Annotated in this window: 70 protein-coding genes, 1 tRNA gene and 2 other RNA genes (1 of these 73 only partly in view); 12 read left to right on the top strand and 61 right to left on the bottom strand. The window is 61.8% G+C overall.

What is annotated here, in order from left to right; all coding sequences use genetic code 11:
* The first annotated feature begins 121 nt into the window (after positions 1-121).
* On the top strand, positions 122-1,519 hold the full coding sequence (gene cysG, locus NAV33_RS03360; RefSeq protein ID WP_255976910.1) for a siroheme synthase CysG: 1,398 nt from the start codon (positions 122-124) through the stop codon (positions 1,517-1,519).
* 32 nt (positions 1,520-1,551) lie between these two features.
* Here the strand turns inward: cysG and NAV33_RS03355 are convergent, their stop codons facing one another.
* The 7 genes from NAV33_RS03355 to NAV33_RS03325 all read right to left on the bottom strand — a co-directional run bounded on the left by NAV33_RS03355 (position 1,552) and on the right by NAV33_RS03325 (position 5,756).
* The gene (locus tag NAV33_RS03355; protein ID WP_255976909.1) at positions 1,552-2,550 is read right to left on the bottom strand and encodes a glutathione S-transferase family protein; all 999 of its coding nucleotides are present in this window, start codon (positions 2,548-2,550) and stop codon (positions 1,552-1,554) included.
* An 86-nt stretch (positions 2,551-2,636) separates the two neighbouring features.
* Entirely contained in the window at positions 2,637-3,617 is a 981-nt protein-coding gene (locus tag NAV33_RS03350; RefSeq protein WP_255976907.1) for a glycosyl transferase family protein, read from the bottom strand.
* A complete protein-coding gene (locus tag NAV33_RS03345; protein ID WP_255976905.1) occupies positions 3,614-3,949 on the bottom strand; it encodes a TusE/DsrC/DsvC family sulfur relay protein in 336 nt (111 codons plus the stop codon). Before NAV33_RS03345 ends, NAV33_RS03350 begins: the two co-directional genes overlap by 4 nt.
* Positions 3,946-4,248, bottom strand: coding sequence for a sulfurtransferase complex subunit TusB (gene tusB / locus NAV33_RS03340; protein ID WP_255976903.1), 303 nt, complete (start codon positions 4,246-4,248; stop codon positions 3,946-3,948). Before tusB ends, NAV33_RS03345 begins: the two co-directional genes overlap by 4 nt.
* Positions 4,248-4,607: a sulfurtransferase complex subunit TusC gene (gene tusC / locus NAV33_RS03335; RefSeq protein ID WP_255976900.1), complete on the bottom strand. Its 360-nt coding sequence runs from the start codon at positions 4,605-4,607 to the stop codon at positions 4,248-4,250. The genes tusB and tusC overlap by 1 nt, the downstream gene beginning before the upstream one ends.
* The gene (tusD, locus tag NAV33_RS03330; RefSeq protein ID WP_255976897.1) at positions 4,607-4,999 is read right to left on the bottom strand and encodes a sulfurtransferase complex subunit TusD; all 393 of its coding nucleotides are present in this window, start codon (positions 4,997-4,999) and stop codon (positions 4,607-4,609) included. Before tusD ends, tusC begins: the two co-directional genes overlap by 1 nt.
* An 88-nt stretch (positions 5,000-5,087) precedes the next feature.
* Positions 5,088-5,756 (bottom strand): Bax inhibitor-1/YccA family protein, encoded by a 669-nt coding sequence (locus NAV33_RS03325; RefSeq protein ID WP_255976895.1) that lies wholly within the window; start codon positions 5,754-5,756, stop codon positions 5,088-5,090.
* 130 nt (positions 5,757-5,886) lie between these two features.
* On the opposite strand from NAV33_RS03325, the gene NAV33_RS03320 reads away from it, so the two are divergent.
* A tRNA-Ser gene (locus tag NAV33_RS03320) sits at positions 5,887-5,976 on the top strand.
* Between the two features lie 426 nt (positions 5,977-6,402).
* On the opposite strand, the gene NAV33_RS03315 is transcribed toward NAV33_RS03320, so the two are convergent.
* On the bottom strand, positions 6,403-7,200 hold the full coding sequence (locus NAV33_RS03315) for a DNA adenine methylase (protein ID WP_255976893.1): 798 nt from the start codon (positions 7,198-7,200) through the stop codon (positions 6,403-6,405).
* An 86-nt stretch (positions 7,201-7,286) separates the two neighbouring features.
* Here NAV33_RS03315 and NAV33_RS03310 point away from each other — a divergent pair, with 86 nt between their 5' ends.
* Positions 7,287-7,598, top strand: coding sequence for a helix-turn-helix domain-containing protein (locus NAV33_RS03310; protein ID WP_255976891.1), 312 nt, complete (start codon positions 7,287-7,289; stop codon positions 7,596-7,598).
* On the opposite strand, the gene NAV33_RS03305 is transcribed toward NAV33_RS03310, so the two are convergent.
* The 51 genes from NAV33_RS03305 to NAV33_RS03055 all read right to left on the bottom strand — a co-directional run bounded on the left by NAV33_RS03305 (position 7,583) and on the right by NAV33_RS03055 (position 41,472).
* A complete protein-coding gene (locus NAV33_RS03305; RefSeq protein WP_255976889.1) occupies positions 7,583-8,098 on the bottom strand; it encodes a hypothetical protein in 516 nt (171 codons plus the stop codon). The genes NAV33_RS03310 and NAV33_RS03305 overlap by 16 nt on opposite strands.
* A gap of 2 nt (positions 8,099-8,100) precedes the next feature.
* Entirely contained in the window at positions 8,101-8,610 is a 510-nt protein-coding gene (locus NAV33_RS03300) for a hypothetical protein (protein ID WP_255976887.1), read from the bottom strand.
* A gap of 9 nt (positions 8,611-8,619) precedes the next feature.
* Complete coding sequence (locus NAV33_RS03295; protein WP_255976885.1) at positions 8,620-9,360, bottom strand: gp53-like domain-containing protein; 741 nt, start codon at positions 9,358-9,360, stop codon at positions 8,620-8,622.
* Entirely contained in the window at positions 9,360-9,959 is a 600-nt protein-coding gene (locus NAV33_RS03290) for a YmfQ family protein (protein ID WP_255976883.1), read from the bottom strand. The genes NAV33_RS03295 and NAV33_RS03290 overlap by 1 nt, the downstream gene beginning before the upstream one ends.
* Complete coding sequence (locus tag NAV33_RS03285; protein ID WP_255976881.1) at positions 9,950-11,011, bottom strand: baseplate J/gp47 family protein; 1,062 nt, start codon at positions 11,009-11,011, stop codon at positions 9,950-9,952. Before NAV33_RS03285 ends, NAV33_RS03290 begins: the two co-directional genes overlap by 10 nt.
* Positions 11,011-11,457: a phage GP46 family protein gene (locus NAV33_RS03280; protein ID WP_255976879.1), complete on the bottom strand. Its 447-nt coding sequence runs from the start codon at positions 11,455-11,457 to the stop codon at positions 11,011-11,013. Before NAV33_RS03280 ends, NAV33_RS03285 begins: the two co-directional genes overlap by 1 nt.
* Positions 11,454-11,981, bottom strand: a complete 528-nt coding sequence (locus NAV33_RS03275; RefSeq protein WP_255976877.1) for a phage baseplate assembly protein V — start codon at positions 11,979-11,981, stop codon at positions 11,454-11,456. The genes NAV33_RS03280 and NAV33_RS03275 overlap by 4 nt, the downstream gene beginning before the upstream one ends.
* Positions 11,968-13,008, bottom strand: a complete 1,041-nt coding sequence (locus NAV33_RS03270; protein WP_255976875.1) for a phage baseplate assembly protein — start codon at positions 13,006-13,008, stop codon at positions 11,968-11,970. Before NAV33_RS03270 ends, NAV33_RS03275 begins: the two co-directional genes overlap by 14 nt.
* Positions 13,001-14,302, bottom strand: coding sequence for a DNA circularization protein (locus NAV33_RS03265; protein WP_255976873.1), 1,302 nt, complete (start codon positions 14,300-14,302; stop codon positions 13,001-13,003). The genes NAV33_RS03270 and NAV33_RS03265 overlap by 8 nt, the downstream gene beginning before the upstream one ends.
* Positions 14,302-16,104 (bottom strand): phage tail tape measure protein, encoded by a 1,803-nt coding sequence (locus NAV33_RS03260; RefSeq protein WP_255976871.1) that lies wholly within the window; start codon positions 16,102-16,104, stop codon positions 14,302-14,304. The genes NAV33_RS03265 and NAV33_RS03260 overlap by 1 nt, the downstream gene beginning before the upstream one ends.
* Before the next feature lie 91 nt (positions 16,105-16,195).
* Positions 16,196-16,540: a hypothetical protein gene (locus NAV33_RS03255; protein WP_255976869.1), complete on the bottom strand. Its 345-nt coding sequence runs from the start codon at positions 16,538-16,540 to the stop codon at positions 16,196-16,198.
* A 9-nt stretch (positions 16,541-16,549) separates the two neighbouring features.
* The gene (locus tag NAV33_RS03250) at positions 16,550-16,894 is read right to left on the bottom strand and encodes a phage tail tube protein (protein ID WP_255976867.1); all 345 of its coding nucleotides are present in this window, start codon (positions 16,892-16,894) and stop codon (positions 16,550-16,552) included.
* 9 nt (positions 16,895-16,903) lie between these two features.
* On the bottom strand, positions 16,904-18,373 hold the full coding sequence (locus NAV33_RS03245) for a phage tail sheath subtilisin-like domain-containing protein (RefSeq protein ID WP_255976864.1): 1,470 nt from the start codon (positions 18,371-18,373) through the stop codon (positions 16,904-16,906).
* Positions 18,374-18,376: 3 nt separating this feature from the next.
* Entirely contained in the window at positions 18,377-18,562 is a 186-nt protein-coding gene (locus tag NAV33_RS03240; RefSeq protein ID WP_255976862.1) for a DUF2635 domain-containing protein, read from the bottom strand.
* Positions 18,559-19,149, bottom strand: coding sequence for a phage protein Gp37 (locus tag NAV33_RS03235; protein ID WP_255976859.1), 591 nt, complete (start codon positions 19,147-19,149; stop codon positions 18,559-18,561). Before NAV33_RS03235 ends, NAV33_RS03240 begins: the two co-directional genes overlap by 4 nt.
* Positions 19,149-19,661, bottom strand: a complete 513-nt coding sequence (locus tag NAV33_RS03230) for a phage virion morphogenesis protein (protein ID WP_255976856.1) — start codon at positions 19,659-19,661, stop codon at positions 19,149-19,151. Before NAV33_RS03230 ends, NAV33_RS03235 begins: the two co-directional genes overlap by 1 nt.
* Complete coding sequence (locus tag NAV33_RS03225) at positions 19,661-20,161, bottom strand: gp436 family protein (RefSeq protein WP_255976853.1); 501 nt, start codon at positions 20,159-20,161, stop codon at positions 19,661-19,663. The genes NAV33_RS03230 and NAV33_RS03225 overlap by 1 nt, the downstream gene beginning before the upstream one ends.
* Complete coding sequence (locus NAV33_RS03220; RefSeq protein WP_255976850.1) at positions 20,161-20,586, bottom strand: HI1506-related protein; 426 nt, start codon at positions 20,584-20,586, stop codon at positions 20,161-20,163. The genes NAV33_RS03225 and NAV33_RS03220 overlap by 1 nt, the downstream gene beginning before the upstream one ends.
* Positions 20,587-20,600: 14 nt before the next feature.
* Positions 20,601-21,509, bottom strand: a complete 909-nt coding sequence (locus NAV33_RS03215) for a Mu-like prophage major head subunit gpT family protein (RefSeq protein WP_255976848.1) — start codon at positions 21,507-21,509, stop codon at positions 20,601-20,603.
* Between the two features lie 14 nt (positions 21,510-21,523).
* Positions 21,524-21,922, bottom strand: coding sequence for a hypothetical protein (locus NAV33_RS03210; RefSeq protein WP_255976846.1), 399 nt, complete (start codon positions 21,920-21,922; stop codon positions 21,524-21,526).
* 9 nt (positions 21,923-21,931) lie between these two features.
* Entirely contained in the window at positions 21,932-22,996 is a 1,065-nt protein-coding gene (locus tag NAV33_RS03205) for a phage protease (protein ID WP_255976844.1), read from the bottom strand.
* 54 nt (positions 22,997-23,050) lie between these two features.
* The gene (locus tag NAV33_RS03200; protein WP_255976842.1) at positions 23,051-23,401 is read right to left on the bottom strand and encodes a hypothetical protein; all 351 of its coding nucleotides are present in this window, start codon (positions 23,399-23,401) and stop codon (positions 23,051-23,053) included.
* Positions 23,402-24,512: 1,111 nt separating this feature from the next.
* On the bottom strand, positions 24,513-25,634 hold the full coding sequence (locus NAV33_RS03195) for a phage minor head protein (protein ID WP_255976840.1): 1,122 nt from the start codon (positions 25,632-25,634) through the stop codon (positions 24,513-24,515).
* On the bottom strand, positions 25,634-27,166 hold the full coding sequence (locus NAV33_RS03190; protein ID WP_255976838.1) for a DUF935 domain-containing protein: 1,533 nt from the start codon (positions 27,164-27,166) through the stop codon (positions 25,634-25,636). Before NAV33_RS03190 ends, NAV33_RS03195 begins: the two co-directional genes overlap by 1 nt.
* A gap of 19 nt (positions 27,167-27,185) precedes the next feature.
* Positions 27,186-28,727 carry a hypothetical protein gene (locus tag NAV33_RS03185; protein WP_255976836.1) on the bottom strand — a complete coding sequence of 514 codons (1,542 nt, stop codon included), beginning with the start codon at positions 28,725-28,727 and terminating at the stop codon, positions 27,186-27,188.
* 421 nt (positions 28,728-29,148) lie between these two features.
* Positions 29,149-29,661: a DUF3486 family protein gene (locus NAV33_RS03180; protein WP_255976834.1), complete on the bottom strand. Its 513-nt coding sequence runs from the start codon at positions 29,659-29,661 to the stop codon at positions 29,149-29,151.
* A 1-nt stretch (position 29,662) separates the two neighbouring features.
* Entirely contained in the window at positions 29,663-29,968 is a 306-nt protein-coding gene (locus NAV33_RS03175; protein WP_255976832.1) for a hypothetical protein, read from the bottom strand.
* Complete coding sequence (locus NAV33_RS03170) at positions 29,961-30,353, bottom strand: hypothetical protein (protein ID WP_255976830.1); 393 nt, start codon at positions 30,351-30,353, stop codon at positions 29,961-29,963. Before NAV33_RS03170 ends, NAV33_RS03175 begins: the two co-directional genes overlap by 8 nt.
* Positions 30,350-30,964, bottom strand: coding sequence for a lysis protein (locus NAV33_RS03165; protein WP_255976828.1), 615 nt, complete (start codon positions 30,962-30,964; stop codon positions 30,350-30,352). The genes NAV33_RS03170 and NAV33_RS03165 overlap by 4 nt, the downstream gene beginning before the upstream one ends.
* Positions 30,957-31,136: a hypothetical protein gene (locus NAV33_RS03160; protein WP_255976826.1), complete on the bottom strand. Its 180-nt coding sequence runs from the start codon at positions 31,134-31,136 to the stop codon at positions 30,957-30,959. Before NAV33_RS03160 ends, NAV33_RS03165 begins: the two co-directional genes overlap by 8 nt.
* The gene (locus NAV33_RS03155) at positions 31,133-31,330 is read right to left on the bottom strand and encodes a hypothetical protein (protein ID WP_255976824.1); all 198 of its coding nucleotides are present in this window, start codon (positions 31,328-31,330) and stop codon (positions 31,133-31,135) included. The genes NAV33_RS03160 and NAV33_RS03155 overlap by 4 nt, the downstream gene beginning before the upstream one ends.
* Positions 31,323-31,802 (bottom strand): structural protein, encoded by a 480-nt coding sequence (locus tag NAV33_RS03150; RefSeq protein ID WP_255976822.1) that lies wholly within the window; start codon positions 31,800-31,802, stop codon positions 31,323-31,325. The genes NAV33_RS03155 and NAV33_RS03150 overlap by 8 nt, the downstream gene beginning before the upstream one ends.
* Positions 31,799-32,149 carry a hypothetical protein gene (locus NAV33_RS03145; protein WP_255976820.1) on the bottom strand — a complete coding sequence of 117 codons (351 nt, stop codon included), beginning with the start codon at positions 32,147-32,149 and terminating at the stop codon, positions 31,799-31,801. Before NAV33_RS03145 ends, NAV33_RS03150 begins: the two co-directional genes overlap by 4 nt.
* A 90-nt stretch (positions 32,150-32,239) precedes the next feature.
* Positions 32,240-32,836 carry a hypothetical protein gene (locus tag NAV33_RS03140; protein WP_255976818.1) on the bottom strand — a complete coding sequence of 199 codons (597 nt, stop codon included), beginning with the start codon at positions 32,834-32,836 and terminating at the stop codon, positions 32,240-32,242.
* A 48-nt stretch (positions 32,837-32,884) separates the two neighbouring features.
* The gene (locus NAV33_RS03135; protein WP_181297006.1) at positions 32,885-33,313 is read right to left on the bottom strand and encodes a Mor transcription activator family protein; all 429 of its coding nucleotides are present in this window, start codon (positions 33,311-33,313) and stop codon (positions 32,885-32,887) included.
* Entirely contained in the window at positions 33,313-33,669 is a 357-nt protein-coding gene (locus NAV33_RS03130) for a gp16 family protein (RefSeq protein WP_255977009.1), read from the bottom strand. Before NAV33_RS03130 ends, NAV33_RS03135 begins: the two co-directional genes overlap by 1 nt.
* Positions 33,670-33,710: 41 nt before the next feature.
* Positions 33,711-33,992 (bottom strand): hypothetical protein, encoded by a 282-nt coding sequence (locus NAV33_RS03125; RefSeq protein ID WP_255976815.1) that lies wholly within the window; start codon positions 33,990-33,992, stop codon positions 33,711-33,713.
* Positions 33,989-34,210 (bottom strand): hypothetical protein, encoded by a 222-nt coding sequence (locus tag NAV33_RS03120; protein ID WP_255976813.1) that lies wholly within the window; start codon positions 34,208-34,210, stop codon positions 33,989-33,991. Before NAV33_RS03120 ends, NAV33_RS03125 begins: the two co-directional genes overlap by 4 nt.
* Positions 34,211-34,215: 5 nt before the next feature.
* Positions 34,216-34,289, bottom strand: an RNA gene (locus tag NAV33_RS03115) — hammerhead ribozyme type II.
* The gene (locus tag NAV33_RS03110; RefSeq protein ID WP_255976811.1) at positions 34,288-34,962 is read right to left on the bottom strand and encodes a DUF7168 domain-containing protein; all 675 of its coding nucleotides are present in this window, start codon (positions 34,960-34,962) and stop codon (positions 34,288-34,290) included. Before NAV33_RS03110 ends, NAV33_RS03115 begins: the two co-directional genes overlap by 2 nt.
* Before the next feature lie 8 nt (positions 34,963-34,970).
* The gene (locus NAV33_RS03105) at positions 34,971-35,372 is read right to left on the bottom strand and encodes a hypothetical protein (protein ID WP_255976809.1); all 402 of its coding nucleotides are present in this window, start codon (positions 35,370-35,372) and stop codon (positions 34,971-34,973) included.
* A 5-nt stretch (positions 35,373-35,377) separates the two neighbouring features.
* Positions 35,378-35,444, bottom strand: an RNA gene (locus NAV33_RS03100) — hammerhead ribozyme type II.
* Positions 35,442-35,669 (bottom strand): hypothetical protein, encoded by a 228-nt coding sequence (locus tag NAV33_RS03095; protein WP_255976807.1) that lies wholly within the window; start codon positions 35,667-35,669, stop codon positions 35,442-35,444. Before NAV33_RS03095 ends, NAV33_RS03100 begins: the two co-directional genes overlap by 3 nt.
* A gap of 8 nt (positions 35,670-35,677) precedes the next feature.
* Positions 35,678-36,148, bottom strand: coding sequence for a hypothetical protein (locus tag NAV33_RS03090; protein ID WP_255976806.1), 471 nt, complete (start codon positions 36,146-36,148; stop codon positions 35,678-35,680).
* A 221-nt stretch (positions 36,149-36,369) separates the two neighbouring features.
* Positions 36,370-36,987 (bottom strand): DUF3164 family protein, encoded by a 618-nt coding sequence (locus tag NAV33_RS03085; RefSeq protein WP_255976804.1) that lies wholly within the window; start codon positions 36,985-36,987, stop codon positions 36,370-36,372.
* 12 nt (positions 36,988-36,999) lie between these two features.
* Positions 37,000-37,317, bottom strand: a complete 318-nt coding sequence (locus NAV33_RS03080; RefSeq protein WP_255976802.1) for a hypothetical protein — start codon at positions 37,315-37,317, stop codon at positions 37,000-37,002.
* The gene (locus NAV33_RS03075; RefSeq protein WP_255976799.1) at positions 37,298-37,690 is read right to left on the bottom strand and encodes a hypothetical protein; all 393 of its coding nucleotides are present in this window, start codon (positions 37,688-37,690) and stop codon (positions 37,298-37,300) included. Before NAV33_RS03075 ends, NAV33_RS03080 begins: the two co-directional genes overlap by 20 nt.
* Positions 37,687-38,298, bottom strand: coding sequence for a winged helix-turn-helix transcriptional regulator (locus NAV33_RS03070; RefSeq protein ID WP_255976797.1), 612 nt, complete (start codon positions 38,296-38,298; stop codon positions 37,687-37,689). Before NAV33_RS03070 ends, NAV33_RS03075 begins: the two co-directional genes overlap by 4 nt.
* The gene (locus NAV33_RS03065) at positions 38,298-39,026 is read right to left on the bottom strand and encodes an AAA family ATPase (RefSeq protein WP_255976795.1); all 729 of its coding nucleotides are present in this window, start codon (positions 39,024-39,026) and stop codon (positions 38,298-38,300) included. Before NAV33_RS03065 ends, NAV33_RS03070 begins: the two co-directional genes overlap by 1 nt.
* 38 nt (positions 39,027-39,064) lie before the next feature.
* Positions 39,065-41,104, bottom strand: a complete 2,040-nt coding sequence (locus NAV33_RS03060) for a DNA-binding protein (protein ID WP_255976793.1) — start codon at positions 41,102-41,104, stop codon at positions 39,065-39,067.
* Positions 41,105-41,106: 2 nt separating this feature from the next.
* Complete coding sequence (locus NAV33_RS03055; RefSeq protein ID WP_255976791.1) at positions 41,107-41,472, bottom strand: helix-turn-helix domain-containing protein; 366 nt, start codon at positions 41,470-41,472, stop codon at positions 41,107-41,109.
* Between the two features lie 224 nt (positions 41,473-41,696).
* On the opposite strand from NAV33_RS03055, the gene NAV33_RS03050 reads away from it, so the two are divergent.
* Positions 41,697-42,350: a LexA family transcriptional regulator gene (locus tag NAV33_RS03050; protein ID WP_423836624.1), complete on the top strand. Its 654-nt coding sequence runs from the start codon at positions 41,697-41,699 to the stop codon at positions 42,348-42,350.
* A 112-nt stretch (positions 42,351-42,462) separates the two neighbouring features.
* On the opposite strand, the gene NAV33_RS03045 is transcribed toward NAV33_RS03050, so the two are convergent.
* Positions 42,463-43,428 carry a LysR family transcriptional regulator gene (locus NAV33_RS03045; protein ID WP_255976787.1) on the bottom strand — a complete coding sequence of 322 codons (966 nt, stop codon included), beginning with the start codon at positions 43,426-43,428 and terminating at the stop codon, positions 42,463-42,465.
* Between the two features lie 115 nt (positions 43,429-43,543).
* Here NAV33_RS03045 and NAV33_RS03040 point away from each other — a divergent pair, with 115 nt between their 5' ends.
* The 5 genes from NAV33_RS03040 (at position 43,544) to NAV33_RS03020 (ending at position 49,436) form a co-directional block, all read left to right on the top strand.
* Positions 43,544-43,960 carry a DoxX family protein gene (locus NAV33_RS03040; RefSeq protein ID WP_255976785.1) on the top strand — a complete coding sequence of 139 codons (417 nt, stop codon included), beginning with the start codon at positions 43,544-43,546 and terminating at the stop codon, positions 43,958-43,960.
* A 54-nt stretch (positions 43,961-44,014) separates the two neighbouring features.
* Positions 44,015-44,734, top strand: coding sequence for a pirin family protein (locus NAV33_RS03035; protein WP_255977007.1), 720 nt, complete (start codon positions 44,015-44,017; stop codon positions 44,732-44,734).
* Between the two features lie 216 nt (positions 44,735-44,950).
* The gene (locus tag NAV33_RS03030; RefSeq protein ID WP_255976782.1) at positions 44,951-46,834 is read left to right on the top strand and encodes a methyl-accepting chemotaxis protein; all 1,884 of its coding nucleotides are present in this window, start codon (positions 44,951-44,953) and stop codon (positions 46,832-46,834) included.
* Positions 46,835-47,160: 326 nt separating this feature from the next.
* Entirely contained in the window at positions 47,161-48,066 is a 906-nt protein-coding gene (gene yedA / locus NAV33_RS03025; protein ID WP_255976780.1) for a drug/metabolite exporter YedA, read from the top strand.
* 179 nt (positions 48,067-48,245) lie between these two features.
* Positions 48,246-49,436, top strand: a complete 1,191-nt coding sequence (locus NAV33_RS03020; protein ID WP_255976778.1) for an MFS transporter — start codon at positions 48,246-48,248, stop codon at positions 49,434-49,436.
* Positions 49,437-49,523: 87 nt separating this feature from the next.
* Here the strand turns inward: NAV33_RS03020 and NAV33_RS03015 are convergent, their stop codons facing one another.
* On the bottom strand, positions 49,524-49,691 hold the full coding sequence (locus tag NAV33_RS03015; RefSeq protein ID WP_255976776.1) for a hypothetical protein: 168 nt from the start codon (positions 49,689-49,691) through the stop codon (positions 49,524-49,526).
* A gap of 433 nt (positions 49,692-50,124) precedes the next feature.
* Between NAV33_RS03015 and NAV33_RS03010 the strand changes: the two genes are divergently transcribed.
* The 3 genes from NAV33_RS03010 to NAV33_RS03000 all read left to right on the top strand — a co-directional run.
* A complete protein-coding gene (locus NAV33_RS03010) occupies positions 50,125-50,436 on the top strand; it encodes a general stress protein (protein ID WP_255976774.1) in 312 nt (103 codons plus the stop codon).
* 366 nt (positions 50,437-50,802) lie between these two features.
* The gene (locus tag NAV33_RS03005; protein ID WP_255976772.1) at positions 50,803-51,459 is read left to right on the top strand and encodes a cytochrome c3 family protein; all 657 of its coding nucleotides are present in this window, start codon (positions 50,803-50,805) and stop codon (positions 51,457-51,459) included.
* A 4-nt stretch (positions 51,460-51,463) separates the two neighbouring features.
* Positions 51,464-51,673, top strand: the beginning of a protein-coding gene (locus NAV33_RS03000) for a TAT-variant-translocated molybdopterin oxidoreductase (RefSeq protein ID WP_255976769.1). The gene runs 2,742 nt beyond the window's last position; the window shows 210 of its 2,952 coding nt (coding positions 1-210); the start codon lies at positions 51,464-51,466; the stop codon falls past the right edge of the window.

Raw genomic sequence — 51,673 nt, 5'->3', positions numbered from 1 at the left:
GGCATCAGCGAAGAATGCTCGACGGTGCTGAACGACCCGTCCAGAATTTGATTCTCGACAGGGGCCATCTCTGCCGTAGTGGCTGAGATGGCTCCACTCAAATTGTCATCAGGACTCGCTCATGGATTTTCTGCCACTTTTCCACAATCTGAAGGGCCGTACGGTACTGGTCGTCGGCGGTGGCGAAGTTGCCCTGCGCAAAGCCCGTTTGTTATCCGAAGCCGGCGCGGTGCTGCGGGTGGTTGCGCCAGAGATCGAGACACAGCTGAGCGAACTGGTTGCCCAAGGCGGCGGGGAGATGGCGATTCGAGGCTATGTTTCCAGCGATCTCTCCGGCTGCGTGCTGACCATTGCCGCCACCGATGACGAGCAATTGAATGCGCGGGTGTCGCAAGATGCGAAATCGCTCGGCATGCCGGTCAATGTGGTGGATTCCCCCGATCTCTGCACCGTTATCTTTCCTGCAATTGTTGATCGTTCGCCGCTGATCGTTGCGGTATCCAGTGGAGGTGACGCGCCAGTTTTGGCTCGGTTGATGCGGGCTCGTATCGAGACCTGGATCCCCGCTGTGTATGGCCAACTGGCCGGCTTGGCGAAGCGATTTCGTAGGCAGGTCAAAGCGCAGTTGCCAAATGTGCAGCAGCGGCGGGTGTTCTGGGAGGAGGTGTTCCAAGGCAATATTGCCGAACGGGCGCTGTCAGGGCAGATGCATGAGGCGGAGCGGTTATTGGAAGAAAAACTCTCCGGCGCCTTGCCGAAGAGCCTGGGCGAGGTCTATCTGGTCGGTGCAGGACCTGGCGACCCAGACCTACTGACTTTTCGCGCCTTGCGCCTGATGCAGCAGGCCGACGTGGTGCTGTACGACCGTCTGGTTGCGCCGGCGATCCTTGAACTATGCCGTCGCGATGCCGATCGGATTTACGTGGGCAAGCAGCGCGCCGATCACGCGGTACCGCAGGAGCAGATTAACCAACTGCTGGTGACGCTGGCCAAGCAGGGCAAGCGGGTGCTGCGCCTGAAAGGTGGCGACCCGTTCATTTTCGGTCGTGGCGGTGAGGAGATCGAAGAGCTTGCAGCCAACGGCGTTCCATTCCAGGTCGTTCCCGGAATCACAGCAGCCAGCGGTTGCGCTGCCTATGCCGGTATCCCGCTGACGCATCGTGATCATGCCCAGTCGGTTCGTTTCGTCACTGGTCATTTGAAGGATGGAAGTTGCGATCTGCCCTGGCCGGAACTGGTGGCGCCAAGTCAGACCCTGGTGTTCTACATGGGGTTGGTTGGGTTGCCGGTTATTTGCAATCAGTTGATCGCTCATGGTCGCAAGGCCGATACGCCCGCCGCGCTGATTCAGCAGGGCACCACCTGCAACCAGAGAGTCTTTACCGGCACCTTGGCCAATCTGGCCGAGCGGGTTGCGAACGAGCAGGTTCAGGCGCCGACCCTGATCATCGTCGGCGAGGTGGTGCAGCTTCGCGAAAAGCTCGCCTGGTTCGAGGGTCGGAGTCCCGAAGCCGAATAGAGCGGCTATCAATCAACCGCCATTCACAGGTGTCAGCGCGACCAGATCCCTTTGGCAGGCAGCCGCTCGCGATCATGCGCGCGATTCAGCTCCACCTGCGGCCCCTTGGGCACGATGCCGTTGGTGTTGATGTGGCGATGGCTCGCGTAGTAATGGCTCTTGACGTGAGTAAAGTCGACGGTTTCGGCGATCCCTGGCCATTGATACAGCTCACGCAGCCAGTTCGACAGGTTCGGATAGTCTTCGATTCTCCGTAGGTTGCACTTGAAGTGACCGTAATACACTGCGTCGAAGCGGATCATCGTGGTGAATAGTCGCCAGTCCGCTTCGGTCAGGTATTCACCCGTCAGGTAGCGCTTCTCTGCGAGTCGCCGTTCCAGCTGGTCGAGCTCACTGAACACTTCGTCAAACGCCTTTTCGTAAGCTTTTTGTGTACTGGCGAAACCGGCACGGTAGACGCCGTTGTTCACTGCTGGATAGATTCGCTCGTTCAGGCTGTCTATCTCGGCCCGCAGCGGCTCGGGGTACAGGTCCAGCCTGGAGCCGGTCAATCCGTCGAATGCGCTGTTGAAGATACGGATCAGTTCTGCCGACTCGTTATTGACGATGCGTTGCTCCTGTCGATCCCAGAGCACCGGAACCGTCACGCGACCGGTGTAGCTCTCGTCATCGGAGGTGTAGCGCTGGTGCAGATACCGCAGGCCGTCCAGCGCATCACCGCTTGATCCGGTGTGCTGATCGAAGGTCCAGCCGTCTTCCGCCATTAGCCAGCTGACGACCGAAACATCGATCAACGAATCGAGCTGCTTGAGTTTGCGATAGATAAGGGTGCGGTGCGCCCAAGGGCAGGCGAGCGACACATAGAGGTGATAGCGACCGGCTTCCGCCTTGACGGCTTGTTGGCCATCCGGGCCAGGTGCGCCGTTCGGGGTAACCCAGTCGCGTCGTTGTGCCTGCTCACGCTGGAATTCGCCGTCACTGCTGTTTTCGTACCAGCGGTCTTGCCACTGTCCATCGACCAAGAGCCCCATATTTGCCTCCTCACGCTTTTAAGTTAGGGGCAGTTTATGAGGCAAGGTTCGACGGACGGGTCGCAATCCCGGGTCAAACCCATCACTCAGTTCGATGGGTTGCGCTGCGCCCAGTACTGCCGCGCCTGTATGAATGCAGGCTCGCGCGACTGGCCAAGCCCCCGTAACGCCAGCGCCATGGTTGCCACGACCGCCAATTCGCCATAGGCGTCCTCGGCGCCTTGCCAGACGGCCAATAGATGCTGTGGATCAAGCTGCGCCGGTTTGACGTGACGCTGTGGAGAGAGCGCTGGCCAGTCCTCGTCCCAGGCCTCGCCGTCGCTGGTTCCGTACAGGTGCGCGACACCGTCCGGGTTGACCTCGATCTCACCGCCTTCACCCTTGATGACGATGGCCGTATCGCCGAGCAGACGGCTGGCTTCTCGGTGATTGGCCTGATAACCCGGATGGAAAATGCTCTGCAGGCCGCAGCGAGCACCCTGCGGATTGAGAATGCGCGCCAGCGAATGAATTGGCGAGCGCAGGCCGAGGATGTTGCGTTGGTCGATCATTCGCTGCAGGCCGGGCATCCAGGCGCCGAGCGGCATAAACGCAAGGTTGGTGCTGTTCAGGGCTGCGGCGGCTGCAGTCCAATCTTCGCAGTGGGCGATTCCGAGCAAATCCAGCTGCTGCTCGGTGTACATCCGTCCTGCCGTATGCGCACCGCCGCCGTGCATCAGGATGCGAATCCCGTTCTGCGCCAGGCACTTCGCAGCAAGAAGATACCAGGGCAAGTGACGTTTCTTGCCGGCATAGGTCGGCCAGTCGATATCAACGGCGATCGCCGGTGCGTGCAGTCGCTCACGGACGGCCTCGGTGAAGCCGGCAAGCTCCTCTGCGCTTTCTTCTTTGTGTCGTAGCAGCATAAGGAAGGCACCGAGCTGCGTGTCCTCGACCTTGCCGTCAAGCAACATGCCCATGGCTTCGCGAGCCTCATCCCAGGTGAGGTCACGGGCGCCGCGCTTGCCTTTGCCAAGAATGCGGACGAACACGGCAAACGGGTGTTCGGGAGGGGTGACTAGGCTCATATGCAGTTGCTCGGTTTCGGCAGGCCGGCCAGCTTTGCGGCAAGCTTGGCGGGGGTGCCTTTGAATAAACGGTTCAGGTGCATGCTGTTGCCCTTTTCCGGGCCGAGTTTCAGGGCTGTGTACTTGATCAATGGCCGCGTTGCCGGGGATAGCTGAAACTCCTGATAGAACTCGCGAAGCAGCCGCAGGACTTCCCAGTGCTCGGCCTCAAGACTGAGCCCCTCCGCCGAGGCAAGCGCTTCGGCGACGGGCTCGGTCCACTCGTCCAGATCGACCAGAAAACCTTCCTGATCGATGGCAATGCTCATGCCATTCACGATCAATGCGCTCATAACCAGGAATTGGTCCGTGCGTAGCGACAGCACAGCTCGACGAAACCCGGATAGCTGACCAATTGCAGGCGCTCGGGCAGGTTGCCGAGGCCGCGTGCGGTGACGTCTTCTTCCAGCGCTAACAACGCCACGCTATCGGGCATCAGCTCCAGCGCGTGACGTTGGGCTGTGCCGCCCTGCAGGGCGTAGACGGCGTCGCCGCTTAGCAAAACCGCATCGTCGGTCGCAAGCAGGCGCAGGCAGCTAGACAGGCGACCGTCTGAAAAAGGGGAGTGTGAAAGCAGGTGCAAAGTGGCCATCAGAGCGTGATCACATGGTCATAGCGATTGATAAGGGCGCTGAGGCTGGCGTCGTCGAGCACTTCAACCGGCAACGATAGGGTGGCCTCGTCCAGCCCGCGCTCGCTGAGACTGCGTCTGGCTGCGAATAACGAATCGACACCAAACATCGGTAGCGCCTGCAGGTTCGCTGTCAGATCTTTCTGTTGCAGTTTTGACGCGTGCTGCGTCGGGGCTAGCTGGAGCACGCCGTCATCTAGAAACAGCAACCCCAGCGGCAATTCGAACGCACCGCCAGCGAGAGCAATATCCAGGGCCTCACGAGCCGAGGGGCCTGACCAAGGCGATTGGCGGCTTATGATCAGCATCGAGCGGGCCATCAGTGGCCTCCAAAGCAGACAAGGCGATCAGCGTGCTGAGCCGCTTCGTGCAGCTGACCTAGACCCGAAAGCTCCCAGCCAGGCGCCAGGTTGGCCGCGGGCCGCCCGTGACGTTTAGCCTCCGAGTCGTCCAGCACGCCGCGGCGCAAGCCGGCTGCGATGCAGACCACGCCATCGAGCCCGTTGAGGTTGACGAAATGGTTCCATTGTTCAGCAACATCAAGCTCGTCCTGCGCGGTAACGGTATTGACTGAGGCGCTGTGCACGCCGTCCTGGTAGAGAAACAGCCGGACAATCTCGTGCCCGCCCGCAAGCACCGCCTCAGCGAAGCGCAACGCACGCCGCGAAGCAGGGGAATGGGGAGGTGAAAACAGAGCGATAGCGAACTTCATGGGACACCGTTGAATTACTGGTCGACATGATACGCCAGCTTCAAAAACGAAAAAGCCCGCTGAAGCGGGCTGATTCAACGGGCGGCTATCAGTCGTCGCCGCCCATGATGCCCATCAGCTGCAGCAGGCTAATGAACAGGTTGTACAGCGAAACGTACAGACCGATCGTCGCCATGATGTAGTTGCGCTCGCCACCATGAATGATGGCGCTGGTCTGGTAGAGGATGCAGACCGAGGAGAACAGCACGAAGCCGGCACTGATCGCTAGTTGAAGACCGCTGATCTGGAAGAAGAAGCTAGCGACCATAGCGCCCAGCAGGACGAAGAAACCGGCAGTGATGAAGCCGCTGAGGAAGCTCATGTCCTTGCGGGTGATCAGCACGAACGCCGACAGGCCGAAGAACACCAGGGCGGTCATCGACAGTGCGGAAGCGATCAGCTCACCGCCGTTGGCGGTGCCCAGATACATATTAAGAATCGGACCGAGCGTGTAACCCATGAAACCGGTCAGCGCGAAGGTGGAAAGCAAGCCCCAGGCCGAGTTGCGCAGCTTGACGGTCAGAAAGAACAGGCCGTAGAAACCGATCAATACCACGAAGATGTTCGGGTAGGCCGCGTTGGCTTGCATCGCCATATAGGCGACCAGGGCACTGAAGCCCAGGGTGATGGCCAGCAGGCCGTAGGTATTGCGCAGAACGCGGCCAACTTCCTGTTGTTCAACCTGCGTGTGCGTAGATGCATACTGTTGCTTGAGCATGGCGATACTCCTGTAAAAATGAATTCAGCCTAAGGTGAATTGCCTCGGATCATAGCAGAGCTTTTGTTTCGACCTAATAACAGAGTTTGACAGTGTGTTTCGTTCCGGTACTATTGCGCCCGCTCTCTGCGGAGGAGTGGCAGAGCGGTTGAATGCAACGGTCTTGAAAACCGTCGAAGGGGAAACTCTTCCGTGAGTTCGAATCTCACCTCCTCCGCCATATCGCAATGTGAAGGCCCCGTATTCCGGGGCCTTCGGCGTTTCAGGGGTACGCAAACGGCTAGACAACTGGTCCCAGATTGGTCCCAAGCTAGTGTAAGCGCGCGAGCTGTTTGGCACAGCGTTGCGCGCTATTTGGCACAGTTGGGGCTAGTCGGAGCCTGATTTTTTTGCAGTGTCTTTGGCATTGCGCCAGGTTTGAGCGACGCACTTAGAGTCGAACCGGTGCTGGCAAGTATCTTCTTGCAAGCACGCCAGGTCGATTAGATGGTGGACGCTACCCGAGTCGACGTCCCAATAAGGCATAGGCGCCGAGGCTTGGATGGTGATGAGTCGGTCGGTTAGCTTGCAGTGTCTCTGTACCTTCGCCATCAAGATGTTGCTCCGCTGGAATGAAGTCCCATCGTCGCATCACGACCAGGCGAGCTTAGAATAACCCGCCCATCACCTCTGGATTCCAGTTCATGATCACCAGCTCTGAGCTGGCTGCCTGTCCTCCCTGGCGTTGGTTCGCCACGCTGTACTTGAGACTGGTCTGCTCGATCTGGAAGCCGGCGAACGCCTCACGGATGTCGGGATGGTCGTTGATGCTGACCATCACCTTGCCCTTGCAGCGGCGCATAAAGTCGGCCATTCGTTGATAGTTCTCGAACGGGAAGTCGACGCCGTAGCCTTCGGTCTGCCAGTACGGTGGGTCCATGTAGAAGAATGTGTGCGGCCGGTCGTATCGCTCGGCGCAGTCGAGCCAGGTCAGGTTCTCGACGTAGGTGCCGGCCAGGCGCAGGTAGGCGGCTGACAGGTTCTCTTCGATGCGGCAGAGGTTGATTGCCGGGCCGGTTGTTGCGGTGCCGAAGCTCTGGCCGTCGACGCGGCCGCCGAAGGCGTGCTGCTGTAGGTAGAAGAAGCGGGCGGCGCGCTGGATGTCGGTGAGGGTTTCCGGGCGGGTGTCCTGGAGCCACTTGAAGAGCTGCCTGCTGCTGAGTGCCCACTTGAACTGACGAACAAACTCTTCGAGGTGGTTCTGTACGACCCGGTAGAGGTTGATCAGCTCGCCGTTGACGTCGTTAAGCACTTCGGTTTTGGCGGGCATGGGGCGGAGGAAGTACAGAGCTGCACCGCCAGCGAACACTTCGACATAGCATTCGTGGGGCGGGAACAGGGCGAGCAGGCGGTCAGCGAGACGGCGCTTACCGCCTAGCCAAGGGATGATGGGTGAGCTTTGCATGGGACTGGCCTTAATGAACACTTGCCAAATACTGTATGGATGATCAGTATTTGCCGAGTCTGAGTTCCTTCAGTAGCCGGAGCCCCATGAGCGATTTAATTACGATTCCACCGCTGTTCACCTATTACATCACCGCCGAGCACTGCCGGCAGGCGCGGGCGATGCTCGGGTGGGAGCAGGACGAGCTAGCCCAACGATCAGGTGTTTCCTTAAGCGCGATTCAGCGATTTGAGGAGGGGATCGCGCCCCTTAATGACGTGACGCTTCAGGCTCTGGCGTTCCGGCTGGAACAAGAGAATCTGATTTTTATCCCTGAGCACCCGCCGCTTAGGTGTGGAAATGTGAAAGGCTGCACGCCAGATCCTCGATCACGCCAGGACTTTCAGATGGTCGAGTGACCGGCCTGGCGAAAAAGCGATAGCAGTTCAAGCGGCCGCTCTGGTCGTTGGTAAGGGTTGGCGAGCATCCATAGGTGCTGCGGCACAATGCGGCCCTGTACGTCAGAACGGAACAGCGGATAACCGGCTTCGCTGAACGCCCAGGCAACCAGTTCGCTGCAGAACCAGCAATCGTCTTCCTGCCAATCCCTTCCGCGTAACGCTATGCCGGCGACTCCTAGCCAGTCGTATGGCTTGCCGACCTGGCTCAGCGCGGCATCAAGTACGGCGTCGCGATCGGGCACGGTGAACTCGACAAGGACCGCACGGCTGGCAAAGGAGAGTCGTTCGGCCATCGGCACTACGACGACGCCTGCCGGCGCGACAGCACCGATCAGCATGGGCACAGCGCCGCGATCATCGACTAGATCCACATGCGACCAGGCAGACCAGGTGCCAAGCCGAATGGCCTGGCTCCCGATGTGGTGACGGCGGGTAAATAGAACGCGGACCGTTGCCATGGCTACGCCTCTTCGTTGTTGAAAGCGGCGCCAGTTGGGATCGGTGAAGGAGGCCACGCGATAACGGGCATAGCGGCAATCAGATCGGCCTCGCTTGGCACCGGAGCCCGCCCTGCCTTCACCTCCGCCATCAACTGATAACCGGTCATGTTGCAAGCATCCATCCAAGCGGCGAACACCTTGCCTTCCTCTTGGAACGGACCAGGGAAGCCGGCACGAAGCGAGCAGGTAAAGCGGCTGTCGTAGCGGCGCTGTCCTGCCACCAAATCCAAATGCCGATTCAGCACCGCTGTCAGATCGGCTTCGGTTTGTTCGGGGGTTGGGACGATAGGCGGCCGCTCAATCAGGATCGGCAAGCCCTCGGCGTCGTGACTGCGAATCTTACCGGGGGCAGGATTGGCGATGACTTCCTGATAGCGGGCCTCAGTCATCGGCACTGCATCGGCAGGCATCACGGAATGCCGCCCTTCAATGTATGTGGTTCCAGTCGATTGGCTGTAGTAGCGCTGCATGGTCAATCCTCAATAGCCCAAGGCGAAGTAGTCGAACGTCAGCAAGCCAGGCACCCGGCCGCCAACATCCGTATAGGTGACGCCGGTGAGGCCGGTGGCCGATCGGCCCACAATCTGAACATATTCGACCTGGCCGCCCGGCGAGTTCACCATGCCCGGCGTGGCGAACAGGCAGTCGTTTGGAAAAGCCGTGGGAAAAGTAACGAGCTGGCCAGAGCCAGTATTTACCGTCGCTGAGCCCCACATAAGCACAAGGCCGCCAAGCCATATCGGGAAGAAAATCGCGCCATTCGCGCCGAGGCTTATCGTAAAACCCCAGCGCAGCTTTTTGGGGGTCACCGCTACGTTATCCAGGACGCCGGCATTCACTTCGGCCTGCGTTCCGACGCGCAACATGCCCGCCACCGTCTGGGATGCCGCCACCATGCGCGCCTTAATCGCCTGAAGCACCCGTAGCGGAGTCATTCTCTTGGTGTTGTCCGCATCCTCTTCCAGCAGCTCCAAGGCTTCGTCCTCGCTTGCCACTGGCGCGACCTTGTTAACGATGGCTTTCACCGCGTCGCGCAACTGGGCCGGGTTTGCCTCGTCCGGTTGCAGACCGCCTTCGGCGATGACGCCGAGGATCTCATCAGTGACGTCATTGGCCCACTTGGCCGGATCCCGCGAAGCGGGTATGCCGAGCAGCGGATTGCCGTCGGTGAACTTGCCGTTGAGCAAAGCCACGCCGGGCTCTGATATCGGGTAATCCATTAGTTGTCTCCGTAGCTGAAAATAACGATTGAGCCGCCCGGCTTGCGCTTTTGCATGACGCATTCGAGCTGGTTGTTGCCCCATGCCTGGTAGGGCTCGCCCATGGCTGAGCGCCCATGCCGACGCTCAATGATCAAGGTTTCCGGCAGGTTGAGCCGCCAGACGTCTTCCCAATCCTCGCCGCCGTATGCCTCGCCCATATGGGCGCGGCCGTGGCGGCGGGCGTGGTATTCGGTGATCGTGGCAGTGGGGTAGCCCATGGCCTCGGCCAGAGCGAGGAAGTAGGCGCGGCTCTGGCCACCCAGGCCGATAACTTTCGTAACGACGGCGTTGACCCGCTCCTGAACCGTGAGCGAGCCCTGCGCGCTGCAGTCATCAGGCAAGCCGAGCGCCGCTTCCCAGCGGGTCAGCGTCTCGAACGCCTCGGCTGGATCCGCTTCACGGTAAAGATCATCAGCACGACGATGGGCGCGAGCGAGCGGCTGACCCAAGCCGCGCAGCAACGCCTGCAGGGTGCTATCCGGATCCTGCGACCAGGCGGCGCCGGGCGGTAGCAGCTGGCTCAGCAGCCGGCCGTAGTCGTCGCCCGTCACGCCCATGTGATGCCACCGAAGGTGGCCATCTGGCCGGTTGTGAGCTGCACATCAGCAGAAGGTGACAGCACGCTGTTGTCGCGCTCGCCTGTGGCGATGCTGACCGCCTCGCGGATGTGGCTCAGTAGCAGCAAGCCGCCTGGCTCTGCCTCGCGGCGGTGCAGGTCACGCAGCTCGGCCTCGATCGCGGCCTTGACTTGCACGGTGTTTGGCACAGCACGGATCTGATATTGCTGAGCAACGGCAACCGGCGGCAGGACATAGACTGAGCGGCGCCCGGCCGGTCGGCGCACGGCAATGTACGCCGCGCACGCTTCCAGCACCGCCGCGCTTGGTATTGGATCGTCCTGGTTGTCGCAGACGATGCGGACGACCACGCTGCCGCTGCCTTGCTCGTGCTCGGTCGCCCAGACACGGGTAATGGCTGGGTGGGATTCAAGCGCCCAGGTTTCGTAATCGGTAAGGCTGCCACCCTGAGGCGGCTCAGCCATGCGGCGATGAACGCGGCTGCGCAACCCGTCGAGCGTTTCCAGATCGGTGCCGCCGGTGAGCCGGTCTTCAGTCACCGTGGCGGCGGCCTGGATGCCCGTCACAGGACTGAGGAACGTCAAGCGGGTGCCGGCCGGGAGGTTGCCAGCCGCACCAAGCGTCTGCGCATCGACAGTCATCAGCCCGCTCGAAGCGGTCAGCGTTACCGTCTCGCGAACCGTGTAGATGAGGTCTTGACTGTGCTGCAGGGTGGTGCCGGCCAGCACGGTGGCGCCGATCGCGCCGGCAATTTGTACCTGCCCGGCCGCGCCGATCGGATCGCGGTACCAGAGCTTGTATCGACGGGCCCAGCGCTCGACGCCCTCGGCGTCGGCCTGTTCGTCCGGCAGCATGTTGCGCCAGCGGTGCTCGATGTGGGCGTGCAAGCCCTGCACCGCACCGGCCTCGGCGAACGCCAGGACGCCGAGCGTGCTGCGGCGGGTTCTGGCCTCGGTGCCTGGCAGGTGGGCCTCGATGTCGCTGCCGATCTGCTGCCGGGTCTGCTCAAGCGTGGGGATTGGGAACGGCATTACAGGTTCTCCCACAGGGTGTCGTATTGGTGATTCTCGGTGCGTCCGTCGCGCCGCAGGATGGCGACGTCTAGGCGCAGCCAGCCGCGTTTAGGGACTGAGGCGGTGACCTCGGCACGTGCAGCGATGCCGTCTTCCAGCGTCCAGCGAACGCCTTCCTTGCCGTACTCACGGGCGCGGCGCAGGGTTTCGGTGATTTCCTTTTCGCGGCTGAGCAGCCATAGGCGAGAGCCGATCTGGTCGCCCGCAACGTCCGGCCAGGCATCACCCGGCCAGCCCCGCAGGTCGCGCGAATCTCCCGGCAACGCGTCATCGGCACGGGCCCGACGATCGGAGAACAGGCTGATGACGACGGGCGTCTGCAGGCTGCTATCTAGCACCAGGTCACCGTTCTCGATGGCGATGTCGGCTTCGCGGCCGTTCCAGCGCAGGGCAATATCGGTCATTGCGGCACCTCCGATATGCCACCACCTGGTAGCGCGTGCCGATGCTTGGTCTGGGTGATGCCGGCCGCGATCTGGTCGCCTACAGACTCGATGCGGCCGGTCTGGGTGATAACAGGCGTATCGAAGTTCACGGCGCTGGTGGCCTTGATGTTCAGCGTGCCGGTTTCCACATCGATGACGCGGCCGCGCTTGAGGTGGATCCGGTCGCCCTCATCGGTGTAGATGGCCACCTCGCCGTCCTCGAGGTCGGTGATGCGATAGCGGCGATCGGCGCAGGCGATGACGACGCTGTGCGCGCGATGGCCACCGACTGCTACCACCAAAGCTTCGGCGCCGGTGTGCGGCTTGTAGGTGAAGCCATAGGGCTGCCAGTGTTCGGCTCCGTCGAGCTGCTCATCGGCGAGCAGGCTCAGCTGTAGGGTTTGCATGCGTGCGGCGTCGCTCACCAGGGTGACGACAGCGCGGCTGACGATATGCGCCAGGCCACGACGGAGCGGGCTCAGCATGCGGTCAATACCACGCATCGGTGACCTCCGGTTCCGGTTGCTGCAGCACGTCGAATGCCTCGCGCGGCATGAGGGTGAGTTCGGTGCGCTCGCCCTGGTCGTCGAGGCTGTAAGTGATGTCGGTGATGAGCCGCTCGGCGCCCTGCAGGTACTGGTAGGCGTCGTGCACGGTGGTCAGGCTGTTGTGCCGCCAGATATGGCCATTGGACTGCCGGCAGCTGGTCAGGCTGTACGTGAGCGACTGGGAACGACCCCAACGCACGTTCCGCTCCCAGGTGACTTGCTGGCGTGCGCCTGCTGCGTCGAGGGGACCTTCGGCGATGAGGGTGAGGGGGCGATGACGCTTCATGCGCGAATCCGACGCGCGCGCCACCACGCCGCTGGCCTGCTCGCCGGACAGCCAGTCGTCACCCTGGACCTGGCCCTTGAGGGTGTACTGGCTGAACACGTCGACCAGGTCCCGGTTGCCTGAGCCCTGCTGGATGTTCTTGCCCAGCACCAGGGCGTCATACGTACGGGCCTGGCCGGCGCGGCTGATGATCAGATTGCCGCGACCGTCGGTGATGAGCAGCACGCCACGGATCCGCGCGGCCTGGTCGAGCATCTCGAAAACGGTCTCGCCGTCGTTGGGCTTGAGGCTCTTGAACGGTGCGTTGGCACCGACCTGATCAATGACGGTTATGCCAAAGGGCGCGCAAAGCTCGCGGGCGACATCGGCCAGGCCGCGACCGATCCATTGCGTGGACGGTGCTGAGCAGTCGACCAGGTCGCAGGTCTTGTCCCGGCCGCTGACGCTGACGCTGTGTTCTTGCGAGTTGTAGGTGGGACTGACGCGATCGATGTAGCCGGTGATCAGCAGCTCGCCGTCGTAGTGCAAGCTGCAGGGGGCGCCTTCCGGTATCTCGCGGCGCTGGGCTTGGCCCGCCCAGCGTTCGGTCAACTGCAAATCGAAACGGCCAGCGAGCTGCTGCATGCCCAGGGCGATGCGGTAGCTTTTCCAGCCACCCCATTCCTGGTTGCCGACGTTGAGTAGGACTTCAGGCATCCTTCAGCACCTCCAGCGACTGGCCACCCTGGATGAAGCCGGGGTGCGCGATGCGGTTGCGAGCCACTATTTCATCGGCGCGGCGGGCGTCGCCGTAGAGCTGGTGGGCGATGAGCAGTGCCGGCATGGTGGTCTTTGGCTGGTAGCGAGCCAGCGGTGCCAGAGCAACGGAACGCTGATTCATGTCGCTGACCAGCGCGGCCGTGAGCTTTGCGAGGGCGGCATAGCGCTCCGGGCTGGCCGCGAGTTGCTGGCGATCGAGCTCGGCGACAACCTGGTCGCGTACGCCCACCGCCTGATCACGGTTTTCATAGGTCAGGCCGGGCACAACCTGCCCTTGGCTATCCAATGGACGACTGGTGGCCAGGCGCGTGGCTTCGGTCACTGCGACACGCTCAATCAGGCGATAGACCGCAGCCTGGTTAGTGGCCTGCTGTGCGCGGGCCGGGGTGACGTAGCCACTGCTGCGCACCGGCTTGGCTTTGCTGCCGAGGTTGAAGAGTGCCGTCTGCGCCTGGAACGCAGCGAAGGGATTCGAGCCACTGGTGATGCCGCGCACCACGCCGAGCAGGCTGAGCCCGAGGTTGCCTGGCGCGAGCATGAGCTGCTGGACGCTGCCGGTTAGCCGAGTGAACAGCAGGTTGAACGAGCCGGCGCCGCTGAGCAGGCCCCCGGCATTGGCTACGGTACTGGTTGCACCCTGAATGGTTCCGATCGCGGGCCCAGCAATGCCTTGCGCGTATTCGAACGCTTCGCCTATCGCGCCACTGGCTTCGCCCAGCATGGTGAGCGCTTCGTCTGCAATGAAGCCGGCCGTACCGAGTACGCTCCATTCGGCCTCGAACTCGGCGACGGCTTCCGCTTGCACCTGGTCAGCCGCGGCGTTGACTGCGGCACCTGGTAGCGCCTGGCTATCCGGGCGCGGTGCCTCACCGGCCTCGGCAAAGTTCTGGGTGATGCGGGCCAGGCCGCCCTGTTCGGTGCTTTCCTCGACGCTGTAATCGCCCAAGACGATGACATCCAGTTCGCCGTAGAAGGGGTGGATGAGCGTGCCGGGGCCCCAGGCTTCTAGCGCCTCGATCAACTGGTCGCGCTGGGCCATGTAGTCCGGACCGATGACCGTCATGGACAGGTTGAACTGGCGCGCCTTACGGCCCATGTCCTGAGTGCTAGGCACGTCGCGCAGCGGGTATTCGTCCAGCACGGTACGGCGACCGCCGGTACGGGTGCTGTTCTTCAGGTGGAACGGCACGCCACGGAAGGCGCCCGGCCGGTAGTCATCGCGCCAGGCCATCAGATGCCCGCTCCGGTACGGCCGGTGAGCACGCGCATTTCCAGATCATCTTGCGGTTTGAGCTGGGTGACCCTGGCTTTCTGGTCGCCCTCAATGCGGATGGTGAGTTCGGACGTGGCCTTATTCGCAGCGATCGCGCTTCGGGCGCTTTCGCTGAATGGGGAGATGGCGTGCGCAACCGCTTCGCCGATCGCATCGCCCAATGCGGTGCCGTCAATCAGGTAATCGTTGAGCAATGTGCCGACGCCGTAGCCGGCCGCGCCCGCGCCTGCAACAGCGGCGCCGGCTGTGGCCATGGCACCGGCCCCGAAGGATGGAAGGGCTGATAGCGGCGCGCCGCCCAGCAGCGCCATTGTGGTTTTCAGTTTGCTGAAGGTTTTCGGGCCAACCAGATCGCCTGCGGTCTCGGCTACCTTCTCCGCTGTGCCAAGCTTGCCGCCAAGTGCATCGGGCATGTTCACGACGAACACGGGCTGCACACCGGCCGCTTCCTCCAAAGCCTTGCCCGCCGCTACGCCTGCAGCGGTGCTACCGAACTTGCCGGCCAGCCCCTGGATGGCCTTGCCGCCGTAGCGGGCCGCTCCAAATAGGCCGGCCGCGCCCAGAGCACCGCCAACCATGATGTCGGTGCCGTCGAGGCCCAAGCCGCCGTTTTGCTTGCTGTCGAGACCGAACTTGATGGCTTCGCTAACCGCTCCGTTGATTGGCGCGGCGAAGCCATCAGCCGCTTCGCGCAAGGCACCCTTGAGGCGGCCGGTCTGGTCTACCGCGTTGCCGATCGCCTCCGGCAGGTCGCGAGCTATGGTCCCGCTTGCGGATGAGATGTCGCCGTATACGTCCCCGAGTTTGCCCAGGGAGGCGCCATCGAGCAGGGTTTTGAGGCCCCGCTGGGTGTCCAGATCGGTCTTGCCGAATGCGGCGTCGATGAACTTGAAGCGCTGCGCATCGGTGCCGAGCTTGTCGTACTTGGCCTTGATCTCTCCGATCACTTCCAACGCATCGCGGCGGGTGCCCTCAGCATCGAAAAACTTGACGCCAGTCGCCTTGGACGCCGACTTCATGTAGTTGGCGTTGGTGAACACACGCAAGGTGCTATCGGTCAGGGTGGCCAAGCGTTCGGCGTTGGGCTCGACCAGCGATAGCGTCTCGACCAGAGCAAGTGTCTGGTCCAGGCTGAGATTGGACGATTTGGCATTGCTGCCGATCCTGGCGAAGATATCTGGCAGGTTCTCCAACTCGGCGTTGCCAGCGCGGCCGGCGACCACCATTTTGTCCAGCAGCAGCCGGGCTTCTTCGGTGTTGCTCAGGTCGATATCGAACTGCTTACCGGCCACGCCCATCGCTTTGGCCAGCGCATCGGCGTTGGTCTTTGCCACTGCCAGGGTTTCGGACATTGGAGCGACTGTAGCGGTGGCCTCAGCCATGCTCAGGCCACCCGCGATCAACGCATCTACGCCGCCCTTGAGTTCGTCTGCGCCCTGGCCGGTGGCAGTCTGCGCACCGAGCAGCTCTTTACGCAGGCGCCCGGCTTCGTCTGCAGTAGCCCCGGCGGTGAGTTGCAGTTGCTTAAGGTCTTTATCCAGCCGTGCCGACTGCATGCCAGCGGCGATCGCTGAGACGCCGATGCCCAACTGAGCCAACTTACCTTCAACCGAGCCAGCGAACTGACCAAGCATCTGCATCTCGCGCTTGGCTGCACCGCCGAACTTGCGCAGGCCACCTTCGCCTTTGTTCAGGCCGCCCATGAGGCGACTGACATCGGCGCTGATGCGCATGGCCAGGTTGAGGTCGGTTGTGCTCATTTTTTCTTCGTCAGGTTGCCGAGGTAGTGGAAGAACTCACGGGGTGGAAGCGCATTGATCTGGTCGCGAGACCAGCCATGGCGCAGGGCAATCAGCTGGACGGCGTCCCAGTGCTGGCGGAGGCGATCGGCTCGGCGTTTCCCAACTTATCTAGAGCCAGCTGGGCGGTGCGCAGGGCAACGAAGTCGGCACGCTTGCGGATCATCGAAACCACGAATGGCCCCGCAAACTCGCGGCCGCTCTCATCGGTGACCTTCACCAGCTGACGCACGGCCAGCTGTGCTGCGTAGTGGATTTGGTTGCCGGCACCGCCGGACTCGACCTCGGCTTCGATCATGTCGCCCAACAGGGCTTCGCGCATGACAAAGCCGGTGTAACGCACGCCGGTGATGTCCAAGCCGTGAGGCAGCGTGCCGGTGGTAGTGATCTGTTGCATGAATGCTCCTTACAGCTGCTCGGCCGGCTGGCCGCTGATGGTGATGGCCACGTCGCGGCCAACGCTGATGGTGTTGGTGGTGAAGGCCTCGCGGATGACCCACGACTGCCCGGTGTCGCTCTCGAACACCACGTTGGCGTCGACCAGGTCGCGCAATTCCTGCACGGCCAGATCTTGCGTGAGCGGAACGGCGCAGCTGAGCTCGGGCGCGGTGGTGGCTTCGAAGTAACCCACCGAACCGTCGTCGAGCGGCTCGGCGGTGCGCCCGGTGCCGCCCAGATTGAGGGTGGCGCCTTCCTTGGTGCGCAGGCGCTTGCCGTTGTAGCTAATGGTGGCGCGGCCGTGATGCTTCATAGGGCCTCCTTACAGGCGGTACTGGACGGCGGCTGCGAAGATGTCGAACTGGTTGACCAGGTTCGGCGGCAGCACGGCGTTCATACGGTTGGGGTTCTGGGTGGAGCGCTTGATCAGCAGGTCGCGCTTGAAGCCTGCGACGTCCTCGATCAGGCCATCCTCCGTGGCGAGCTTGATCGCCTCGGCAATGAGAGTGGCGCGCACGGTGGTGGGGGTTGCGTAGGCCTGGCCTGGCACTGCGACGTCACCCAGCTTGTGGCGCGGGTAGTCACGGGCCACGGCCGCGTTGAAGCGGAAGCGCACCAGGTCGACGGTCCACTTGGTTTCCAGGCGCAGCAGGCTGATGTCTGGCAGGCCGAAGCTGTTGCTCTGGTAGTTGGTGATTATGGTCTCGATGAGCACCTGGCCGCCCTGGTCGACCGTGAAGGTGCTGATGCCGTCGAACAGCGCCAGGTTGCGTTCCGGCCGGGTGAAGCGGCTTTTCTCCGGCGGCGGCAGCAAACCCGGCAGCGGCAGGCTGCGGAATGGCCGCGCAGGGTCATTGGCACCGGATGATTCGGCAACTGTCGCCCAGACAGCCGCGACGGCCCACGGCGGCGTGGGCATGTCGTACATGCCAAACGTGCTGATGTGCGGCGAGTTGCGGCTGTTGCCCCAGGTGGTGAGCGCGGCATGGTTGCCCACCTTGGCGTTGAACACGTGCCCGGTGAGCGGCTCCATGGGGCCGAAACGATCGGTCATTTCCTCTTCTAGGGCGACCAGGTTGGGGCCGTCCAGGTAGGGGCAGACGATGCTGTAGTACTGGGTGCCGGCGATGGCATCGATCACCGAGACGATGCTCGGGTTGGCTGCACCGCCCGACATGGCGGCGATGGCCACCGTGATGCCGGCCGGGGTCTGCTCGCCGTAGTAGTTGGCGCGCACGTCCAGATCGTTGCCGGTTTCGCCCTTCCAGCGGCAGGTAAGCGTCACCACTCCCAGCGCGGCCGAGGCGGTTACCGGCAGGTCGCCGTTGGCGTTGACGGTGTCGGCCAAGCGGGTTGCCAGGGTCGCGACGGACTCTCCCGCAACCACGGCGATGCGCACCTGGGCGCCCCCGATATACAGCGCAAGGATGCCGGTGAGGGTCGGTGTGCCGGTAAAGGTGACGGTCCCGGTGGCGGCAGCGCCGGCTGCATCGTCATCCAAGGCGATCGCCCAGATGTCGACGTAGTCATCGGCATTGCGCGCTGCTGCGGCCATGCCGTGGAGCATCGAGCCCTGCCCGAATGCCTTCGCGGCCTGATCACCGGCTTGGCTGCCGAGGCGAGTGGCGGTCAGCGCCGGCACGTCACCGTTGACCAGGCGTTGGCCGACCAGGAGCAGACGGCGCTCCATGATCGCGCCGCCGCCAGCGGCCTTGCTGGGGTCGATCTCGATATAGATGCCCGGTACGCGGATGTTGTCCGGGATCTCGTTAAAGCTGACATTCTCGGCCATGGGTTACTCCTTGGCTGCCGCAGGCTTGGTGGCTTTGGGCGGTTTGCCCTCGGTTACGGATTCGTCCGCAATACGGCGACGCCAGTAGCTGTCCAGCACCACGTGGTCGCCTTCGGGCTTGAGGTGGCCACCGAGTGGATGGCGGACCTTGAGGCCCTCGGCCGGCACCAGATAAACGGGTTTGCTCATATCCCCTCCTGCGGGTTGATGTGCGATTGCAGATCCGGCGCCGGGGCGGCGTGATCTTCGTTAAGCCAGCGCTCGCGATCTTCCGGCGTGGCCAGGGGCTCGATGTCAAAGTCAGCGTGAAACTCCTGGAACTCGCCGAGGTTCGTCGCGTCTTTCTGCGGCGGGTCGGTGTCGGCCTGGATCTGCAGCAGGGCGATCTGCAAGCCCTGGTCGCGGAACTGGCTGTCATGCAGAAACTGGTAGCGAGTGACCTGCCAGCTGGCGTCGATGGTCTCGCCGCCGTGCAGCTCGGCAATGGCCGCATCAAGCATCTCGTACAGGCCGATGGTCTTGCCGTCGCCGCGCCGGGCGGACTGGTGGCCACGGGCGTTGCGGGCGACCAGGACCACGACAAATTGCGGTGTGGCAATGGCCTGACTCAGGGTGCCGTCAGCGGCGACGACGTAGGCCGCCGGGGCGTCGAGCCCCCACCGCTGGACCAGGTCGCGGTCAGGCGTATCCGGCAGGCTGTCGACGACCTTTAGGCGCAGGCCGAGCTCGCTGCCCTTGAGCAGTGCGACCAGTTGGGTCTCCAGATCGCCAAGCATCAGGCACCTCCGGGCGCGCCACGGCGCACCAGATCGCTGAGGTGATTGCTCACCAGGTCGAGGATGTCCTGACGGTCATCACCGGAAAGGCCGAGGTATGGCCGCGCAGGTATCTCGACCTGTTTAGCGGTGCGCCAGCCGATGCCGGGAATGGCGAAACGCAGCCCGCCCGAGCCCTTGGCTTTGATCGTGCCGCCGAACTGGTGAATGGCGGCGTAGATCCGGTTGACGCCCCAGACGGCCGACTTCTGGTTGACGTAGCTACCAACAGAGTCGCCCAGGTGGCCATCCTTGGTCAGGGTCTTGCCGCCGTTCAGCTGTGCACGCAGGCTCGGCTTCCAGCGCTGACCATCGGGGGCGGTCTGGCTGCGAAAGCGGGCACGGGTGGTGCTCTCACCGAGAAAGGCGATGTCCTGCAGGAGCGGCGTCGGGTCACCGCCGACGCGGCGGATCTGCTGAAACAACCGCTGCACCTGCGGCAGGTTGTGGGCGATGCGAATGCTGACGGCCATCAGATGAAGCCTCGGCTGTTGTCACGGGCGAATACCAGGCCGGCGCTGACCATCTCCGCGCCGGCCGAGGGCTGCGCGATCGCGCCGCTGTCGGTCGGGCCGAGCTGCACCTTGCCGGTGGCCACGCTCTCCAGGAACTTGATGGAGTCCTTGTAGAGGGTGGTGATTTGCTCGGTCGCCGCATCGTCGTAGAGGAAATAGCGGGCTAGCTGGCCGGCGATGCGTTCGAGCACCTCCGGCGCGCTGGTGAGCGGGAGCTGGTAGCGCCCGCCCAGGTAGGTGTTGATGGTCTGTTCGGAGTCCTGCAGGGCGCGATCGACCCTGGCCAGCGCCTGCCCGGCGGCCGTTTGCTCTTCGGGGGAATAGGCAGACAGGTCATCACCGGCAGCGGCTTTGGTCAGCAGCTCGCCATAAACCATCGGCGGGATGCTGGCGTCGGCACGCTGGGCGATCTCTTCGGCGCTGTAGCGCTTCAGAAACTGGGAGGCGCTGGCGTACATCAGGCGTTACCTTCCGTGTTGTCCTGGTCACCCTGAGTGCCGCCGGTGGCATCAGCCGAATTTGCATTGGCTTTGGCATCGTCGGCAGTCGGAGCAGCAGGTTCCGTGGGTTCGGTTGCGGCCTGAGCCGTTGCCAACTCGGCGAGCTTGGCGTCAGCCTCGGCGGTAGCCGGGAACTGAGCCTGAGTTACGCTGAGCATTGGCTCGGCCTCGATCGCGTCCAGTTGAGCCTGAGTCAGGTTCTCCAGGAGCAGGCCGATGCCTTCACGGGTGAAGGTGAAACCGGCGCGGCGGAAGGTCGGCGGCAGGCTGCGGACGAAGATACCGTCCAGCAGCTCGGGCTCGGCGCCGCTAACCACCACAATCTTTGCCGGGGTTGGCTTTGTTGCCGGCTTGGTCGTGCGCTTGGCAGGTGCTCTAGCCATTTCAGAACCCTCCCTTATGCGCCGGTGCCGGTGGAGCCGAAGGCGAGCTGCCAGAAGCCGTAGCCAGCTGCAGCGCGTGCTTCTGCGCCGAACTTGTACTTCTTCAGGTTGAACACGTCTTCGGCTTCGGGGTTGGTCTGCGAGACGAATACCGGCTTCTTACGCGGCTGGTACACGAACGGCTTGACCGGCTTGCTGGTGTCGAGCAGGAACCAAGCGGTATCCGACTCGATCCGCCCATCTACCACCAGTTCGGCGGTGCCCTTGTAGGGGTTGGGGGTGTCGTCAGCCAGCTTGTCGTTGGTCAACAACATGCGGGCTGTGTCTTCCAGCGCAGGGCCGACCAGCAGCACGTTGGGCGTGATATTCAAGGACCGGCCTTCCTCATCCTTGAACTTCTTCATGCCTGTGCGGGCCGTGCCGTAGCCGGCCTTGGCCGCTGTCAGGGTGGCGTTGGAAAGCACCGCTGTGATCTTGTTGCTTACCGAGGCCCCGCCCATCGGGTGATCGGTGTCGAAGAAGTATTGGCCGTCGTAGCAGAGCTTGGCGAAGCCGCCGTTGACTGCCTCGTACACGAGCTCATCCGGCAACTGGGCCGCCGAGTAGCCGGCCATCTGCGCCTGCGGTTGGTAGATGCCGAGCTGATCGTCCTCGATGTGGTTGCGGTCGACCTCGACGGTGGCCTCGAAGTCTTCGTTGACCACCACGTACTTGTAGGCTTCCAGCGCCTTGGCGACCTTGGCGCCGATCCAACGGCGCATCTTCGGAAAGTTGCTCAGCCAGGTGTAATCGTTCTGCCCGCTGTTGGACGGAACCTCCATGGCGATCTTCTGCCAGGTGCTGGGTGCCGCTGCGAAGGCTTTGTTGAAGGTTGTCTTCAACGCCAGGAACACGGCGGCGAGGGCTGCTTTATTGATGAGCATGTTCGGATATCTCCTTATTCGATCCAGACGCCGTCGGGCTCGACGCCGACGATGCGCCCAGCTGCGGAACGGGTACCGGTGCCGTCGGTGGCAGCGAGTGTCTGGTCATCGACGATGTAGGCGGTTTTGCCCAGATGGGCCTGGGTGATGGAGCCGTCGTTGCCCCACTTGAAGGCACTGAGGCGGCGCACCAGGACGGTGGCGGCACCAGCGGCGCCGTCAGTGTTGTCCACCGACTCTTCCGCGCGGCCGAGGTAAGTCAGGGTGGTGGCGGTGCTGCCAGGCGCGCCGTAGCCGGTGGCGTTGGCCACAACAATGGCGCCGGCATGAATCACGGCGCCGGCGGCTGCCGGCACACCGATAATCCCGGCGTGCTTCATCGGGGTATTACGGTCGCGGGTGAGCGCGGTCATGGAGCCTCCTTAGGCTTTCAGGGTGGCGAGGTAATCCGCCGGCTCGACGCCCATGGCCTTGCACACGGCCAGGGCTTCGGTATCGAGCTGATCGACAGTGGTCGGGACTTCGGGCTGGTGGCGATGGGTCTGCTGGCCCTTGAGCGCGGCGATCGCCGGGGTTTGCTCCAGGTAGGTCTTGAGCGCAGCGACGTCTTTCTTGCCGAGGTCGCGCGCCCACTTCTCCTGAACCGGCAGCAGGCGGCCATCGGCCAGGCCGGCTTTCACCAGCTCACCGACTTCGCCGTCGACGTGAATGCTTTTCAGCGCGGCGATGTCCTGCTTGAGCGACTCGACGACGTCAACGGGCACGAACTTGGCGGGGTCCGGCTTGCCTTCGGTCTTGGCTGCGGCCAAGGCGGTCTGCAGTTGGTCAACCTTGCCAGCGTCGGCCTTGAGGGCCGTCAGGGCGGTCTGGATGTCTTCTTCGCTGGCGTCTGTGGACAGACCCAGCAGTGCAATCAGCGCTTCTTTATTCACACTTTGGTTCTCCTTTGCGGATGTGGCGGCCGGGTCGGCCAGTTGGAAACGCGCAGCCGCCATCGCCTGCAGCGGGTGCAGGTTGTCGATAGCGGGATAATTGGTGAGGCCGACGTGCAGCAGATCGAGTACCGCGCCGGTCCGCTTGTCATAGGCAAATACCGGGCTCAGATAGCGGTATTCCTTCGCCTTGATGTAATTGCCGCCACGTTCGGTCCAGTCGACCGGTGAGGCGAACAGGCCTTCGCCTTCGCGCCACTCCAGGGATACACCCTTGATCCAGCCAGCCGCGGGTGCTTCTTTCCCGTTCTCGGCGCTGTTGAGAGTTTGGTGTTCGTAGTCGATGACCACGTCAGTCAGGCGCGTGGCCATCTTGGCTAATAGACGGGCTGCGATATCGGTGTCGATCAGCCAATGGCCGTCTTTTACGTCGCTCGGCCGACCGTCACGCGCTTTGAAGGTGCCGGCTGGGAACAGCTGGATGGCGGCACCCTCCGAGCGAATCTCGAAGGAGCAGGCGGCGATGGCAGAAGTGGGGACGTGTTGTGTCTTCATGCCGCCAGTGTCGGCGGCATGGGTTGGAGGTTACAGGCTGAGGGGGTTCAGTATCTAAGCGAAGAGGAAGGGGAACTCGATACCCGTGTTCTGCTTCAGGTGAGTGAATAGCCCTTCGCTGTCTTGGCTGGCGGAGTGGGGCACAACGTCCAGGTAATAGCGCTGCCCTTCATGCAAGGCGAACACAATCCAATCGCCGGTCAGGCGTCGACTCTCGGCGCGATCCTCGAAAGCGCCGACGCAGATCTGCTGAATGAACTCGCCAAGCCAAACCTCTCCAAGTTGGCCTTCGTACCGATTGAGATAGTCTTGCATCAAGCTATCCAGATCCTTGTTTCCGATGCCATTGTCGCGCTGCTTTCCTCGCTGCTCCATACCCCAGCGAACCATCATGTTCGTCGGCATATGGCGCGCCGAGAAGTAATGCTTATGCCAGAAACCCACCAAAGGTGGGCGCCGAAAGGGTGTAGCGTCTTTCGTTTGCGTAGGTCTAGACAGACCCTCCATGTAAAGCAGCTCATCGAGAACATGGAGTGACTCGGATCGATACGGTTCTAGGAACGCCAACTTAACTGCGAGAATCGTGCTGAGCCGGTCGGCGAACGGAGCGTCCCTAGAGACCTTTCTCTTCAATTCGGCTCGCTGGTTCTCGTCCAGCGAAACGGTAGTTCTGTTTCGGCACCCCTCAGGTACTGGCCGAGGCGACGAGTCAATTTTCCCCATCTTGTTGCTCCACAAGCAGTGCGATTCCGCTAGTGCTTATGCCAAAGCTATAGCCCACGGAAGTCAACTGTTTGATAGCAAGTCGGCGGTCAACGAGCCGAGTAAGGCTGTGCTCTACTTTCAACAGGTCAATGTCTTCAGCGCCAGCGATATTTCGCGCCGTTAGGCGTTTTCTCTTTCGGTGGGCTTCTCCTAGGAGGTCCAGAAGGGCTCTGTCTAAGGAAGTTAGCTCGTCGCCGAGAGGAAGGCGCCGGGCAGTGGATCGGATAGCGGAAGATGATGCTGAGGTTTTTGCCATGGGAATTACTTGTTCTGCGACCTTTGTCTCCGCTTTCAGAAGGTATCCCGCCAACCTTTCATTTTCGGACTGCAGCGATGCCAGTCGCTGATGGATGGTTCTGAGCTTATGGATTACTAGTGTGAAACTTGACGCAGCTACCAGAGCAACGGCGAATATGTGCCATCTAGTAGTTGGGATCGGCTCTGTAAACCACACCGTGAAGCTGACAGCTGAGTCGGTAACAGCTCTAGTCGCCCCATCAAAGACGTCAGTCGTCAATGCAATGGTCAGAAGCGCTATCAACAGCGGCCCTAGTTGATCTCGTGTCCACCGCAAACAACTGATTCCAAACTGCTTCATTTTCCGCTCCGTGCTTAAGCCGCGAAGCATGATACAAAACATGTGCGTTAGAAGCCCGTTAGCCGCTCTGCTAGGCATCGAAAATGTTCAACCCCCTCCTACGGTAGCTACCAAGCAAACTAGATCGCCACTGGCCACGCTCGCGGCCTAGCGTTACCGAAGCATTCTCACCAGGCTGCGCACCGCCACGGCCGATTCCGAGATCTCGACTGTCAATACCGTTACCGAGCCGTCGGCCTGCTCATCGATGTATAGCAGGCTGCCATCTGCCTGCAGGTTGGGCGTGGCACGATCGAGTATCAGCTGCACCAAGGCGTAATCCTCGACGAGGATGGTCGGCTGACTGGCAAGTTGCTCAGCCAACACCGTTTCGGTCAGAGTGACGACCGACGTCCTGGCACCGACGCGCTCGGCGCTTTCCTGGCTCAGCAGCCCAACGGGAAAGCCTCCTGCCGGCTTGCGATACCACTCGGCAAACGCCGGACCGCTGACCAGATCGGCAATGCTGGCCCGCGTAATCGCAGTCGGTGCTGCCGCTACCTTGTCGACCAGGTGCTGGCTCAGGCTCGCGCGGCGTCCACCTGGTGGATAGTGGAACGCTGGGTGGACGCCCTTCGGGATCTGCTGCACTTCACCGGTACGCTTGTTGACGAAGGGGACGCTGGGCACCTTCGGCGACTCGCTGACCTCGATGCCTTGGCGCTGCAGCTGGCCCGCCGTCATGGGGATGACTCGGCACTTGCAGCCCCATTCCTTGATTGGCAGATGGCTCTGCCAGAACGGATCATCCACCGAGAGCACCAGGCCGTCCCAGGCGCTGTGCTGCAGGCGGGGGTTTTCCGAGTTGCCGCCGTCGTACTGCAGGTAGGGGAACGCGGCTTTGCGATCCTGGATGCGCTGCCACTGGCCTTCGCTGTGGGCGGTGCGCAGGTTGGTGTCGTAGATCACCTTGAGCCGGCGCGGGCTGCCCAGCTGGACGTCCCGCACCTCACCGGTCAGTGGATCCAGCCGATCCTGCCGTCCCCACCAGCCTTTCGCCTGCAGGGTCGGCATCAGCCTCTTTTGGAAGTCCTGCAGCGTGGTGCCTTCGGCAAGCGCCCGGTCGACCTCGGCGCGAATGTCCTGCAGTAGATCGAGCTGCATGGCCTTGGCCACGGAGAATGCGGACTGATGTTGCGCCTGCCAGACGTCGCGGTAGTCGAAGCCAACAGCGAAGCCTTTCTGGCGGAAGTACTCGATGGCCTCCGTCGGTGGCAGCGCGACCAGGTCGACCATCAGACCGCCCCAGTCCGGCCGGCCAGCGTGCCGGCGAACATGCCCTGGGCGATAAGCTCAGCGAGCTGGCCGGCGTCCAGTTGGGGGATGACCTCGGGCAGCCGATCGCGAAACTCTTCCAGGCTTTTACAGCTGGCGAGCAGCTGCTGCACCGGGGCGACCAGTTCGGCCACTGGCTCCCAGTCATTGGCGAGCTGCTCGGCCAGATCGTCGATCGGGTCGTTGCCCGACTTGCTCTTGAGCGCGGCCACGCGGGTGGCGGCAGTCACCGTCCCGGCCGGGACGGCAGTGCCAAGCACGGCGTCATCTTTGCCCGGCAGCGGTATGCGCAACTTGTCGTGCGCCCAGCTGACCGGGATTTGCATGCCTGCCTCGACCAGCTTGGGCAGAGCCTCGGCGTAAGTGGCCATGTCTTCGGCTTCGACCAGGTCGAACTGGAAACGGGGCAACCGACGGGGGTCGCGCTCGCCGCCCTTATTCAGCACCAGGAGCGGATAGAGGAGGTACTGCCGCAGCGAGGTGGCGACCTGTTTGGCATCGGCCTTGAGCAGGTCGTGGCGCACCTCGTTGTGCACGTTGCCGAGGGCGTTGGTGCTACTGGCGCCGTCGGCCTGGCTGGTGAGCGTGCCGCCGAGGATGGCTTTGGACATGCTCTTTTCAGCCCACTGCACCATCCAGTCGAACGGATCATGGGTGCCCTTGGCCGCTTCCTTGAAGTCAATGGCCATGTCTTCGGGGATGATGCCGGCCGCGTTGTGGCCGATGTTCACCACGGCGCGCAGCAGGGTGGCTTTTTCGTCTGCAGTTGCGCCGCTTGGGTATTTACCCAGGCGGACCGGCAGGCCGTAGATCTCCAGAAACTCGGCGAGGTCTCGGACGGCGTAGTTCTTGAACAGGTACGGCCAGGCCAGCACACGATACAAACCGCCGCGCGCAACATAGCCGGACTTGGCCTTGTGCTGATGCAAGATCCAGCCGAACGGCTGCAGCGGCTCACCTTCGACGCTGCCATCGCGAAGCCGCAGTTCGGTGCGCGTAGCTGGATCGAGCTGGAACCAGGACGCTTCGCGGTAGTTAAACGCCTTGGGCATCCACTCGCGGCCGTACCGCTCCCAGTCCAGCTCGATGCCGGCGAAGCCCTTGCCGATGGCATCGAGCATGTCGAACAACAGATCCTCGAAGTCGGGCAGGTCCTGGAGCACTTCATTCAGCCAGTCGGCCTCGGCCTGCTCGGCGGCGCTGGGGTTGCGTGGCGGTACCACTGCCCAGTCCACCGTTGTCAACGCGCGGCGGCGCTTGCCGATCTCGGCGAGCAGATGCGCGTCCTTTTCTTCCATGTCCTGGAAGAGTTCGCACTGGGCTTTGATGTCGCCTTGCTCGGCCGCCCGGAGGATGCCGGCCAGCTTGGGCGGTGTGAGCCCGTTGGATGGGTGCTCGGCGAATTCCTCCTGCAGCTGGGCGAGCCGGGACGTCTGCGATTCGCGCAGGGTGCTCTGCTCGATGGGCTGGCCGTGAATGTCTACGATTGCCATGGGCATCTATTCCTGAAGGCTACCAGGCGCCTTGCCAGGTGCCGGGTTGATCGTCGTCGCGTTCGGCCCAGCGATCGGCGCGGGGCGGTGCGGGGGTGTATTCGATGGGGCCTGCCGGGCTGCGGCTGGCGGCGTAGGCCAGTACACCAGCGACGGCGGCATCGCCGTGGCGCTTGCCGCCGCCTTTTTCCGTGGTGCGGCTATCCGGAACGCGCGGCACGCCTTTGACGACCTTGAGCGCGCGATAATCGTCGACGGTGTCTTTGTCTGCCGGCAGGTCGTGCAGGGTGCCGTCCTCGAGCGCCGCCTTGAACGGGGGCATGTTGTCGCGGTACCAGCCCTCGGTGAGCATCACCTGGTCTATGCGGCTATGGCCGTACTTGACCGCTGCCGCCTCGGCGATCGCCTGGCCGTTGCCTCGGGCATCGTTCTTGCCACCGAGGAAGTTGGGCAGCCGGTCGACGATGAAGAACAGAATCTGCTCCTGTTGCTTGAACGGCACGTTGCGCAGCTCGACCTGGAAGGGCTGGCGGCGGCGCAGATCTTGCTCCTGGAGCAATGGCACGATGACGGACAGGTCACCGCTGCGACCAAAGTCCATGCCATAGAAGCTGCGCGTTTCACGCGGCAGTGCCGCCAGCAGCGGCAACAGCTCGCGTTCGCACCACGACAGCGAGTCGGCCAGGCGCATGTGCTCGGCAATGGTTTCATAGCCCTGCGGATAGGCCAGGCGCAGCACGGGGACGTCGCGATTGGTGCGTTGCTCCAGGAGCGCGAGCGACAGGTAAGCGCCGCCGCCCTGACTGGGCACGCAGTCGAGTTCTTCCTCGGCGGCATCGCCATAGAAGTCATACACATCCTGAACCCAGGCGGCCTGTTCCTCTGCCGTCCAGGGGATGCCCTTGCGCAGGCAGACCCGCTCATAGAGGCCTTGCTCGACCGCTTCACGGAAGGTCGAGCGGAACAGCATGCCCTTTCGCTTGCCGGCGCGGATCTCCTCGATCAGCTCATTGAACGGATTGTCGGTGCCGTCGTGGGTGCTGATGACATGCACCTCGCCGCCCCAGATAAGCAGCGCCAGTGCCGCCTTGAGCAGCTCGGCCAGATCCTGGTGGAACGCGGCCTCATCGATCACCACCACGCCCTGGCGGCCGCGCAGGTTGGATGGGCGGCTGGTCAATGCGGTGATCCGGAAGCCCGAGGGAAAGCTGATGGTGTACGTCTTGATGTGCTTGTCGGGATCCTCGTCCGGCCAGATGCCTTCCTCGATCTCGCCGGCGGCGTAGTTGAACGCGCGCGCCCACATGGCACAGGCCTGGATGTATTCAACCGTCATGTCCTGGTTGTAGCCGAGGTAATAGACGGTCTGCCCCTTGGCCTCGCGGCTGGCGGCGGCGACCAGGACGTTATCCGCCGCCTCGGCCCAGGTGAGGCCGATACGGCGCGACTTTTCGGCGACCTTGAGCGGGGAGCGCAGGCCGATCCAGTCCTTTTGGTAATCGAGCAGAACAGCGGGTATATCAATAGCGGCGGTGTTGCCTAGTAGTGGTGGCAGATTCATGTTGCGAGCCCTTCGGTGGTAGGCTCGCGGTGCCAAAAAAAGCGCACCAGGGAGGTGTTTCGATGGACGGCTGGTTTCTGAATTTTGTGCTCAAGCTCTGGGCGCCCATAAAAGACTGTGGCGCTGCAATCTGGACGGCTCTGAGATATTTGACCGGGGTGCTCTTTTGGCGTCTCTCGGTAGCTCGGCACTACACACAGTTCGCTACCGCGAAGGGCGGAATCGTTTTCAAGCGCACCGCTAACGCGGACACTTCGAAACATCCTGAGTTTGTGTGTGCTGAGTGCTTCAAGAGGAAGGAACAGCACGGACTTACTGAGAAGAACCAGGGTCTTCTTTACTATCTGGTCTGCCCGAAGTGCGGACACAAGGTTCCCAATCGTGACTTGGTCCCTATTCCTTTTATAGTGTTCTAAACAGCTCACCGCGCCACCCCGAGAATCTCCCGCCGAATCTCAGCCACGGTGGCCGCGTCGAGACCACCTTTTTTGGCGATTTTCTCGACCTGGCTGGCGGCCGCTTCGGCCTTGGCGCGGACCTCGGCCTGCCATTTCTTCTGGCTAATCGACGCCTTGCCCAGCTCGGCCACAGCCTTGGCCACCTTGGGCAGATCGAACTGGCCACCTTCGCTCATGAGCAACTTGAACAGGTGTTCCTGGACGAGGCGCATCAGCGCTTCGTTGACGGCCCCTTCCTCATCGGGCGCGGCAGCCACCACGGCGCGGGCTTGTTCGCTGGCCACTTTCAAGGCGGAGAGGCGATCCTCGAAGTTCTGACCGTAACGGTGCAGCGCGCTCTTGCTGATTGCGAAGCCGCGGTCGGTCAGCTCAGCGGACAGGGCCTCGTAGTCGCTGAAGTTGTTCTCGGCCAAAGCCTGATCCAGCCAGGCTTTCACCTCGCCCGGCAGGGTGGCGACCTTGCTGCGCGGCGGCATGTCAGACGCACCGTGCCGGGCGTGCAATGCCGGGGTTACATTCGATGGTGTACTCGGCGATGTCGACGCCGTAGTGGGTCAGGCCGGCGATCCAGACGCCGCTGGGCTGCTTGTCGAGAGTGACCAGGCTGCGGTCTTTCAGGTAGTCGAGTTCGCGGCGGACTTCATGCTGGGTCGCATCGGCATAGATGCCCTGGATGGTCGAGAGCACCAGGACTTCGTGCGGGTCTACCGGGCGGGCATTGTTGAGGGTCAGCAGGATGTACCAGCGCATGGACTCTCGGCGGATCTTGGCGGCATCAATCATGGTTACGGGCTCCATTTATCTGGATAACTTCGAGCTTGGAGAAAACGGCGTCGATCTTGGCTTCGATGATGGTTTGGTTGCGGACGAAGTCTTCGCGCCGCACGTACTGCAGTGGCAGCTCGGCCTGGAAACGCAGGAAGCTGCGCTCCAACTGCTGCACTGCGTCGGAGTCTTTGTCCTGGCGCTCCAGGACCTTGGCGAAGTTTTCCTCCCAGTGGCGGCTGGCACTTAGCCTGGCGGCATCCTGAGCGGCGAAGCGCTCGGCCAGACGCTTCTCGAACTGACCGAGCAGCAGCTTGACCAGGCCGGTGACGATGCCGACGAAGATGCTGAGCAGCCCCGTGGCCCATCCAATCAGCTGGCTTATTTCTAGCTCCATGGTCATGGCGTGCCAGCCTCCCTGGCTGTGAGCAGGCCGGTCACCTGGCTGGCAAGGGAACGGGCCCAGCGGCCGTAGTCCTGGGCGTGGGCGAGGATGTCTGCGGGTGTAACACCGCTTTCCAATAATTCGGCGTCAGCGCCGGGGGCGGCCCAGGGTGTTTGCCCAGCGGGGCCGGCAACGGGACCAATGGCGGCGCCGGGCACACCAAGGGCGGTGTTGTAGTCGCGCAACCAGCCAACAGTGAACACGCAACGAGGGATAGGCTCAGGCGCAGCGGCCGGCTCCGGCCGATAGGTGCTAGTGACATGGGGGATGCGTTCCTGGATGGGCTGCTGTTCGGTGTCGAGGCGAGCGAGCAAGGCGAGCATCTGCCCAGCGGCTTCGCTGGCGCGAGTTATCTGCTGCAGCATTCGCTCGCTGTTTGCCTCGGCTGTTGTGCTGGCCTGGGTCGCATGCTTGGCCACAAGGGCGCTGAGACTGGCCGCGCCCTGGGCTTCGGCGTGCCGATAGCCGAAGCCGTAGGCGATACCGCCCGAGGCGGCCGCACAGACCATGCAAGCCAGCAGGCCCAGCGTCAGCGAGCTGGGCAACGGTGAGCTGAGACGTTCAAGCATGGCGCTTGGCCCTCCGGCGGTTGCGTGCCTTGCGGGCGGCGCGGCGGGCTGCGGCGATACCTGTTTTGCCGACGCGTATAGGCGGCAGTGGCGTCTGGTACCGGCAGTTCGGCACCCACATGCGCGGCGTGCCGAATAGGTGATCGAGGAAGGCCCAGAGACGGCGGATCATGCGCGCACCCCCTGGGTGGTAACCACTCGCAACACGGCATTGACGACCGGCAGCGAGACGGCCACGACGGTATAGAGGCTGACCGGCAGGTGTGGCTGCAGCAGGCCGGTGCCGGCCTCCAGTGCGACCAGCGCGGCCACGATGGCGTTGAGCCAAAGCGTTTTGCTACGGCTCCAGTGTTTACAGTTAGCCATGGCGCACCCCCTCCAGGATGCCCGCCAAGGCGAGGCCTTCGGCGATCAATGCGTCGCCGTACCAGTTGCCGCCGGGCAATGGCCCTTGGCCGTTTTCGTGACGGACGATGGCCTTCACCAGGGCGGTCGACGTGGCGTAGTCGTAGACGTCGACGGTCTCGTCATCCGCCCCAATCCCGAGCGATTTCGCGACTGCTTTGGCATAAGCGCTGGTGTCGTTTTCATGGGCTGGGGCCCACCGCTCGATGATCTCTCGTACGCTGTCGATGCGGCTGCCGTCACGGGCGCGGCGTACGTCCTGGTAGGTGATCAGCGTCCGAGCAATGGCGCGGATGCCCCATACCGGATGGCTGAACACGATGAACCGCGAGTCAGCTGATTGGTTCAGGGCCATGCCTTGCCAGCGCGTACCGTTGCGCTCCAAGTTGCCGGGGTTGTAGTTGCGAATGCCACGAGGCTGGCGCGAGCTCATGCCGTTTCCTTATTGCCGAGGGCCGCACGCAGCTCGGCCAGGCGCGCGCGACCAACCTCCGGGCTGGATTGGCGGAGGGAGGAGATACGTCTGGTTGGGATCAGGGGTGCCGGATCGACCGCAGCGGCGCGGCGGTGCATCTCGCGGTGCGCGATCAGCTGCTTGGCGCGCTGCTCGGCCTTGGCCAGACCCGACTTGGCCATCTCACGGGCGAGGCCACGTAGCTCGACCGGGCATGCCGTGAAGATTTCGCGCTGACGCTCGACGTCGCCATAGGCATCGACGATGGCCTGGGCGAAGTCACGCGCGTGGCGAAGGGGGCGAGTGTGGGTGGCTTGTTTCTTCATGCCGCCATGTTCGGCGGCGGCAGAAGATCAATGGAGCTTGAAGGGGTTCAGTAGATACAAGAAGCCCCGCACTTGGCGGGGCTTAGAGGGCTAGAGTTTCTCTACTGTGAGGAACCAGAGGCTTAGCTCGTTGGAGTGCTTGGCTATCAGCCGTCTGCCTTCTCGCTCAATCACTTGCGTTTCCGTGCCGGCATCAGCGAGGCCTGCTAGCCACGCCTCGGGAGAATTCCACTCAGGGAATAGAGCGTGAACGTAGCGAGTTGCCATCTCAAGGTTTCGCGCTCGAATTTGTTCATCGTTCAGATCGGCCGAAAAAGCGAGCGTAGCTTTCTCCACGACATCTGATGTTCCACTTATTTCCAGTATGCCTGTCGAACCGCCTTGGGTTTTACCGAGTTCTCTCAATTCTCCTTTATCGGCAGGCGCGGCTTTCAATACCGGAGCGAATTCGCCCAATTCGGCCAATAGCTTAGATTTGCTCAGGGCTCCGCCTCGCTGCTTTTCGAACGCCGTGCTTTGGTACTTGGCGTAGCGCTCTGTCAGCAGGTAACCACCAGACACAACAGAGGTTGCGATCACTGCTGTAATGAAGCCGCCGCCAATGGCGATGGTGGCGCTCAATCGTCTGCGCTTGGCGAAGAGAGCCACAACGAACCAAACGGCTAAAAAAATTATCAGGAAAATCATCGAAGGTCGCTCCTTGCGAATGTATGCATTTGCCCTAAGTGTCGATGCCTAGTGAAAAAGGTCGCCAGTTGCCTCGGGTGAGGGCTGCTTCAGGATCTCCCAGACCCGCCGATCGCTCAGCTTGTAGCTGCGGGCCAACTCGGCGACCAAGGTATTGGCCGACACGCCCTCGCGCACGCCCTGGACGTACTGGCGGTTGATCTCCAGGTCACGCAGGCGGCGGATAGCGGCTTCGCACTTGGGGATGTACAGCGGCACGCTGCCCCATTGCTCGGCCATGATGGTGGCTGCACGCTCACCGATCACTTCTTTCAAGGCTTCGTGCCGGATGATGCCCAGCCGGCGCACGCCTTTAGCGACTGGCCAGGTGGTGCCGCCCAACTCGTCGACCAGGCGCTGGGCTGCGGGCAGGCCGATGGCCTCTGCGATGTCCAGCAGTTGCTTTGGCAGCAGCTCTTTGACCTGGTCGATTTCCATTAGGTGGGCTTCCCGTGGCGCTTGGCGTCATACACAAAGGCGGCGACCAGACGTTGCAACTGGCCACTATCGAGCCATTCTACCCGTTCGACCTTGAACATACGCAACGCCATCGCGTCGGCGTATGCCCAGGGGCGGTTTGCTTCGGCCAGGAAGGCTTCGATCTTGCCGACCAGTGCTGCTCGATCTTGCGCGGGCTTTGGCACCGCTCTGCCGGCCTTCTTTGCTGGCTTGGGCTGGAAGCCGAGACGGACGAACTCAGCCAGCACGGCCCCGATCTGGCGCGGGCTCAGGTCTTTCGCTGAGCGAACGCCGGCCACTCGGGCTAGCAACGCGCGATAGGTGTCGTCATCCATGCCCAGCTGGCTTTTGGCGATGTGGATCTTGGCAAGACTGCTCACAACGGGTTCCTCGGGTTCATTGCCTCGGCGAATGCAGCCGGATCTCGGCGGGCCATATCGGCCATGTAGCGAATGGCGAGCGTGATTGCCTCACCGGCTTCGGTGTAGCCGCCGACCTGTTGCATCGCGTCGAGGTCGCGGCGGGTGCCGCTGTAGATTTCGAACTTGATCTTCTCGGCACCGACCTTTTCGCGGTGTAGCAGGGTGCGGTCGCGCTTCGATTGTTGGCGTGCAGCGTTCTGCTTGCGTACCCGTTCAGCCTTGCTTTGCTCGGTCATGGATGCGCCTCCAGGAGCGCGGCCATCATCTCGCAGAGCTCCGAGCCCATCAGGTAGCGAGGCGCCTCGACTTCACCAAGTAGGCACTCGGCGACCGCGTAAGCGAAGCAGGGATAAGTGGCAGGCTCGGCCGGCACGTTGTAGTTGTGGCGAATGCTGATGCCAGCCAGGCCTTCGGCCCAGTTGCACCAGTCGGCTCGGTTTCGTAGCAGTTGCATCGTGTCCTCGGCTGCTCATCAGTACCGGGCAACCACGCCCGGCAGACCATCGCCCCGGTGAAGGGGCTAGGTTTCGCTCAGTGCAATGCCAGCGGCGCCTGGCCATCGACCCCGTGGTTGAGCTGAACGCCCTTCGCGGCCTCAATGCCGCGCGCGGCGTCCTGGTAGTCGCGCTGGCTCATGCGCTTCTTGTCGCCGCTGCGGTCGACGGGGCGGAAGCTGCTTAGCTCCGGGTAGTGCTTGGCCATGTAGGTGGCCACCGCTGCGCTCGGTTCTTCCGAACCGGCAAATGCCCATACGCTGCCACGCACCTTCCACACCCAGGCGTTGCAGAACACGTCAGCACGCTTGGTTTTGGTGCTCGCTTTGCAGCGGGCCAGGTGGTCGGCGATGTAGTCGCGCCTGGCCTGGCGGACCTGACGCAACAGGATGGTCATGGTGTAGCTGGCCACTTCGGCCATCTCGCCAATGAAACGGTATTCACCACGGCCGGACAAAAACAGGAAACTGCAGCAGTACGCCTTACCGACGACTTCGGCCAGGCCGGCTTCCCATGCCACGGGGCGGGTCTTGGCGCCGCTGCGCGCTGACGCTTCGATAACGTCGGCGATCAGCACATCGGCGTCCTCGATCCGGTACTTCTCCATCATCGCCCGCGCCTGGCGCATGGCGGCAGCCGCTTCGTTGGGGTTGCTGCTCGCGGCGAGCCGCAGGCACTTCTTGATCTTCTCCAGTGCTTTTTGCCGGTCCATGTCGGTTCCTAGTGGATGCGTTTGATGGTGGTGTTGTGGGCTAGAAGCTGCTTTTTCAGTGAGGCGAAGCTCTTCCAGGTGGGCTGAAAGAAGATGATTTTCGTTGCCTCTCGTTTCGCCGCTTCACGCTTGCCAAAGGCCTTGCGAGTCAGCTCGATCTCTTTGCGGCTGTACAGCGCCTGTGTCGATTTCCTGAGGAAACGACGTGCTTCCTCGTGTACTGGCTGGCCGTCCCTGGTCGAATGCATCCAGGCACCCTTGAATACGCCATTGACGTATACGGCCGTCGACCAACTCTTGTTCGCTGTCTGCTGCTGCAGGGTCAACTCGTATTCGTCGCACTGCAGCGTCATTTGCCCCCAGGGGCTGTCCATCTGCGCCTTCAACGCGTCCCAGTCTTCTTGCTCCATTGCTTCCTCGGCTGCTCATCAGTACCGGGCCACCACGCCCGGCAGACCGCCCCGGCTGGGGCGGTTTCGCTAGTGGATCGTGGTGTTGGGTGGCGTTGCCGCCTGGCGTTCGGCCTTGCACTTATCGCAGTTGCATTCCTGCAGCTTCTGCAGCGCGACCTTGGCCAGCAGCCGGGGCGCCATGCCGAGCAGGCCCTGGGTAAGCGCGTTGGCTGTGCTGTCTGCTGCAGCGGGGCCGGCCATTTGGATCGACACGCCGCCTTCTTCGTCTTTGATGGTGATGGTGTACTCGGCCATGGGGCCTCCTAGCGTTGACGGGCGGTGATGTGGAAATCGCGGCAGAGCTGACGGACCTTCTTCTCGGTCAGGCCTAGTTGGCCGGCGATCTGCTTGGGCGGATTGCCCAGCGCGGCCTTGGCCATGACGCGGCCGGCCAGCTGTGCGTCGCTCAGCGGTGCCTCGCTCGCGGCAGCGGGGACCGGAGCCGGCAACTGCTCGGGCACTTGGGCGGCTGGCTGTGCTGCCACGGCAGGCAACGGCTCGATCGGTGCTGGGAAGACGGAAAGCGCCGGCGATTTCTCGAACAGGTGCGCATAGACCGGGGTGCGGCGCGGGTTGATGAAGAACGGCGCGGGGCCGTCGAGCATCTTGGCGCCGACCTGCTCGATCTCACCGCCACGGGCGAGGAAGGCTTCGGTCGCGGCGGCGATCCGCTGGCTCTCGGCTTCCAGCTCGGGCGAGCGCGACGGGAGCGCGCAAATAGTCCGTGCCTGCATGTCAGCATCCTCCCTTCAGGTCTGCCGCTTCGCTCTGGCGCCGCGGGGTGAACCGAGACGGAAACCAGTCGCACACCTCATCAGCCGGGACATGCCCGTATATCGCCGTGCAGCGCCGGCAGTGAACGCAGTCACCGCAGGTCTTGCCATCCGGCAGATCCATTCCATCCTCGGGCCGTTTTCCGCGCCGATATGGTTCGCGTTCTTCGATCTTGGCCATCTCACACCCCCGCAATATCGAGGCTGATGGGCTGGTACTGGTCGGTATCCCCCACGCGCTCATAGATGCGAATGTAGGACTTGGAACCGACCACTTGGCAGGCTTCGCCAATGGCCTTCATGGCGCGCTGCCAGCGCTCGTCCCCGATCTCTAGGCGGCGCAGGGCAAGCACGCGAGCGGTGCGGATCTCGCCCTTGGTGTCGGTGCGAAACGCATCGTTGACCAAGGTGACGACCTCGGGCCGCGCGCCCTCGGTCCAGTCGCGAAGGCACTCATCGATCAAGGCACGCGCGGCCTGCAGGCGCTCGTCCAGGACGATGCTTTCCTGCACGGCAAGCTGGATTTTGTAGCGGCCGTCGAAGCTGTGCAGGGTGGTGTTGCCCTTCTTGCCACCGACGCGCGCGCCGTACTCTTCGAAGCTCATCTCGATGAAGGCCTTGATGTCACCGAAAGCGACTTGCTTGAAATCGCGCAGTTCGGTGCTCAACTCACTGGCGCGATCGACCAGGTGACGCACCAGGCGGTCGCGCTCCTGGTCGATTGGCTTGATCATGCTTTCCGGGATCAGGTGGCCCTGGCCGTTTTGCCGGAACCCGGCGGGTATCTGTTGAATGGTCATGCGGTGTAGCTCCTAGTGTGTTGTTGCCCATTCTTCGGGGCGGGTGTAGCTGATGGCTTCGCGCCATTCGAGGGTTACGCCCATGAACTGGACGGTGTACTTGGTGCTGCCAGCGCTGGCGGAGCGAGTGAAGCCGTCCACCAGGCGCTGTTGAAGCAGCCGACGGGCGCCATCTGCGTCGATGGTCAGGCGGTTGCCGGTCGGGTCGAAGTGGTTCAGGCGGACCTCCAGGCGGCGCAGCATGCGAGCGGCGTCATTGAAGGCGCGCAAGGAACCTGCGAACACGGGCGTTAGGACTTTCAGCGGCTTTTCACTGGTGCTGGCGTGCATGGGCCGACTCCTTGCTGTTGCAGGTAGGGTTGTTCGAGCAGTGCTGGCAGGCGCGCCAGTGCTGCATGGCCATCGGGTTGTGCGTCGGGGCGGGCCTTTCGCGGAATGTTTGGCACTGGATGAGCGTGATCGTGGATTCCAGTGCCGGGCAGTCCAGCTGCCCTAACGCATCAAGCACGCGGCGCTCGACTCCGGCCGTGCTGTTGGAGGGGTAGCAGTTGCGCAGGACGGTGCTAACGGTGGCGCGGTTCATGCCGATGCGTCGGGCTGCAGCGGTCATGTTGCTGCGCTCGACCTCGGCCGTTAGCAGACCGACCCACAAGGGCGGCTCGCCGCCCCACGCTTCTTCTACTGATTGGCGGATGGCGGTCATGCTTGGGCTCCTTCCAGCTGGCTGTAAACGACTTCGCCGAGGTTTGGGTCGTACAGTTGGCCACCGCGTTGCACCATTGGCGCCAACGGTCCGGTGTACTTACCGGGGGCGAGTCGATAACGGGCTCGGCTACCGTTTTTGCCACCCTGGGCTGCTTGCGTTTGCAGCAGATAACCCGCCCTGTGCAGCCATTTCAGATACTGAATGGCTGTTCCGAGTGAGGCCTTTCCTGCGGCTGCTGCTGCCTGGTCTGCCAGCTCAGTTGCGCTCGTTTCACCGAGAATCCGAAGGCTGCGCCACATCGTTTCGTTTAACCGGCCGGCGCTGCTTGGCTCTCCACTTTTTGTGACGGCTGGGGCTTCCGCACCGCAGTCTCTGACGAGGCGAATAAGTGGCGCCCCGGTGACGCGCTCCGTCAGCCGCTCCGTAAAACCGGCTTTTTCCAAAGCCTTGATGTAGCTCCGAACCGCGCCGATATCCACATCTGCACGGGCCGCAATATCGCTGTAGGTAGTAGTGTTTTGCTCGGCTCGCAGGACTTCCCATATCCGCTGCCGATTGCTCTTCAAGCCTTTCATTTCCAAATGAATTGGCTTGCGACCAGCCATTACGCGCGCCTCCGAGCCGGCGCCTCGCCGGTAAACCAGCCTCGACCGAGCTGTTTCCATTGCTGCAGGTCGACGGCGTCCAGGCCGATGGCTTCGGCCTCGGAGTAGATGCGGTAGAGGTTGACCGCCACGCGCCGCAGGCAGCCGTGGACTGCTTTGCGCAGATCCTCCAGCAGTGCATCTTCGATCTGCAGCTTGGGATAGCTGGCGACGGCGAGCGCCTGCATGTCTTCAAGGGTGGCTGGCTGCGCCGGTACCCATTCGAGCACTCGGTTGTGCAGCCGCTCGAGCTTGGCCAGGCTGGTGGGGACGCGCTCTTCACCGATCAGTACCAATGTGCCTTGGCTCGCGTTGTAGATATCGGTCAGGACGTTGGCCACTGCCTTGTCCAGCAGGTACTGGACGTCGTCGATGATCAAGGGGCGGCCGCTGCGCGACAGCTGCTCGGCGACCTGGTCGACCATGTCCGACAGGGTGCGGCCCGGCAGGACTGACATTTCGCGCAGGATGGCCTGCAGAAATGCCTTCTTGCTCCAGGTGTCGCGACATTCGACGTAGTAGGCGCGGTAGCGGTTGGCCGCGAAGGCAGCGCCGACGCTCTTACCGAGTCCACTCGCGCCATACATGGCGACCAGCCCCGGCAGCCCCATCGGCCGGGATTGAGCCCGCTCGATGGCGCTGGCCAGAAGCCCTACGTTTGTTAGTGCAACGATTTTGCTAACACTCATTACTGCTCTCCTTTTGGCCTCCCCCGAGGCCGGTTGTGTTACGCGCGGGCCTGTTGGCTTGGGTCCGCGTCGAACAAATCTTTCATTGACTGCCACTCTTGCCGGCTCGGGTAATGCGCGTGCCAGCGGGCTTCTCCGCTAGTCAGCTCAGCGCCCGTTTGGGTCTTCGCTTCCAGTTCCTTCCACAGGCGATAGCGGGCTACGCTGTCGCCTGGCAGTTGGAAGTCGATGGCGGTTGGTGCGAGGTCGATGGCGAACTGGCGAGCTGCGGCCATCTGCTCGCCGCTGAGCTGAGCGGATGGCGCCGAGGGCGGGGCGATCATTTCCACGCGCTTGCCGGTCAGCGTTTCGAGCTTGTCCATGGCGCGTTTCATCTGGCCTTGCTCGCGCTTCTCATAGGCTTGCTCGATGAGCGGCTTGGGCATGTAGTCGCTGGCATTGCCGTCGAGCAGTGCCTCGCCGAGCAGCTCGCCTTCTAGCGTCCGGATCCAAACGCGCGAGGCGTCGCGAACGTCGTATGCCACCCGGATCTCTTCGCCGTGCAGGTCGCGCAGGGCGTCGAGGAAGTAGCGCTGGTTGGCCCAGGTCACTTCGCCGCGCCGGGTTGGGCGGATGACCTGCGGGCGCATCAGGTCGTGGACTAGCTCTGCCGGGGCGAGCATCGGCTCCCAGCCTTCGGCGCGGGCCGCTTCCCAGGCCTCGTTCGGGCTCATGTGCCGCAGCTTGCCGGTCTCGGGGTCGCGGATCTTTTCCAGGCCCCGGTGAGGGCGGTCGTTGTAGGCCTCGATCTCGAACTCGACGCCCGACATGAATTCGCTGAACGTGGGCAGCAAACGGGTGGTGCCGGTTTCGCGCAGCTGCTTTCGGCTGACGCGGTGCACCTTGGTGCCGGCGTGCTTGTCCATGTCGGCGCCGATGTAGCTGGTGAGCTTCTTGGCTGCGTTGACCCAGATGGTCTGGTGGACGCGCTCGATCAGCCCTCGCGCCTGGCTGTTGTATGGCAGGGCATGGGTCATTGTGCCGCCGAGGCGATCGACCACTTCACGCACCGCGCTGTTGGCGAAGCCGGATCCGTTGTCGACGTAAAAGATGGCGAACATGCCGCCGCGTGTGATGGCGTCGCGCAGGGCGTCCATCACACCGATGGTCGACTCGGCTTCGCCGATCGAGATGCCGAGGATCCGCCGCGTGGCCACGTCGATGACGGTGGTGGTTTCCGGGCGGTATGGCTTGCCGGTGCGTGGGTTGAGAACCTCGGCGTCAAACTTGTGGCCGTCGGCCGTGAAGACGTCGCACGGGAACATGTTCTTGGTGGTGCGGCGGCGGAATGGCTGCAGCGCCTTGAGTTCCTGCGGCGTCCGGCGACCGGCTTCGCGTGCCTCCGGGCTCAGCTTGTTGAGGAAACGACGCACCTGGTGGATGCTCGGTCGCTCGCCCTGGCACTTGGCCGCGAACTCGGCATAGCTGGCTTCGACGCTGGGCTTTGTGGGGCGCTGAAAGCAGCGCAGGAAGTCCTTCGCCCAATCCGGTACGCCCATATCCTTGCCGCCACGCGCCGGAGCCAGTCCGGTTTCACCCTGCTTGCGGTAGTCACCCAGCCAACGCTTGAGCGTCCGCTCGGAAAGGCTGCGGTCTTCTGTCTTGCGGTCGTTGGCTCGGACTAGCAGTTCGGACAGGTACGGGCTGAGCTGGTCGTTTTTGGCCAGGTCCACCAGGGCCAGAATGGCGCGCTGCTGGCTGATGGTCTGGCTCATGCGCTCGATTTCACGAACGAAGGCGAGGCGAGCCGTCATGACCGAGCGTTGTTTTTCGCTCAAGCGTGACGCATTTTTCGCGTCACGCTGCGTCGATTCAGGCTGGTCGGTTGCGACCGGCGGTGCCTCGCTGCCGACTGACGCGGCGATCAGTGCGGCCTGGGTTTCGGACGGCAGTACGGCAAAGGCGTATTCGATGGCCTTGCTGCCGAGGCGGCGTTGACCTTCCCAGCCGTTGCGCTCGGCAAGCTTGCGTATACCTCGCTCGGTTCCGGGCATTCCTGGCTTCCCAGCCAGCTCTTGCGCTGTGTACCAATTACGCATGATCAGTCTTCCTTTCTGCTCTTGCTAACGTGTTCAAGCTCACGCATTGCGTTATGCTTTTGCGCATAAATCGGCTCATGCACAGGTGCATAGAAAGCGGAGGTTTCGGCCCGGCTCGGACGCTCGCGTTTAGGAGTTGCTTCATCCACCCAACGATCCGGCCATATGTCGATCGGACGGAGGCCTAGCGCTTTTGCAATAGCTCTTTCCATCCGTGGGTAGGGCTGTCGCTTCACGTTGTTCATGGCATTGCGAACCACGCCCAGGCCGCGAGCGAGTTCTGCTAGTGAGCTGTTGTTGGATCGCAGCTGCCATTTGATCCACTCCCAGCGCTTCAGCGGGTCGTGGGGAACTTTTGACTTTTTCATGCCTGATTCCAAGTTTCGGGCTTACCGTTTTCGGGTTTCTAACCTGTTCTTGGGAATAGTATCGTCCCGTAAATAGGAACAAGCAAGCCGAATTCGGGCGTTCCGATTCCTTTTTTTGCGTGCTCGCCTCTCGTTTTTGAGATTTACTAGGAAAATCAATGGCATACGAAGAATCGGAACAAGATTCGCCATCGGAACAGGCAGTTCCGTTTGCTATAGAGGGAATGGGAACCCGAATATCGTTGCTGGCTGACCTATACCCGTCCCGAAAACGGGCTGCTCAGGCTGCTGGGGTTGCGTTGTCTTCGCTGCAGCGGTGGATCGCTGAAGAGGGAACGCCTGCGATCGATTCGGTTGCGCGTCTCGCTTACGACAAAGGCGTATCGCTGGACTGGGTTGCCACCGGTTCCGGCAGCATGTACCGGAACGCGCCGGGGGGCGTTTCGGACGATGCGGATGATCCGTACGCATATATCCCGCTTTACGACGCCCGTTGCAGCGCTGGCCACGGCTCTTGGAACGAGCGCTGTAAGGTATTAGCCAGGTTGGCCTTCACTCGATACTCGTTGCGTAAGAAAGGCCTGAATCCGGGCAACCTGTCGGCGCTGCGCAACGATGGCGACTCAATGTCGGGCACGATCGAGGACGGTGACACGGTCATGATCGATGAGAGCAGGAACAGCCTGGAGGGTGAGGGCGTTTATGTCGTTCTGCTGGATGAGCACCTATACGCCAAACGCCTGCAGCGTCAGTTCGACGGGGCGATCCACATCATCAGTGACAACAAGGACTACCGCGATATGGTGGTGCCGAAAGCCAGGGTGAATGAGTTGCAAATTCTTGGTCGAGCGGTATGGGCCGGCGGCTGGCTGATCTGACTCACTAAACGGTGAGTGACCGGATGCCAAAGAGCCCGCTAAATTGCGGGCTCTTGCTTGAGATCGGCCGGATATTGCTTAGCGCTGCTTTGGCACTGGCCCGCCCGTCGGCTCACCCAACGAGCCCGCGCCGCGCCTGGCCTGCCCAGGTCCTCCCGCTTTGTCCCGGCTCATCCCACCGACTCTCCCCCCTGTGCCAAACATAAAACCTCCTCACAAGATAGTCAATCAGTAAGCGGACCAGCACGTTTGCTTGTCGATGCTGCGGGTAGACGGCGTATACCTTCGCCGACGGCAACTCGTATTCGCGCAACACGCGAACCAGGGTTCCTGCCTCAAGCGCCGTACCGACTATAAAGGTTGGCAGCATGGCGAGTCCAAGCCCTGCAACGGCCGCATCACGGACCAGCTCGCCGTTATTCACCCGCAGCCGACCCCGAACCCCGATTCGCTCGACTCGCCCATCGATCCAATAGCTCCAGTCAACAGCTTTGCCGTGCCCATACAACAGGCAATCATGGGCGCGGACGTCCGAGGGGAGCTGTGGCGCGCCCCGTAGGCGCAAATAATCAGGGCTGCAGCAGGTGACGGTTTCCAGCGGCGCGATTTGCCGCGCGACCAGCGTTGAGTCCTCCAGTACGCCGATTCGCACGGTCATGTCATAGCCTTCTTCGAGCAGGTCGATCACCCGATCGCTGAGGTCCAGCTCGATGCTTACGTCGGGGTATCGCTGCAGGAAACCGGGCAGCAAGGGGCTCAGGTGCAGGGTCCCGAACGACATGGGTGCAGACAGCCGCAGCAAACCGCGCGGGGAGTTGCTTTGCAGGGTAACCAGATGCTCGGCCTCATCAACGTCATCAAGTATCCGCCGTGCTCGTTCGTAATAGGCCAGGCCGACCGGAGTCGCGTTCAGCTTCCGTGTAGAGCGGTTGATCAGACGCACCCCTAGCCGCGCTTCCAGCGCCGTCATCCGGCGGCTCACGAACTGCTTGGACAGGCCCAGCGTTTCCGCCGCTGCCGTGAAGCTCTTGCAGTCCAGCACGCTGACAAACAGGCGCATGTCCTCGAATTGGCTCATTGTCTCCTCCTGGTGGACGATCAAACGCTTTTCAAGTGATTTATCGATACAGGAGCGGACAGTAATCTGTTTCCACGGTGCTGAACACAGCCCTTCAAACCTCAAGGAGATTTCGATGACTACCATTTCACATGCGAGCGCAACCCTTGCCGGCCGTGCACTTCTGGCTTCGCTGTTTCTGGTAAGCGGCTTCGGCAAACTGGCCGCACCGAGCGCAACCATCGGTTATATCACCAGCACTGGCCTGCCGTTGCCCGAAGTGGCGCTGGCTGGCGCATTGGTCATCGAACTGGGCTTCGCCGCGGCGCTGTTGGTGGGCTACCGCACCAAGCTCGTCGCCTCCGTAATGGCGCTGTTCACATTGATCACGGCCGTGGTGTTCCACAACCAGCTCGGTGACCAGGGCCAGCTGATTCACTTCCTGAAAAACCTGTCGATCGTAGGTGGTTTAGTGCAGGTGGCGGCCTTTGGCGCTGGCGCTTTCAGCCTCGATCATTTGCGCAAAGCAAAGCCAACTCACGCGATCGTCTGACCAAAACAGCCTAGGCGGCCACCTTTCTGATTCAAGGAGAAACGCATGACCAGCATGACTGAAATCCGTAAGGCATCTGAGCGTGGTCTGGCCGATCATGGCTGGCTGAAGTCGCGCCACAGCTTTTCCTTCGCTTCCTATTACGATCCGGAGCATGTGGGGTTTTCCGACCTGCTTGTGATCAACGATGACCGGGTAGCCGCTGGCGGTGGCTTCGGCAAACACCCGCACCGCGACATGGAGATCTTTTCCTATGTGCTCGATGGAGAGCTGGAGCACAAGGACACCCTGGGCACTGGGTCGGTAATTCGCCCAGGCGACGTACAGTTGATGAGTGCCGGTACCGGCGTGGCCCACAGCGAATACAACGCCAGCTCGACCCGGCCCGTCCATTTTCTGCAGATCTGGATAGTGCCGGCTGCAAAAGGCATCGCTCCGCGCTACCAGCAGCAAAACTTTTCGGCAGCGGATAAGCGTGGGCAACTGCGCCTAGTGCTCTCGCCAAATGGGGATGATGGGTCGTTGACCATCAATCAGGACGCCCGCGTCTATGCGGGACTGTTCGATGGTGACGAACGCGCTTCGCTGGCGCTGCCTGCGTTGCGGAATGCCTATGTCCATGTGGTCGCAGGATCGTTGAGCGTGAACGGACAACGCTTGAACGAAGGAGATGGGTTGAAGATCCGTGACGCCGACACGCTTGAGTTCTCCCATGGTGAAAATGCTGAGGTATTGGTGTTCGACCTTCGCCCGATGGACCGACCAAGGGTGTAGCGGTGGGCCTCTGTATGCCGTGAACGAGCGGCCGGTCAGTCTTGACCGGCCTTTTCTACAGCTGGCCGGGCCATAGACCTGTCATGGCCTCATCTAGAGTTGAAACCTCCACGAAACCCGGGGCGATCCATTTACGGCGATCCGACGCGTTCAAGAAATAAGCAGCCCGGCCGATGCATTGACACGTCGTATATAAAAACAACAATGGAGCCTGTTATGCCCCTTCAGCTTTCCTGGAAACAAAAATTCCGCTGGTTGATCGCGATTTGCCTGCTCGGCTTGGCCGTAATGGCGGGCTCCGCTCTTTGGGTCAACGAGCGGCTCGCGAGCGCGTTTCATGCACAGCAGGTTGCGACCGATTTCCAGGCGCAGTCGACCGAGTTGCTCAATGACTGGCTGCGCCTGCGCAATCTACGTGCCCAGCTCACCCCGGAGACAGTCGAACGCTTCGGCGAGCAACTGAGCTCCCTAGAGGTCAGCGCCAAGGCCTTCGCCGAAGCGTCTCGCCAATTGAATGACGAACCCACCATCAAGCGCGCTGAAAAGATCGCTGCCTTGCTCGACAGTGACCTGACTTTGCAGCGGCAGTGGCTCGAGCTCAATCAGAGCCTCGGCCTGCGCGCGACGGACAAGCTGCGTCAGTCTCTTGTTCTCGCCGCTGCGGAGCTGGAAAAGATCAATATCGGTTTGATACAGCCGTTCGTCGCGACCGCGCTCACCAAGCAGCGCGACTACCTGTCAACGTTCGATCCCTCCTTCGCCGCGAACGCGCGGGAGGCGATCGCCGCCATGCAAAAGCAGATCATCGAGCTCGACTGGCAAGACAGCAAAGTCGGCGAGAGCGTGCGTGAGTATGAGCAAACATTCGGCCTGGCCGATGCACTGATCGGTCAGATCCGCGATGTGCAGGAGCAGATGAAGACCCAGGCGGCAACGATCGAAACGACGGTTGACGAGCTAGACACCGCGCTCGCCAACGGCATCGTCGCCAGCACCGGCCGGGAAGTGGAACAGGCTCGGCAGTCGACGTTGATCATTTTGGGGCTGACCTTCCTTGGTGGCTCGATATTCCTGATGATCACTCTGGGGCGCGCATCTGGCGCACTGTTCGGCCAATTGAAGCGCGTTACCGACCTGCTCGCCCGTGTGGCGGCTGGAGACCTGACTGGGCAACTGGCCATCGGCAACAACCGCAAGGACGAATTCAACCAGCTGGGTATCGCCACCAACGACATGATTCAGCGTGTCGGCGGCCTGATTCGTCAGGTGGCCGATGGCAACCGAGATATGGAGCGCCTGTATGCTCACCTCAAGGAAGCCATGAACCGCCTTGAGGTCAACAGCGAGCAGGTCGAGCAGCAGACCGAGCAGGCAGCGTCGGCCTCGCACCAGATCTCCGCCACGGTTAGCGAGATAGCGCGGCGGACCAATGAGGTCGGCACCGCGTCCCAGTCCGCCTGCAACTCTGCGCAGGTCGGCAGCCAGATCATCGGCTCCAGCGTCGACAATATTCGCCGTCTGTCCGGTCTGATTCGGACCACGCACGAACAGGTCGTATCGCTGACCCAGAGCGGCAAGCAGGTCAATAGCATCATCGGCGTAATCAATGGCCTGGCGGAACAGACCAACCTGCTTGCCCTCAACGCTGCCATCGAGGCTGCCCGTGCCGGCGAGGCTGGTCGCGGCTTCTCGGTGGTTGCCGACGAAGTACGCTCACTTGCACAGAAGACGGTAGCCGCCACGACCGACATCGCCGCGATCGTCAGCGAGCTGGACCGCCAGACGCGCAAGATGGACGAACTGATCGGCAGCGGTTTATCACTCGCTCAGCAGAGCGAAACCGATGCTGGTGAGGTGGCCGGCGCTATTGGCGACATCACCCAATCGGTAGAAACCCTGACCGCAGAGATGAGTCAGGTTGTGGTGGCAGTGGAAGAGATTTCCGCAACCACCGACGACATCGCTATGAAAATGGAGGACATCAATACCCACACCGGCGAAACCCGTACCTTGCGCCAGACGTTGGATACACATACTCAGGGGCTTCAGTCGCAGGTCGAAGCACTCAGCGAACGCACCGGAAAATTCCGCGTCGTCTGAGCGACAGCCGCGTTTGTTCAGCGGTGTACGCCGAGCCGTTATCGCTGAGCCATTGAATCGGGGCGGCAGGCAGTTCTGTCCAAACCGTTTCTCGACAGCTTCAAGCTCGATAAAGGCCCAATAGTGGCAAACGTAAACAGAGGTGTGCGGCAAGGTCCGACGGCAACTGTGAAATGTCCATGCTCAACAGTCCCTTGGCTTGGACAGCTGCAGCAAACCAGGTGGTGCGACAAACTGCACCGGCAAACAAAAACCTGACTGTGCTTATTGCCCTACTGGCGACCTGCCTAGAATGATCGGTCCCATTTCCCACTCGGGTCTGTCCCATGTCTTCGCGCCGCTTTCCGTTGCTGCTCGTGGGCGCTTTCCTCGCGCTCTATCTGATCTGGGGCTCCACTTACTTCGTCATCAAGGTTGGTGTGCAATCCTGGCCGCCGATGCTGCTTGCCGGATTGCGGTTCGTCATTGCCGGCAGCCTGATGTTTGCCTGGCTGCGCTGGCGCGATGTACCTGTACCGACAGCGAAGGAGTGGCGGTCGTGTGCCATCGTCGGGTTTCTGTTGCTCAGCTGCGGTAATGGCGGCGTGACCCTTGCCGAGCATCTTGGCGTGGCATCGGCAGTGGCGGCGCTAGCCATTGCCACGGTTCCGCTGTTTGCGCTGTTGTTCGGACTGATCTGGGGTCAGCGCACCACCGGGCTGGAGTGGGGCGGCATCTTGCTCGGGCTGATCGGGATCGGCCTGCTTAACCTCGGTCATAACCTGCAGGCGAGTCCGCTGGGTGCGGTACTGGTATTGCTCGCGGCGGCGAGCTGGGCGCTCGGTTCGATGTGGAGCCGACATCTCAGCCTGCCAAGTGGCGCCATGGCCAGCTCAGCGCAGATGCTGGTTGGTGGAGTGGTGTTGTTGTTTGGCAGCGCCGCAAGTGGTGAGCGCATGCAGCAGATGCCCGATCTTGCCGGCTGGCTTGCCCTTGCTTATCTAACGCTGCTCGGCTCCATCGTTGCCTTCAGTGCCTATCTTTATCTGCTCAAGCATGTGCGGCCCGCTGCGGCCACCAGCTACGCCTACGTTAATCCGGTAGTCGCGGTGCTGCTGGGTATCAGCTTCGCCGGTGAGCGGATTGGTGCGGTGGAATGGCTGGCGATGACGGTGATCGTCAGTGCCGTGGTGTTGATCGGGTTGCCACAGTGGCGCAGACCGAAAGCGGCTGTCGCAGCGAAGCCTGTCTGAATCGCTAATGCTGCGGTCGCATCGCGGTTGTATGATGAGTGCTCGCTTTACCAAGAGCGAAACCGTTCGGCTGTGGTCATAATCCATGAAAGGTACATGGCGGGTTGTTCCTGCTCGCGCCGGGGTGCCGCTGCTCCGGCGCAGTCAATTTGCATTTCATCACATCGACAGGTGTACCGATGCCCGCTGCGAAAACACCTGCTACCAACGACACCTTTTTCATTTTGTCGCTGGTGGTCTTCAACTTCATTTCCTTCATTTCCATTGGTATTCCGCTGGCGTCTCTGCCGGGTTATATCCATGAAAGCCTCGGTTTCAGCACCGCCATAGCGGGCATCGTTATCGGTGCGCAATACCTGACCACCTTGCTCTGCCGCCCCCTCGCCGGGCGGCTGGCGGATGAGCGTGGCGCAAAAAAAACCGTGCTGATCGGCATGGCGTCCAGCCTGGTCAGTGGATTGCTGTTGCTGATCTCTGCATTGCTCGAATCCTGGCCGATGGCGAGCATCGGCGTGATGCTGGTGAGCCGGCTGATCCTTGGCTTCACGCAGAGCCTGATCGGTATTTCCGCAATCACTTGGGGCATTAGTCGTCTGGGACCGGAAAGCACGGCGCGGATGATTTCTTGGAACGGCGTCGCTGCTTACGGTGGGGTCGGTATCGGCGCACCGCTGGGCGTGCTTCTAACGCAATCGCTGGGATTGTGGAGCCTTGGCGCGGTGACTATGCTGCTGGCGACGATCGGATTGGCGCTGGCTTGGCGACGGGGCGACGCGCCGCTCAATCCTGGCGAACGGCTGCCGTTTGGCAAGGTGCTCTGGAAAGTCGCTCCGCCCGGTATCAGCTTGGCATTAGCGACCATCGGTTACGGGACGCTGACCGCTTTTATCGCGTTGTATTACGACGCGCGTGGCTGGGAGGGGGCCGCCTGGTGCCTGACCGCCTTCGCCTTTGCCTTCATCGGAACACGCCTTCTGTTCCCCAACTTGATCAATAGGGTAGGCGGCTACTCGGTCGCGGTGATCTGTCTGGTGGTGGAAATTCTCGGCCTGGTCATGCTCTGGCTCGCCGAGGCTCCGGGTGTTGCGCTGGCCGGATCAGCCCTGACCGGGTGCGGACTATCCTTGCTCTATCCGGCATTGGGCGTCGGCGTGGTTTCCCGGGTCGGAGTCGCCAACCGCAGCTCGGGGCTCAGCGTCTTCGCTATGTTCTTCGATCTGGCGCTGGGGCTGTCCGGGGCAATCATGGGAGTGTTGGCCGTCTACATTGGTATGCAGAGCATCTTTCTCGGCGCAGCGGCCATGGCCGTTGCCAGCTTGGCGATTGTGTGGCTGCTGCTCAAGCAGGAGCGCAAAGCGGAGGCTGTTTAGCGCCGGTGTTTCATAGTCGATGGCGGCCAGGAGAGCGTCCAGCCAGGACGTCTGCTGACGTCCTTCAGGCGCCGACCGGCCTGAACGCTACCGGCTGGTGCAAAACCCGATATCGAACGATGCGCGCCGCGCCAAGGCGGCGGCGCTTGGTCGGTAGTCGCGCTTGTCTCGGTGCAGTTGCTTCCAGAGTTCCAGCGGCTGCGTGACGCTGAGATCGGAATGCTTGACCAGGTTTTCCAAGGTTTTGCTGTTCATACGGCCTCCAATAGCTCGATCGAGTGGTTGGTGGTCTTGAGATAGTCGCGTCCTTGCGCCAGCCGTCGCGGCTTTCCATGGAGCTGAGATTGCCTGGGGCGAGTTACAGCTTGTTGACAATGGCGGCATGATTTTCAAGCCGGATGAACGGTTCAGCCGAGATTCAGCGGTGCGTTCGTTTGTTTCGCCATTAGATTTCAAACTATGGCGTAAGCCTGAAACCATTGGATTTTGCCGTTTCGTTGCTATCGAAACGCAACTACGTGTGTGATGGATTTTTTATTAATACAGCCGTTTAGCTTGTTGCTGTGCCAATTAACCGTTCATCGTCAGTTATAACTTTTAGTGAACTCCTGCGCGCTTGTTGCCCTCCGAGATAGTGAGGCGGTTGTAGTGCAGTCGCCATTTTTTACCAAGTAACTGGAGTGATCTCATGTCGAATGATAAGAGCGGAAATCCGGGTAACTTTGCCAACGATCGCGAAAAGGCCTCAGAAGCTGGGCAGAAAGGCGGCCACAACAGCGGCGGCAACTTTGCCAACGATCCGCAGCGCGCATCTGAGGCTGGCCAAAAAGGTGGTCAGAACAGTGGCGGCAACTTCGCCAATGATCGTGAAAAAGCCTCCGAAGCAGGCAAGAAAGGCGGCCAGAATAGCGGCGGCAACTTTGCCAATGACCGCGAAAAGGCCTCCGAAGCTGGCAAGAAGGGTGGCGAGAACAGCCATGGCGGTGGGCGTAGCTCCTGATGAAGTAGCCTATTGCTAGTTAGAAAAGCGGGGCTCGCATCGCGGGCCCCGCTTTTTTATGAGTAACTGGCTGATAGCCATATTAGTGCATATATAGCTACTCATTGTCCGACACTTAGTAGCTGCATATAAAAATATTTATTTCTTTAATCATTATTTTTGCTGAAACGATAGAAGTAGCAGTTCAACATCGCTCGATTATTTTTTTGCTGCCGCTTCGCTCAAACATACTGCCGACCAATCCTGGCTCCTGGCTCCTGGCTCCTGGCTCCTGGCTCCTGGCTTCTGGTCAGTGGCAGTTCGTTAGTGAACTCCCGGCGCGCTTCGCGGCCGAAACAGATTGATACAAACGACTCCGAAGGGGCCATGGCTCAGGTTTTCCCGCGTTCGGCTGATATGTGGCTGCGTCTGGCCTTGTTCATCTTGATAGGTGGACTTTTTGCGCTGTTCGCTGCGCTGGTGGTGCTGGATCGCTCCGACTACATCACTGATAAAGGGTGGGTAGTGCAGCAACCGGTGCCGTTCAGTCATGAACATCATGCTGGGGCGCTAAAAATTGACTGCCGCTACTGCCATGACAGCGTCGAAGTCAGCCCAGTCGCTGGGTTGCCGCCAACCTATACCTGTATGAGCTGCCATTCGCAGATATGGACCGGTGCGCAGATGCTCGCGCCGGTGCGCCAGAGCCTCGCACGGCAAGAGCCGCTGCGCTGGAACCGGGTCAGTGAGCTTCCCGACTATGTCTATTTCCATCATGGCGTCCACGTGAACGCTGGGGTCGGTTGCGAAACCTGCCACGGTCAGGTGGACACCATGCCGCTGATGTACCGGGCCGAGACCTTCACCATGAGCTGGTGCCTGGATTGCCACCAGAACCCGGCGCCACGGTTGCGTCCCCGCGATGCGGTCACAGAGATGGGCTGGAGTACCTCGCATGACCGTCAACAGTTGGGAGAGCGATTGATTCGGGAGAACCACATCGAGACGCAAAACCTGACCGACTGCTACATCTGCCACAGGTAACTCAATGGAACGCACGCCACTCGACTATTCGGTTATTCGCCAGCGCCTCGAAGGCCAGCATGGGCCGCGCTATTGGCGCAGCCTGGAGCAGCTGGCCGATGAGCCGGCGTTCGTCGAGTTCGTCGATGCGGAGTTTCCGGGCATTGCGCCTGCGATGGATCGACGGCGTTTCCTGCAACTGATGGGCGCCTCGATGGCTATGGCCGGTCTCGCC

The sequence above is a fragment of the Stutzerimonas stutzeri genome (assembly GCF_024448715.1).
In the GTDB taxonomy this organism is placed as follows: Bacteria; Pseudomonadota; Gammaproteobacteria; order Pseudomonadales; family Pseudomonadaceae; genus Stutzerimonas; species Stutzerimonas stutzeri_AR.
The sequence above is the reverse complement of the archived record's forward strand: the minus strand, read 5'-3'. Positions and strand labels throughout refer to the sequence as shown.

Coding starts and splice junctions, on each gene's coding strand:
- tusB (WP_255976903.1), bottom strand. CDS start 4,248: ATGGCCACTTTGCACCTGCTTTCACACTCCCCTTTTTCAGACGGTCGC.
- NAV33_RS03350 (WP_255976907.1), bottom strand. CDS start 3,617: ATGAGCCTAGTCACCCCTCCCGAACACCCGTTTGCCGTGTTCGTCCGC.
- NAV33_RS03120 (WP_255976813.1), bottom strand. CDS start 34,210: ATGCAACTGCTACGAAACCGAGCCGACTGGTGCAACTGGGCCGAAGGC.
- NAV33_RS03125 (WP_255976815.1), bottom strand. CDS start 33,992: ATGACCGAGCAAAGCAAGGCTGAACGGGTACGCAAGCAGAACGCTGCA.
- NAV33_RS03205 (WP_255976844.1), bottom strand. CDS start 22,996: ATGAAGACACAACACGTCCCCACTTCTGCCATCGCCGCCTGCTCCTTC.
- tusD (WP_255976897.1), bottom strand. CDS start 4,999: ATGAAGTTCGCTATCGCTCTGTTTTCACCTCCCCATTCCCCTGCTTCG.
- NAV33_RS03300 (WP_255976887.1), bottom strand. CDS start 8,610: ATGCAGCGCTACTACAGCCAATCGACTGGAACCACATACATTGAAGGG.
- NAV33_RS03325 (WP_255976895.1), bottom strand. CDS start 5,756: ATGCTCAAGCAACAGTATGCATCTACGCACACGCAGGTTGAACAACAG.
- NAV33_RS03245 (WP_255976864.1), bottom strand. CDS start 18,373: ATGGCCGAGAATGTCAGCTTTAACGAGATCCCGGACAACATCCGCGTA.
- NAV33_RS03180 (WP_255976834.1), bottom strand. CDS start 29,661: ATGCCGCCGCGCAGCAAGGTCGCCACCCTGCCGGGCGAGGTGAAAGCC.
- NAV33_RS03035 (WP_255977007.1), top strand. CDS start 44,015: ATGACTGAAATCCGTAAGGCATCTGAGCGTGGTCTGGCCGATCATGGC.
- NAV33_RS03060 (WP_255976793.1), bottom strand. CDS start 41,104: ATGCGTAATTGGTACACAGCGCAAGAGCTGGCTGGGAAGCCAGGAATG.
- NAV33_RS03105 (WP_255976809.1), bottom strand. CDS start 35,372: ATGGAGCAAGAAGACTGGGACGCGTTGAAGGCGCAGATGGACAGCCCC.
- NAV33_RS03200 (WP_255976842.1), bottom strand. CDS start 23,401: ATGCCGACGAACATGATGGTTCGCTGGGGTATGGAGCAGCGAGGAAAG.
- NAV33_RS03265 (WP_255976873.1), bottom strand. CDS start 14,302: ATGGCCTGGCGCGATGACTACCGGCCGGGCGCCTTCCGTGGCGTGCCG.
- NAV33_RS03175 (WP_255976832.1), bottom strand. CDS start 29,968: ATGATTGATGCCGCCAAGATCCGCCGAGAGTCCATGCGCTGGTACATC.
- NAV33_RS03345 (WP_255976905.1), bottom strand. CDS start 3,949: ATGAGCGCATTGATCGTGAATGGCATGAGCATTGCCATCGATCAGGAA.
- tusC (WP_255976900.1), bottom strand. CDS start 4,607: ATGGCCCGCTCGATGCTGATCATAAGCCGCCAATCGCCTTGGTCAGGC.
- NAV33_RS03055 (WP_255976791.1), bottom strand. CDS start 41,472: ATGAAAAAGTCAAAAGTTCCCCACGACCCGCTGAAGCGCTGGGAGTGG.
- NAV33_RS03145 (WP_255976820.1), bottom strand. CDS start 32,149: ATGAAGAAACAAGCCACCCACACTCGCCCCCTTCGCCACGCGCGTGAC.
- NAV33_RS03150 (WP_255976822.1), bottom strand. CDS start 31,802: ATGAGCTCGCGCCAGCCTCGTGGCATTCGCAACTACAACCCCGGCAAC.
- NAV33_RS03110 (WP_255976811.1), bottom strand. CDS start 34,962: ATGGACCGGCAAAAAGCACTGGAGAAGATCAAGAAGTGCCTGCGGCTC.
- cysG (WP_255976910.1), top strand. CDS start 122: ATGGATTTTCTGCCACTTTTCCACAATCTGAAGGGCCGTACGGTACTG.
- yedA (WP_255976780.1), top strand. CDS start 47,161: ATGTCTTCGCGCCGCTTTCCGTTGCTGCTCGTGGGCGCTTTCCTCGCG.
- NAV33_RS03130 (WP_255977009.1), bottom strand. CDS start 33,669: ATGGATGACGACACCTATCGCGCGTTGCTAGCCCGAGTGGCCGGCGTT.
- NAV33_RS03240 (WP_255976862.1), bottom strand. CDS start 18,562: ATGAGCAAACCCGTTTATCTGGTGCCGGCCGAGGGCCTCAAGGTCCGC.
- NAV33_RS03275 (WP_255976877.1), bottom strand. CDS start 11,981: ATGCGTGGTATTGACCGCATGCTGAGCCCGCTCCGTCGTGGCCTGGCG.
- NAV33_RS03220 (WP_255976850.1), bottom strand. CDS start 20,586: ATGGCTAGAGCACCTGCCAAGCGCACGACCAAGCCGGCAACAAAGCCA.
- NAV33_RS03135 (WP_181297006.1), bottom strand. CDS start 33,313: ATGGAAATCGACCAGGTCAAAGAGCTGCTGCCAAAGCAACTGCTGGAC.
- NAV33_RS03250 (WP_255976867.1), bottom strand. CDS start 16,894: ATGAAGCATCACGGCCGCGCCACCATTAGCTACAACGGCAAGCGCCTG.
- NAV33_RS03155 (WP_255976824.1), bottom strand. CDS start 31,330: ATGGCTAACTGTAAACACTGGAGCCGTAGCAAAACGCTTTGGCTCAAC.
- NAV33_RS03080 (WP_255976802.1), bottom strand. CDS start 37,317: ATGCACGCCAGCACCAGTGAAAAGCCGCTGAAAGTCCTAACGCCCGTG.
- NAV33_RS03020 (WP_255976778.1), top strand. CDS start 48,246: ATGCCCGCTGCGAAAACACCTGCTACCAACGACACCTTTTTCATTTTG.
- NAV33_RS03010 (WP_255976774.1), top strand. CDS start 50,125: ATGTCGAATGATAAGAGCGGAAATCCGGGTAACTTTGCCAACGATCGC.
- NAV33_RS03210 (WP_255976846.1), bottom strand. CDS start 21,922: ATGACCGCGCTCACCCGCGACCGTAATACCCCGATGAAGCACGCCGGG.
- NAV33_RS03215 (WP_255976848.1), bottom strand. CDS start 21,509: ATGCTCATCAATAAAGCAGCCCTCGCCGCCGTGTTCCTGGCGTTGAAG.
- NAV33_RS03140 (WP_255976818.1), bottom strand. CDS start 32,836: ATGATTTTCCTGATAATTTTTTTAGCCGTTTGGTTCGTTGTGGCTCTC.
- NAV33_RS03045 (WP_255976787.1), bottom strand. CDS start 43,428: ATGAGCCAATTCGAGGACATGCGCCTGTTTGTCAGCGTGCTGGACTGC.
- NAV33_RS03075 (WP_255976799.1), bottom strand. CDS start 37,690: ATGACCGCCATCCGCCAATCAGTAGAAGAAGCGTGGGGCGGCGAGCCG.
- NAV33_RS03160 (WP_255976826.1), bottom strand. CDS start 31,136: ATGATCCGCCGTCTCTGGGCCTTCCTCGATCACCTATTCGGCACGCCG.
- NAV33_RS03235 (WP_255976859.1), bottom strand. CDS start 19,149: ATGCTTGGCGATCTGGAGACCCAACTGGTCGCACTGCTCAAGGGCAGC.
- NAV33_RS03095 (WP_255976807.1), bottom strand. CDS start 35,669: ATGGCCGAGTACACCATCACCATCAAAGACGAAGAAGGCGGCGTGTCG.
- NAV33_RS03005 (WP_255976772.1), top strand. CDS start 50,803: ATGGCTCAGGTTTTCCCGCGTTCGGCTGATATGTGGCTGCGTCTGGCC.
- NAV33_RS03310 (WP_255976891.1), top strand. CDS start 7,287: ATGAGCGATTTAATTACGATTCCACCGCTGTTCACCTATTACATCACC.
- NAV33_RS03295 (WP_255976885.1), bottom strand. CDS start 9,360: ATGGATTACCCGATATCAGAGCCCGGCGTGGCTTTGCTCAACGGCAAG.
- NAV33_RS03225 (WP_255976853.1), bottom strand. CDS start 20,161: ATGTACGCCAGCGCCTCCCAGTTTCTGAAGCGCTACAGCGCCGAAGAG.
- NAV33_RS03050 (WP_423836624.1), top strand. CDS start 41,697: ATGGGAACCCGAATATCGTTGCTGGCTGACCTATACCCGTCCCGAAAA.
- NAV33_RS03315 (WP_255976893.1), bottom strand. CDS start 7,200: ATGCAAAGCTCACCCATCATCCCTTGGCTAGGCGGTAAGCGCCGTCTC.
- NAV33_RS03270 (WP_255976875.1), bottom strand. CDS start 13,008: ATGCCTGAAGTCCTACTCAACGTCGGCAACCAGGAATGGGGTGGCTGG.
- NAV33_RS03170 (WP_255976830.1), bottom strand. CDS start 30,353: ATGACCATGGAGCTAGAAATAAGCCAGCTGATTGGATGGGCCACGGGG.
- NAV33_RS03305 (WP_255976889.1), bottom strand. CDS start 8,098: ATGGCAACGGTCCGCGTTCTATTTACCCGCCGTCACCACATCGGGAGC.
- NAV33_RS03280 (WP_255976879.1), bottom strand. CDS start 11,457: ATGACCGATATTGCCCTGCGCTGGAACGGCCGCGAAGCCGACATCGCC.
- NAV33_RS03190 (WP_255976838.1), bottom strand. CDS start 27,166: ATGGCAATCGTAGACATTCACGGCCAGCCCATCGAGCAGAGCACCCTG.
- NAV33_RS03065 (WP_255976795.1), bottom strand. CDS start 39,026: ATGAGTGTTAGCAAAATCGTTGCACTAACAAACGTAGGGCTTCTGGCC.
- NAV33_RS03165 (WP_255976828.1), bottom strand. CDS start 30,964: ATGCTTGAACGTCTCAGCTCACCGTTGCCCAGCTCGCTGACGCTGGGC.
- NAV33_RS03070 (WP_255976797.1), bottom strand. CDS start 38,298: ATGGCTGGTCGCAAGCCAATTCATTTGGAAATGAAAGGCTTGAAGAGC.
- NAV33_RS03355 (WP_255976909.1), bottom strand. CDS start 2,550: ATGGGGCTCTTGGTCGATGGACAGTGGCAAGACCGCTGGTACGAAAAC.
- NAV33_RS03085 (WP_255976804.1), bottom strand. CDS start 36,987: ATGACCATTCAACAGATACCCGCCGGGTTCCGGCAAAACGGCCAGGGC.
- NAV33_RS03040 (WP_255976785.1), top strand. CDS start 43,544: ATGACTACCATTTCACATGCGAGCGCAACCCTTGCCGGCCGTGCACTT.
- NAV33_RS03090 (WP_255976806.1), bottom strand. CDS start 36,148: ATGCAGGCACGGACTATTTGCGCGCTCCCGTCGCGCTCGCCCGAGCTG.
- NAV33_RS03260 (WP_255976871.1), bottom strand. CDS start 16,104: ATGAGCACAACCGACCTCAACCTGGCCATGCGCATCAGCGCCGATGTC.
- NAV33_RS03290 (WP_255976883.1), bottom strand. CDS start 9,959: ATGGGCGTGACGGGCGACGACTACGGCCGGCTGCTGAGCCAGCTGCTA.
- NAV33_RS03230 (WP_255976856.1), bottom strand. CDS start 19,661: ATGGCCGTCAGCATTCGCATCGCCCACAACCTGCCGCAGGTGCAGCGG.
- NAV33_RS03255 (WP_255976869.1), bottom strand. CDS start 16,540: ATGCAACAGATCACTACCACCGGCACGCTGCCTCACGGCTTGGACATC.
- NAV33_RS03285 (WP_255976881.1), bottom strand. CDS start 11,011: ATGCCGTTCCCAATCCCCACGCTTGAGCAGACCCGGCAGCAGATCGGC.
- NAV33_RS03195 (WP_255976840.1), bottom strand. CDS start 25,634: ATGGTCGACCTGGTCGCGCTGCCACCGACGGAGGCCATCGAGTACTTC.
- NAV33_RS03030 (WP_255976782.1), top strand. CDS start 44,951: ATGCCCCTTCAGCTTTCCTGGAAACAAAAATTCCGCTGGTTGATCGCG.
- NAV33_RS03015 (WP_255976776.1), bottom strand. CDS start 49,691: ATGAACAGCAAAACCTTGGAAAACCTGGTCAAGCATTCCGATCTCAGC.
- NAV33_RS03185 (WP_255976836.1), bottom strand. CDS start 28,727: ATGAATCTGCCACCACTACTAGGCAACACCGCCGCTATTGATATACCC.